This is a genomic window from Gelidibacter gilvus, assembly GCF_004115975.1.
Taxonomy (GTDB): Bacteria; Bacteroidota; Bacteroidia; order Flavobacteriales; family Flavobacteriaceae; genus Gelidibacter; species Gelidibacter gilvus.
Window position 1 is genome coordinate 1 of record NZ_SDDZ01000020.1, and the last position, 57,671, is coordinate 57,671.

51 protein-coding genes, 1 tRNA gene and 1 pseudogene (1 of these 53 running past the window's edge) are annotated in these 57,671 nt (G+C 38.6%); 33 read left to right on the top strand and 20 right to left on the bottom strand.

Features of this window, described 5'->3' with window-relative positions:
- Positions 1-793: 793 nt before the first annotated feature.
- The 4 genes from thrS to rplT all read left to right on the top strand — a co-directional run bounded on the left by thrS (position 794) and on the right by rplT (position 4,172).
- Positions 794-2,746: a threonine--tRNA ligase gene (thrS, locus tag ESZ48_RS18420; RefSeq protein WP_129018978.1), complete on the top strand. Its 1,953-nt coding sequence runs from the start codon at positions 794-796 to the stop codon at positions 2,744-2,746.
- An 84-nt stretch (positions 2,747-2,830) separates the two neighbouring features.
- Positions 2,831-3,322 (top strand): translation initiation factor IF-3, encoded by a 492-nt coding sequence (gene infC / locus ESZ48_RS18425; RefSeq protein ID WP_223266511.1) that lies wholly within the window; start codon positions 2,831-2,833, stop codon positions 3,320-3,322.
- A 156-nt stretch (positions 3,323-3,478) separates the two neighbouring features.
- Complete coding sequence (gene rpmI / locus ESZ48_RS18430) at positions 3,479-3,676, top strand: 50S ribosomal protein L35 (RefSeq protein WP_129018980.1); 198 nt, start codon at positions 3,479-3,481, stop codon at positions 3,674-3,676.
- 148 nt (positions 3,677-3,824) lie between these two features.
- On the top strand, positions 3,825-4,172 hold the full coding sequence (gene rplT / locus ESZ48_RS18435; protein ID WP_129018981.1) for a 50S ribosomal protein L20: 348 nt from the start codon (positions 3,825-3,827) through the stop codon (positions 4,170-4,172).
- A gap of 349 nt (positions 4,173-4,521) precedes the next feature.
- Here the strand turns inward: rplT and ESZ48_RS18440 are convergent, their stop codons facing one another.
- The 10 genes from ESZ48_RS18440 to tgt form a co-directional block, all read right to left on the bottom strand.
- On the bottom strand, positions 4,522-5,043 hold the full coding sequence (locus ESZ48_RS18440) for a GNAT family N-acetyltransferase (RefSeq protein ID WP_129018982.1): 522 nt from the start codon (positions 5,041-5,043) through the stop codon (positions 4,522-4,524).
- A 32-nt stretch (positions 5,044-5,075) separates the two neighbouring features.
- Positions 5,076-6,059, bottom strand: coding sequence for an adenylate/guanylate cyclase domain-containing protein (locus ESZ48_RS18445; protein ID WP_223266507.1), 984 nt, complete (start codon positions 6,057-6,059; stop codon positions 5,076-5,078).
- A 110-nt stretch (positions 6,060-6,169) separates the two neighbouring features.
- Entirely contained in the window at positions 6,170-6,439 is a 270-nt protein-coding gene (locus ESZ48_RS18450) for an EF-hand domain-containing protein (RefSeq protein ID WP_129018984.1), read from the bottom strand.
- A gap of 250 nt (positions 6,440-6,689) precedes the next feature.
- Entirely contained in the window at positions 6,690-7,874 is a 1,185-nt protein-coding gene (locus ESZ48_RS18455; RefSeq protein WP_129019024.1) for an asparagine synthetase B, read from the bottom strand.
- A 226-nt stretch (positions 7,875-8,100) separates the two neighbouring features.
- A complete protein-coding gene (locus ESZ48_RS18460) occupies positions 8,101-9,129 on the bottom strand; it encodes an AI-2E family transporter (protein WP_129018985.1) in 1,029 nt (342 codons plus the stop codon).
- A 72-nt stretch (positions 9,130-9,201) separates the two neighbouring features.
- Complete coding sequence (gene dnaB / locus ESZ48_RS18465) at positions 9,202-10,749, bottom strand: replicative DNA helicase (protein ID WP_129018986.1); 1,548 nt, start codon at positions 10,747-10,749, stop codon at positions 9,202-9,204.
- Between the two features lie 167 nt (positions 10,750-10,916).
- Positions 10,917-11,870, bottom strand: a complete 954-nt coding sequence (locus ESZ48_RS18470) for an acetyl-CoA carboxylase carboxyltransferase subunit alpha (RefSeq protein ID WP_129018987.1) — start codon at positions 11,868-11,870, stop codon at positions 10,917-10,919.
- 138 nt (positions 11,871-12,008) lie between these two features.
- Complete coding sequence (locus ESZ48_RS18475; RefSeq protein ID WP_129018988.1) at positions 12,009-12,923, bottom strand: DMT family transporter; 915 nt, start codon at positions 12,921-12,923, stop codon at positions 12,009-12,011.
- Entirely contained in the window at positions 12,910-13,986 is a 1,077-nt protein-coding gene (locus ESZ48_RS18480) for an LptF/LptG family permease (RefSeq protein ID WP_129018989.1), read from the bottom strand. Before ESZ48_RS18480 ends, ESZ48_RS18475 begins: the two co-directional genes overlap by 14 nt.
- A gap of 186 nt (positions 13,987-14,172) precedes the next feature.
- Entirely contained in the window at positions 14,173-15,303 is a 1,131-nt protein-coding gene (gene tgt / locus ESZ48_RS18485) for a tRNA guanosine(34) transglycosylase Tgt (RefSeq protein ID WP_129019025.1), read from the bottom strand.
- 391 nt (positions 15,304-15,694) lie between these two features.
- Here tgt and ESZ48_RS18490 point away from each other — a divergent pair, with 391 nt between their 5' ends.
- From ESZ48_RS18490 to ESZ48_RS18500, 3 genes are all read left to right on the top strand, one after another.
- Positions 15,695-16,540 carry a transketolase gene (locus tag ESZ48_RS18490; RefSeq protein WP_129018990.1) on the top strand — a complete coding sequence of 282 codons (846 nt, stop codon included), beginning with the start codon at positions 15,695-15,697 and terminating at the stop codon, positions 16,538-16,540.
- Positions 16,541-16,701: 161 nt separating this feature from the next.
- Positions 16,702-17,658 (top strand): transketolase family protein, encoded by a 957-nt coding sequence (locus tag ESZ48_RS18495; RefSeq protein ID WP_129018991.1) that lies wholly within the window; start codon positions 16,702-16,704, stop codon positions 17,656-17,658.
- 835 nt (positions 17,659-18,493) lie between these two features.
- Positions 18,494-19,111: an outer membrane beta-barrel protein gene (locus tag ESZ48_RS18500; RefSeq protein ID WP_129018992.1), complete on the top strand. Its 618-nt coding sequence runs from the start codon at positions 18,494-18,496 to the stop codon at positions 19,109-19,111.
- 73 nt (positions 19,112-19,184) lie between these two features.
- On the opposite strand, the gene ESZ48_RS18505 is transcribed toward ESZ48_RS18500, so the two are convergent.
- Positions 19,185-20,249 (bottom strand): FKBP-type peptidyl-prolyl cis-trans isomerase, encoded by a 1,065-nt coding sequence (locus tag ESZ48_RS18505; protein WP_129018993.1) that lies wholly within the window; start codon positions 20,247-20,249, stop codon positions 19,185-19,187.
- Positions 20,250-20,404: 155 nt separating this feature from the next.
- On the opposite strand from ESZ48_RS18505, the gene ESZ48_RS18510 reads away from it, so the two are divergent.
- Together ESZ48_RS18510 and ESZ48_RS18515 are read left to right on the top strand one after the other, a co-directional pair.
- Positions 20,405-20,782 (top strand): RNA-binding S4 domain-containing protein, encoded by a 378-nt coding sequence (locus ESZ48_RS18510; RefSeq protein WP_129018994.1) that lies wholly within the window; start codon positions 20,405-20,407, stop codon positions 20,780-20,782.
- Between the two features lie 41 nt (positions 20,783-20,823).
- Positions 20,824-21,327, top strand: a complete 504-nt coding sequence (locus ESZ48_RS18515) for a phosphoribosyltransferase family protein (RefSeq protein ID WP_129019026.1) — start codon at positions 20,824-20,826, stop codon at positions 21,325-21,327.
- On the opposite strand, the gene ESZ48_RS18520 is transcribed toward ESZ48_RS18515, so the two are convergent.
- Positions 21,319-21,837 carry a shikimate kinase gene (locus ESZ48_RS18520; protein WP_129018995.1) on the bottom strand — a complete coding sequence of 173 codons (519 nt, stop codon included), beginning with the start codon at positions 21,835-21,837 and terminating at the stop codon, positions 21,319-21,321. The two genes, ESZ48_RS18515 and ESZ48_RS18520, sit on opposite strands and share 9 nt — an antisense overlap.
- Before the next feature lie 125 nt (positions 21,838-21,962).
- On the opposite strand from ESZ48_RS18520, the gene ESZ48_RS18525 reads away from it, so the two are divergent.
- From ESZ48_RS18525 to ESZ48_RS18535, 3 genes are all read left to right on the top strand, one after another.
- Positions 21,963-22,035, top strand: a tRNA-Lys gene (locus tag ESZ48_RS18525).
- A gap of 246 nt (positions 22,036-22,281) precedes the next feature.
- A complete protein-coding gene (locus ESZ48_RS18530) occupies positions 22,282-22,725 on the top strand; it encodes a DoxX family protein (protein ID WP_129018996.1) in 444 nt (147 codons plus the stop codon).
- A 716-nt stretch (positions 22,726-23,441) separates the two neighbouring features.
- Positions 23,442-24,284 (top strand): M28 family peptidase, encoded by an 843-nt coding sequence (locus ESZ48_RS18535; RefSeq protein ID WP_129018997.1) that lies wholly within the window; start codon positions 23,442-23,444, stop codon positions 24,282-24,284.
- 159 nt (positions 24,285-24,443) lie between these two features.
- Here the strand turns inward: ESZ48_RS18535 and ESZ48_RS18540 are convergent, their stop codons facing one another.
- A complete protein-coding gene (locus ESZ48_RS18540) occupies positions 24,444-24,830 on the bottom strand; it encodes an arsenate reductase family protein (RefSeq protein ID WP_129018998.1) in 387 nt (128 codons plus the stop codon).
- Positions 24,831-25,462: 632 nt separating this feature from the next.
- On the opposite strand from ESZ48_RS18540, the gene ESZ48_RS18545 reads away from it, so the two are divergent.
- The 20 genes from ESZ48_RS18545 (at position 25,463) to ESZ48_RS18640 (ending at position 44,910) form a co-directional block, all read left to right on the top strand.
- Positions 25,463-26,221 carry an SDR family NAD(P)-dependent oxidoreductase gene (locus ESZ48_RS18545; RefSeq protein WP_129018999.1) on the top strand — a complete coding sequence of 253 codons (759 nt, stop codon included), beginning with the start codon at positions 25,463-25,465 and terminating at the stop codon, positions 26,219-26,221.
- Between the two features lie 207 nt (positions 26,222-26,428).
- Positions 26,429-27,943: a catalase gene (locus tag ESZ48_RS18550; protein WP_129019000.1), complete on the top strand. Its 1,515-nt coding sequence runs from the start codon at positions 26,429-26,431 to the stop codon at positions 27,941-27,943.
- 204 nt (positions 27,944-28,147) lie between these two features.
- Positions 28,148-28,624 (top strand): DIP1984 family protein, encoded by a 477-nt coding sequence (locus ESZ48_RS18555; RefSeq protein WP_129019001.1) that lies wholly within the window; start codon positions 28,148-28,150, stop codon positions 28,622-28,624.
- A 267-nt stretch (positions 28,625-28,891) separates the two neighbouring features.
- Positions 28,892-29,449 carry an NADPH-dependent FMN reductase gene (locus ESZ48_RS18560; RefSeq protein WP_129019002.1) on the top strand — a complete coding sequence of 186 codons (558 nt, stop codon included), beginning with the start codon at positions 28,892-28,894 and terminating at the stop codon, positions 29,447-29,449.
- 256 nt (positions 29,450-29,705) lie between these two features.
- Positions 29,706-30,275 carry a YceI family protein gene (locus ESZ48_RS18565; protein ID WP_129019003.1) on the top strand — a complete coding sequence of 190 codons (570 nt, stop codon included), beginning with the start codon at positions 29,706-29,708 and terminating at the stop codon, positions 30,273-30,275.
- A gap of 528 nt (positions 30,276-30,803) precedes the next feature.
- Positions 30,804-31,739: a ClpXP adapter SpxH family protein gene (locus tag ESZ48_RS18570; protein ID WP_129019004.1), complete on the top strand. Its 936-nt coding sequence runs from the start codon at positions 30,804-30,806 to the stop codon at positions 31,737-31,739.
- 107 nt (positions 31,740-31,846) lie between these two features.
- Positions 31,847-32,320 (top strand): Dps family protein, encoded by a 474-nt coding sequence (locus ESZ48_RS18575; protein WP_129019005.1) that lies wholly within the window; start codon positions 31,847-31,849, stop codon positions 32,318-32,320.
- 273 nt (positions 32,321-32,593) lie between these two features.
- Entirely contained in the window at positions 32,594-32,899 is a 306-nt protein-coding gene (gene hpf, locus ESZ48_RS18580; protein WP_190246306.1) for a ribosome hibernation-promoting factor, HPF/YfiA family, read from the top strand.
- A gap of 128 nt (positions 32,900-33,027) precedes the next feature.
- A complete protein-coding gene (locus ESZ48_RS18585; RefSeq protein ID WP_129019007.1) occupies positions 33,028-33,645 on the top strand; it encodes a trimeric intracellular cation channel family protein in 618 nt (205 codons plus the stop codon).
- 40 nt (positions 33,646-33,685) lie between these two features.
- Positions 33,686-34,570: a pirin family protein gene (locus ESZ48_RS18590; RefSeq protein WP_129019008.1), complete on the top strand. Its 885-nt coding sequence runs from the start codon at positions 33,686-33,688 to the stop codon at positions 34,568-34,570.
- Positions 34,571-34,714: 144 nt separating this feature from the next.
- Positions 34,715-35,836 (top strand): helix-turn-helix domain-containing protein, encoded by a 1,122-nt coding sequence (locus ESZ48_RS18595; RefSeq protein ID WP_129019009.1) that lies wholly within the window; start codon positions 34,715-34,717, stop codon positions 35,834-35,836.
- A gap of 181 nt (positions 35,837-36,017) precedes the next feature.
- Positions 36,018-36,635 carry a DUF6448 family protein gene (locus ESZ48_RS18600; protein ID WP_129019010.1) on the top strand — a complete coding sequence of 206 codons (618 nt, stop codon included), beginning with the start codon at positions 36,018-36,020 and terminating at the stop codon, positions 36,633-36,635.
- Positions 36,636-36,676: 41 nt separating this feature from the next.
- Positions 36,677-36,907, top strand: a complete 231-nt coding sequence (locus tag ESZ48_RS18605; protein ID WP_223266508.1) for a heavy-metal-associated domain-containing protein — start codon at positions 36,677-36,679, stop codon at positions 36,905-36,907.
- Between the two features lie 18 nt (positions 36,908-36,925).
- The gene (locus ESZ48_RS18610) at positions 36,926-38,845 is read left to right on the top strand and encodes a heavy metal translocating P-type ATPase (RefSeq protein WP_129019011.1); all 1,920 of its coding nucleotides are present in this window, start codon (positions 36,926-36,928) and stop codon (positions 38,843-38,845) included.
- A gap of 306 nt (positions 38,846-39,151) precedes the next feature.
- A complete protein-coding gene (locus ESZ48_RS18615; protein ID WP_190246307.1) occupies positions 39,152-40,087 on the top strand; it encodes a ring-cleaving dioxygenase in 936 nt (311 codons plus the stop codon).
- A gap of 11 nt (positions 40,088-40,098) precedes the next feature.
- Positions 40,099-40,716, top strand: coding sequence for an alpha/beta hydrolase (locus tag ESZ48_RS18620; protein ID WP_129019013.1), 618 nt, complete (start codon positions 40,099-40,101; stop codon positions 40,714-40,716).
- Between the two features lie 21 nt (positions 40,717-40,737).
- Entirely contained in the window at positions 40,738-41,088 is a 351-nt protein-coding gene (locus ESZ48_RS18625; protein WP_129019014.1) for a cupin domain-containing protein, read from the top strand.
- A gap of 412 nt (positions 41,089-41,500) precedes the next feature.
- A complete protein-coding gene (locus tag ESZ48_RS18630; protein ID WP_129019015.1) occupies positions 41,501-42,748 on the top strand; it encodes an amidohydrolase family protein in 1,248 nt (415 codons plus the stop codon).
- Positions 42,749-42,884: 136 nt separating this feature from the next.
- Positions 42,885-44,057: an MFS transporter gene (locus tag ESZ48_RS18635; protein WP_129019016.1), complete on the top strand. Its 1,173-nt coding sequence runs from the start codon at positions 42,885-42,887 to the stop codon at positions 44,055-44,057.
- Between the two features lie 121 nt (positions 44,058-44,178).
- On the top strand, positions 44,179-44,910 hold the full coding sequence (locus ESZ48_RS18640) for an MgtC/SapB family protein (RefSeq protein ID WP_129019017.1): 732 nt from the start codon (positions 44,179-44,181) through the stop codon (positions 44,908-44,910).
- A 123-nt stretch (positions 44,911-45,033) separates the two neighbouring features.
- On the opposite strand, the gene ESZ48_RS18645 is transcribed toward ESZ48_RS18640, so the two are convergent.
- Complete coding sequence (locus tag ESZ48_RS18645) at positions 45,034-47,373, bottom strand: patatin-like phospholipase family protein (RefSeq protein ID WP_129019018.1); 2,340 nt, start codon at positions 47,371-47,373, stop codon at positions 45,034-45,036.
- A 153-nt stretch (positions 47,374-47,526) separates the two neighbouring features.
- Positions 47,527-49,746: an FUSC family protein gene (locus tag ESZ48_RS18650; RefSeq protein WP_223266509.1), complete on the bottom strand. Its 2,220-nt coding sequence runs from the start codon at positions 49,744-49,746 to the stop codon at positions 47,527-47,529.
- A 293-nt stretch (positions 49,747-50,039) separates the two neighbouring features.
- Here ESZ48_RS18650 and ESZ48_RS18655 point away from each other — a divergent pair, with 293 nt between their 5' ends.
- Complete coding sequence (locus ESZ48_RS18655) at positions 50,040-51,644, top strand: FMN-binding glutamate synthase family protein (protein WP_129019019.1); 1,605 nt, start codon at positions 50,040-50,042, stop codon at positions 51,642-51,644.
- Between the two features lie 346 nt (positions 51,645-51,990).
- Here ESZ48_RS18655 and ESZ48_RS18660 read toward each other — a convergent pair whose 3' ends face one another.
- The 5 genes and pseudogenes from ESZ48_RS18660 to ESZ48_RS19410 all read right to left on the bottom strand — a co-directional run.
- Positions 51,991-53,931 (bottom strand): OmpA family protein, encoded by a 1,941-nt coding sequence (locus ESZ48_RS18660; RefSeq protein WP_129019020.1) that lies wholly within the window; start codon positions 53,929-53,931, stop codon positions 51,991-51,993.
- Between the two features lie 20 nt (positions 53,932-53,951).
- Positions 53,952-54,881: a PorP/SprF family type IX secretion system membrane protein gene (locus ESZ48_RS18665; protein ID WP_190246308.1), complete on the bottom strand. Its 930-nt coding sequence runs from the start codon at positions 54,879-54,881 to the stop codon at positions 53,952-53,954.
- Positions 54,882-54,897: 16 nt separating this feature from the next.
- On the bottom strand, positions 54,898-56,145 hold the full coding sequence (locus tag ESZ48_RS18670) for a gliding motility-associated C-terminal domain-containing protein (RefSeq protein WP_223266510.1): 1,248 nt from the start codon (positions 56,143-56,145) through the stop codon (positions 54,898-54,900).
- Positions 56,145-57,641, bottom strand: a complete 1,497-nt coding sequence (locus tag ESZ48_RS18675; RefSeq protein WP_129019023.1) for a CshA/CshB family fibrillar adhesin-related protein — start codon at positions 57,639-57,641, stop codon at positions 56,145-56,147. Before ESZ48_RS18675 ends, ESZ48_RS18670 begins: the two co-directional genes overlap by 1 nt.
- 6 nt (positions 57,642-57,647) lie before the next feature.
- A pseudogene (locus ESZ48_RS19410) lies at positions 57,648-57,671 on the bottom strand (collagen-like protein); its annotated part runs 1,198 nt beyond the window's last position; the annotation flags it as partial.

Sequence of the window (57,671 nt, forward strand, 5' to 3'; positions counted from 1 at the left end):
TGTCAATCCAATATGTTAATGAACTTGTTTCTATTTCTCTCGGCGAACTCAATCGCTAAGCGGGTGCAAATATACAACCCTTTTTCGGTTCTGCAAAATGTTTTGAGGTTTTTTTGAAAGTTTTTTTCACACTTTAAATCGACCACATAAAACACCTTTTCAATGAACCCATCCGCAGTTAACGTTGCCGTTTTTTGCGGCTGCAAACATACAACCTTTTTTAGATCCGCAAAACTTTTTGTCTAAAAAATTTCGCTTTCTTTTCTTAAGGATGTAAATGAACTTTTTTCCGTTCCCTCGGGCCCTAAGACCCTCGTTTGCGGGGTGCAAATATACAACCCTTTTTCCTTTACCCGCAAAATTAAATCGCTCTTTTTTTAAACTATTTTTCTCCAAGCTGGAAATGAACGCCTTAGGCGGACGAAAATCGGGCTGCCAGTTATGCGAGTGGCGTGGGGAGGGCGCGGGTTGCCCGTGGGACGCCTGCCGGGGCGCTCCGGTGGACCTGCTGGAGACCGCAGAGTTTGTGGCGAGAGGGAGCTCTAGCCTGACAAATGTGCCAACCAATCGGTCAAACAAAACAGATTGTTGCTCTTATATAATAGGTGTCATACCTTACTTATGTAGTTACTTATAATACTCATATATATAATGAGGAAGCAAATCATCTTTTACTTCAACCTCCCCTGCTCTTCTCATTGTTTTATTGAGGATATTATTTATACCTATATATATATTGTATGAAAGTATTTTACATCTTATCTTTGTCATCCTAAATTAGCAAGACAGATATATGATTGATATAACGCTACCAGACGGAAGTGTAAAACCGTTTGAGAATAATGCAACACCAATGGATGTTGCCAAAAGTATAAGTGAAGGGTTGGCCAGAAACGTCATTTCTGCAAGTTTCAATGGCACAACTGTGGAAACGCACACCCCATTGACCACAGATGGCGCATTGGTATTGTACACCTGGAATGACAAAGAAGGCAAGAAAGCATTTTGGCATTCTTCTGCCCACGTTTTGGCGCAGGCACTTGAAGAATTATATCCTGGCGTCAAACTTTCTATTGGTCCGGCTATTGAAAACGGATTCTACTATGATGTGGATTTAGGGGAACAAACAATTTCTGATAAAGACTTTAAGACTATTGAAGATAAGATGTTGGAGATTGCCAGAGGAAAATACGACTTTAGCCTGCGGTCAGTTTCAAAAACTGATGCCCTATCCCTATACAAGTCTCAAGACAATGAATACAAAGTAGAGCTGATTGAAAATTTAGAGGATGGCACGATTACTTTTTGTGATCACTCGACCTTTACTGATTTATGTAGAGGTGGGCATATCCCGAATACGTCCATTATAAAAGCGGTTAAAATAATGTCGGTTGCCGGAGCCTACTGGAGAGGTGATGAGAACAATAAGCAATTGACGCGTGTTTATGGAATTTCATTTCCAAAACAGAAAGAACTGACCGAATACCTTCACTTACTTGAAGAGGCGAAAAAACGCGATCATAGAAAACTGGGCAGGGAATTGGAATTGTTTACCTTTTCAGCTAAAGTAGGCCAAGGTTTACCTTTATGGTTACCAAAAGGCGCCGCTTTGCGTGAACGTCTGGAAGATTTTTTGAAGAAAGCACAAAAGAAAGCTGGATATCAGATGGTGGTCACACCTCATATTGGACAGAAAGAACTCTATGTGACTTCTGGACATTATGAAAAATACGGTGCTGATAGCTTTCAACCCATTCTCACCCCTAACGAAGGTGAAGAATTTTTATTAAAACCAATGAATTGCCCTCACCACTGTGAGATTTATAATGCCAAGCCATTTTCATACAAAGAGCTTCCTATACGTTATGCGGAGTTTGGAACGGTTTATCGTTATGAACAGAGTGGCGAACTTCACGGTTTGACGCGCGTAAGAGGTTTTACTCAAGATGATGCACATATCTTTTGTACGCCCGACCAATTGGATAAGGAGTTTAAAGATGTTATTGATTTGGTACTTTACGTATTTGGGTCTTTAGGATTTGAAAACTTTAAGGCGCAAGTATCGTTAAGAGACCCTAATACACCTGAGAAATATATAGGTAGTGATGCAAACTGGGAGAAAGCCGAAGCTGCCATCCTTAATGCAGCCATAGATAAAGGTTTGGATTATGTCGTAGAAACTGGCGAAGCCGCCTTTTACGGTCCGAAATTGGATTTTATGGTAAAAGATGCTTTGGGAAGAAACTGGCAACTAGGGACCATTCAAGTAGACTATAATTTACCTGAACGATTTGACCTTACCTATAAAGGGAGTGATAATGAGTTGCACAGACCTGTTATGATCCACCGTGCTCCTTTTGGAAGCATGGAACGTTTTGTGGCCATTTTGTTAGAGCATACAGGCGGAAACTTCCCACTTTGGCTCATGCCAACTCAGGCCATAGTGTTGTCAATTAGTGAAAAATATGAAAAATACGCCGAAAAAGTTTTAAATGTGCTAGAAAATAACGAAATTCGCGCCCTCGCAGATAACAGAAATGAGACTATTGGCAAGAAGATTCGCGAAGCGGAAATGGCCAAAATCCCATATATGATTATCGTTGGTGAGCAAGAAGAGAGTAAAAACATGATTACCGTACGACAACATGGCGGAGAAGATTTAGGCATGATTAGTGCAATAGACTTCACGGAGGTTGTTGAAAAAGAAGTGAAAAAGACTTTAAAAACCTTTAAACAGAAAAAATAAGTTTAACTAAAAAATATATAAGCCATAGCAATTCGTAGAAACAGAGGTAGCTTCAAAAGAACTGAAAAAGAGGAGCAACATAAAATTAACAGAAGCATTAGAGCCGAGAACGTAAGACTTGTAGGAGATAATGTTGAGACTGGGGTTTACACCACTAAACAAGCTTTAGCGATTGCTGAAGAACAGGGTGTAGATTTGGTTGAGATATCGCCAAAAGCTGATCCGCCCGTTTGTAAGGTGATGGATTACAAGAAGTTTCTTTATGAGCAAAAGAAGCGCGACAAGTCATTGAAGTCTAAAGCGACCAAAGTCATTGTTAAAGAAATCCGTTTTGGTCCTCAAACAGATGATCACGATTACGAATTCAAAAAGAAGCACGCAGAGAAGTTTCTAAAGGAAGGTGCAAAACTAAAAGCTTTTGTGTTTTTCAAAGGACGTTCTATTGTGTTTAAGGAACAAGGGCAAATATTATTATTGAAATTAGCCCAAGACCTTGAAGAATATGGTAAAGTTGAACAAATGCCAAGACTTGAAGGAAAGCGTATGACGATGTTCATCGCACCTAAAAAGAAGTAGCTTCGACAAGCTCAGCTGCCGAATCGACAAGCTTAGCTGCCGAATCGACAGGTTCAGCTACCAAGCTTAGCCACGGAGATATAATGAGTAAATATCACGCCTTTGATAAGGTGTATGAAGATAATAAGCGAAAAGTAAATTAAAATTTAGGAGAAAATGCCGAAAATGAAAACAGTATCTAGTGCTAAGAAACGTTTTAAAGTAACGGGCACTGGGAAGATTAAAAGAAAGCACGCTTTTAAGAGTCATATCTTGACAAAAAAATCTAAAAAGCGTAAGAAAGCCTTGACTAAATGGACGTTAGTTCACGAGGCCGATATGAATAATGTTAAAATCATGTTGCGTTTAAAGTAACACGAGTTTAACCGGTTAAAACAAATATATAAACCCTGGAGTTAGGCTCAAACGATTAACGAGTGCAGATTGATGATTTTTGATTTGCAGAGTTAATAGGACAAAGTGTCAGTATAACAGACCGCCTACTACAAAAAACAATTAAGAAATGCCAAGATCAGTAAATTCAGTAGCAAAAAGAGCCAGAAGAAAAAAGGTTCTTAAACAAGCAAAAGGATACTTTGGAAGACGTAAAAACGTTTGGACAGTAGCCAAAAACGCGGTTGACAAAGCGATGTTATATTCGTACAGAGACCGTAGGGTAAAGAAAAGAAATTTCCGCTCATTATGGATTACGCGTATTAACGCAGCAGCCAGAATTCACGGAATGTCTTATTCAAAATTCATGGGAGGAATCAAAGCTAACAACATCGAATTGAACCGTAAGGTCCTTGCCGATTTAGCAATGAACCATCCAGATGCTTTTGAAGCCATTGCCCAAAAGATAAAAAAATAGGCGTTTCGCCAAAATAACAAACACATTTCGCTTATAAAAAATCCGATTCTTAATTGAATCGGATTTTTTTTTGACCATGGACAAAAACCGTGTTTGTATATCGAAGAGGAGATTTAGAAACCATCCAGGAGTTATGACCTGTTTAATGAAAGACGGTTGATAGGGTTTCCTTGTGATATTTTATAATACTTCTTAAACGGTTCTATAAAGCGTTGTAATGGCACCAGACGAAAGCTTATCGATTTAAATACAATCCCTGTATTATTTCAAACGATGCGAAATTATCCTACGTACATCCACTTCCTACATCTTTCCGGTTTTTAAGTGTGAAAGAAAAAGCTTGCAAAGTTTATTGTAGCCAGTTGTTCTTTTCAATGCTATATCGTCTAACCATACAACGACGTTCTTCATTAAAAAACTCCCTCACAGGGGCCATCAATTTTTCCAAGATTTTCACCGAACCAATATTGTGCGTGTTGACATCGGCTGCGACCTTTTCAGCATTTATCGTGTTAAAGTAATGATCTATCATTCCTCGTGCAATTTCTGTCCCGTATCCTTTTCCCCAAGAATTAAATCTAAAACGATAGCCAAACTCTATATCAGTTTCATCATTAGTTAAAAACAGACAGAGGCCAATCATCTCAGGATTTGCTTTTTCAAAGATGCCACAGGTATACTTTTCTCGATGTAAATCACTCCGTTCCAGATTCAGATTCTCATGGAATTTATCTAATATCTGAGTTTCAGAAAATCTCGATTGGGGAATTGGATCTATGATTTTTGGATCAGAAAGCAATTCAATAAAGTTGTTTTTGTCTTTACTTTCTAGACTCCTAACCACTAACCTTTTGGTTTCGAACACTTTCATTTTCCTGATTGACTTTCTATAAATTCTTAAAACTATCTTTTATGGATCGCATAAATTTTTAGTTCCTCTGTTTTACCTTCCAACAATTCATCTCCCAAAGAAATCGCTTCGTATTTATTGGCCAGATTGAGCTTTTGAAATAAATCATCGGAGATGAGCAAGGATTCATTATACTCGTTACATTTCTCCTGAATTCGCGAGGTGGAATTGATCACATCACCATGATAGGCCAATTCCTTTTTTACGGTGCCAACTTCAGCAATAATGATTTTACCAGTATGTAAACCGGCCTTAAATTCTGGCTGAATTCCATATTTTTTTTGATAGTATTTGGAATGTCTCTTTAACTTTCTTTCGAAATCAAAGAACAGATCAATGCAGTTCAATCCCCTTATTCCTCTTTTGGGAGTCCAGCTCAATACCGCTTCATCACCAACATATTGATAAATTTCAGCATCGTATTTATTGATGATCTTATTGAGATAAAAAAAGCAATCCTGAATAAGCTGACTGTATCTTAAATGCCCCAATTCTTCAGCATGCGTTGTGGAAGATTTTAAATCCAAAAACATGAAGATCCTGTCTACTTCACGTGGATTCTTATATCTGCCAATAAGCATTTTAAAGATGATACCCTTTCCAAACTTATCATTGGCCAGTCGTATAAATGAGAACAGTAACGAACATATAATAAAATAAGCGGTGACCATCCAAAATATTTTGTTGGAAATCCACCATCCCCTGTGATTCGGAAAATCGACATTTAGATAATCTTCGGCCAAAAAGGCCATAACACTTAGAGAGAAAATTAGAAATATCAGGTATATAAGCGATTTGATAAGAAGGATGAGGCCCAAGTTCAAGGCTTTGGATAGAAATTTATCAAAAACATATTCTACAATCGTATAGACAATGGCGACCATTAGTCCTAAAACGACCCCAAATAAAAGGTATTCAGAAACAGGATAAACTTTACTCGCCTGTACGGCGTCGACTTGCTCCTGCTCTCTTCCCAAATATCGAATGAGAATAAAAAAACAAAAGGCAAAAGACCAATATAAAACCGAAGAAACGAATAGTTTAAAAAATTGTTTAATATAATATAGCATCCACGGGAAGGTTAGTGTTATTCTTTAATTTCATCAATAGCTGCTTTAAACTCGTTCCAATCGACCAATCCATCGCCATCCTTATCGTAACCATCAATAAGCTTATTGGTCACCAAACCCCTTATGAGTCCGCTGATTTCTGCTTTTTTAAGAAGATCGGCGATTTCTTTTTTGGAGAGCTTGCCATCTTTATCGTTATCAAAAAACGCAAAAGCTTGTTCAGGGGAATTAAAACTGTTGGAGATAAGGATTTGAATTTTATTCAGAATAGTTTCTTTAGTGGACATAACTTGAGATTTTATTTGCACCTAAAAATAAGAAATATTACGGTTCTATAAGTGCTCATTTGACAACAAAAGGCGCTGCACGTGTGAGAATTTATTAGAGCATGATCGAAGGAAGATGCATTAATTAGCCAGTCTTCGCGGTAAATCTGTAATAGTTAAGCCCTGGTTTCACTTTGGAGTTTCTGGATAAAAGATCAAAAACGACAGGTTTAGATCCCTGTCTTAGAAGGAATTTATCTGCAACTTGCTGTTAAGTCTTCTGTTTTTTCTTTTTTGCGGCAGGAAACAAGACATTATTTAAGATCAAACGGTATCCTGGAGAGGTAGGATGCAGTTCCAACTCTGTTTTTGGATCGCCCACTTTATGGGTGTAATCTTCAGGATCATGGCCTCCATAAAATGTAAAAAAGCCTTTTCCTTTGATCCCATGGATATATTTTGCTTCACCATTTGTTTTATTTTCACCCATAATGAGCACGTTCGATTTGATTTCTTCTCTAGTGAATGATGTGGTCTGTCCCATAAATCCTTTTACTAAAGCTGTATGATTTTGGCATAGCATGGTAGGAATAGGATCCCATTTTGCAGAAAAATCCATGAGGGTGAAATAATCCGTCAACATCGGAATTTGACGTTTAGAGGTCATATCAATGGATGAAAACTCGTAGATATTTGGATTTCTTTCTAAAATAAAATCCTTAAACGCGAAGGTTTTACTATAATCAATCTTACTTTGGTAGTTGGGATCACTGGCATCACCATCAAACATTGGTTCACAGATATCCACACCTTCTGCCGCCAAGGCAATATCAAAACTATCGGTAGCGCTGCACATGGCAAACATAAATCCGCCACCAACCACATAATCACGAATCTTTAAGGCAACCGCTAACTTTTGTTCAGATACCTTTGCGTATCCCAACTTGGCTGCTAATGCTTCAGCTTGCATTTTTTCTTCAATGTACCAGGCTGCAGATTTATAGGTTCTGTAAAACTTGCCGTACTGTCCCGTAAAATCTTCGTGGTGGAGATGTAACCAATCGTAAAGCACAAGGCCATCGCCCAATACTTCTTCGTCATAAATGGTTTCATAAGGAATTTCAGCATAAGTCAATACTAAGGTAACGGCATCATCCCAAGGTGGGTTACTTTTGGGAGAATAGACTGCTATTTTAGGTGCTTTTTCAAGTACTACCGATTCCATGTTCTGGGAGGGACTGTTGATGAACTCTAAAATTTCTTCGGTCTTGGCATCGGAAATAACCTCAAAAGAAATCCCTCTGATTTGACATTCTCTCTGAATTTCTGCTACATCTGGTAACAAAAAGGAGCCCCCTCTATAATTGAGCAACCATTTTACCTTTAATTGCTTTTCGAGCGCCCAATAGGTCATTCCATAAGCTTTAAGATGGTTTTTTTGCCCTTCAGCATCCATAGGAATAAGAATGTAAGAAGCAAAAGATTGCACACTTGCAAGAACAAAAAATAGAATAAGTGCTGCTTTTTTCAAAATAACTTGGGGTTATATTAGGATGTAAAGGCTATTGATTACTGATGACTTAATGCACTTCTATTTTATGGAAGTATATTCATCAATGGAAAGATAAACAAAAATTAGGCGTCCCTAAAATGCTTTAAGAAAATATTGAATAATTCTGTTTTTAATAATCTTCATTCTTGCCAGAAAGCAGACTAGCTACAATTTTAGTGCTCGGGAATTGCTCGAGAATAATTTTCAAGAAAACGGTAATTGGAATAGACATAATCATCCCTGCTATTCCCCAGATATAGCCCCAGAACATAAGCATGACCAGAACAGCTATAATATTGATGGAAAAAGATTTCCCCATAAAAATAGGTTCTAAAATCGATCCAAAAATAATCTGGACCATGGATATTGACAAAATAAAGAAGAACAATGTGCTGGAGGGATCTAACTCAACAAAGGCAAAAATAGACAAACTGATCACTGAAATAAACGATCCGATCATTTGCACAAAGTTGATTACAAAAGCAAAAAGACCCCAGAAAATGGGAAAGCTCACATCAAAAAACAAACAGGCGAGACCTGTAAAGATTCCCGTTCCCAAACTCACCAAAAACTTTACCTTGATGAAAGTGATCAAATTATTTTCAATTTTAAGGAAGGTTTTGATCGCGGTATGTTTCCTCTTCAATAAAGTGACATGTAATAGTTTTTGGACATTGATGGATTCTGCCAACCAAAGCACCGTAAAGAAGGCTGTTGTTAAGGCCATACTGATAAAACTTCCCAAGAATCCAACCACAGATCCAATGTTTTTAGTCTCGGCCAATTGAGCCATAATACTGCCGTTCTTTCCAAGCTCCGCTCCAAAAAAAGACTCCAACGAATGTTTTAAGTCTCTGATTTTGCTGTTAGCTTCAGAGAAAAAAGTACTTTCAGATGATAAAATCTGTTTACTGGATAGATGGATCAATTCTGCCGTAATTCCCAGACCCATTAAGATAAGAAGGATCACGATGAAAATACTGAGATATTTTGGAACGCCCTTTTTTCCCAACCAACGCATCAGCGGCAAAAACAAGAGCGCTATAAACATGGAAAAAACCAATGGAATGAAGATAAACGATAAGATCTTCAACAAGTAAAAAACAAGTGGCACAACAATCACAAGCAATAATAAATTTGTTGTACGTCTTTTATCCATGGGTATATTCTAATTAACAGCTTGTAAAGATAATCTTAAACTGTATAAGAAATTAAAGAAAAAATTAAGATTTTAGAATGGCACATCATTATCGTCATCGTCATCCATTGAAGGCGGATCAAAAGCATCTGATGCCGACGGGAAGTTACTGGAATTAAACGAATTATCATTGGCGGCAGCATTCATTTTAGAATGGAATTCGCCAAAAGGAGTATCAAAATCATCAAGATTATCAAACTTACCAAGATTTCCGATAAATTTCAATCGGATATTCTCCAAGCCCCCATTTCTGTGTTTGGCGATAATAAATTCAGCTTGGCCTTCTGTTGGAGAGCGTTCTTCATCATCCCACTCGTCAATTTTATAGTATTCCGGTCTGTAGATGAACGATACAATATCGGCATCCTGCTCGATCGCACCAGATTCACGCAAATCCGACAGCAATGGTCTTTTACTTCCACCACGGGTTTCTACCGCACGGGACAATTGCGATAAGGCAATTACCGGAATGCTCAATTCTTTTGCCAAAGCCTTAAGGTTACGGGAAATCGTAGAAATTTCCTGTTCCCTGTTGCCTCCTTTCTGGCTTCCACCAGCAGTCATCAATTGCAAATAATCCACAATGATCATTTTAATGCCGTATTGAGACGCGAGACGACGTGCTTTCGCACGTAAATCGAAAATAGAAAGTGATGGGGTATCGTCAATAAACAAAGGCGCTTTCTCTAAAGCCTTTACTTTGACGTTTAATTGTTCCCATTCGTGTTTCTCAAGTTTTCCGGTTCGTAATTTCTCTGAAGACAAGCCTGTTTCACTAGAAATCAAACGTGTGATCAATTGTACGGAAGCCATCTCTAACGAGAAAAACGCTACCGGGATGTTATGTTCGACCGCAATATTTCGAGCCATAGACAAGGTCAAGGCTGTTTTACCCATCCCAGGACGAGCCGCCACAATGATCAAGTCACTTTCTTGCCATCCTGAGGTCAATTTATCCAACTTATCAAAGCCTGACGGAATGCCGCTTAAGCCTTCTTTATTGGAGATGTCCTCAATTTTCTTTTTCGCTTGAATCACCAAACTTTGGGCAGTTTCCGTAGATTTCTTGATATTACCTTGGGTCACTTCATAAAGTTTGGCCTCCGCTTGATCTAATAAATCAAAAACATCTTTGGTTTCATCGTAGGCATCTTCAATAATCTCATTTGAAATCTTGATCAAACTACGCTGAATGAATTTCTGGAGAATAATACGCGCATGAAACTCGATATGCGCCGAAGAAGACACCCGTTGGGTCAAAGAAATCAGGTAAAAATCGCCACCCACCAAATCAAGCTTTGCATCTTTTTTGAGTTGACTGGAAACGGTTAATAAATCGATTGGTTCACTGTTTTCAAATAATTTGAAAATGGCCTCAAATATGTGTTTATGGGCGTCTTTATAGAACGCATCGGGACTTAAAATATCGATAACTTCATCAACCCCTTTTTTGTCAATCATCATTGCCCCGAGAACAACCTCTTCTAAATCAAGAGCTTGTGGTGGAATTTTTCCTTTTTCTAAGCTAATAATCGTGCTTTTGTCCACCTTATAGCCTTGTATTTGATTTGGTTGTTTCATGAATGCGAAAATAAATAAATTGTAAGGAAAGTAGCCATTTTATAGCTCCTCAATCTTAACAGGTCATCAACAATCTAACTGTTGATAACTTCATAATATTGTTAATAAGGCCAAAAAAAACCGAAGCCATTAACTTCAGTTTTGAGTTTTGTTAATGTATTAGGGGATTATGATTTATAAACCCCCATATCAGCATATTTATCCATACGCTTTTGTACCAATTCTTTTGGTGATAAGTTTTTGAGTTCGCCGTAAGATTTTTCGATTGCCTTTTTAACTGCTAAAAAAGCTTCCTCACGGTTGGTGTGTGCGCCACCAAGTGGTTCTTTGATAATATCATCCACCAATTTCATTTTTTTCATATCGGGAGCCGTAAGTTTTAATGCTTCAGCAGCCTGTTCCTTATATTCCCAACTGCGCCATAGAATAGACGAGCAAGATTCTGGAGAAATAACGGAATACCAGGTGTTTTCCATCATCAGTACACGATCTCCAACACCAATTCCCAAAGCACCACCAGAGGCACCTTCACCAATAATCACACAGATAATTGGCACTTTTAAACGGGTCATTTCTAGGATATTTCTTGCAATGGCCTCGCCTTGGCCGCGTTCTTCAGCTTCCAATCCAGGATAGGCACCTGGGGTGTCAATTAAAGTGACCACAGGCAAATTGAACTTCTCAGCAGATTTCATCAATCGCAAGGCTTTGCGATAGCCTTCAGGGTTTGACATCCCAAAGTTACGATACTGTCTGGTTTTGGTATTGTAACCTTTTTGCTGCCCAATAAACATATAGGACTGATTGCCAATTTTACCCAATCCACCAATCATGGCTTTATCATCTTTCACATTTCTATCGCCGTGCAATTCCAAAAAAGTATCGCCGCACAAGGCTCTGATATGATCTAAAGTATAAGGTCTATTTGGATGGCGCGATAACTGAACACGTTGCCATGCGGTTAGATTTTTATAGATGTCTTTCTTTGTAGCCAGGAGCTTCTTCTCAATTTGTTCACAAGTTTGGGTCACGTCAACATCACTTTCTTCACCAATCACTCGGCATTTTGACAATTGATCCTCTAGTTCTTTTATGGGAAGCTCAAATTCTAAATACTCCATAGAAATTTAAGTTTTAATTATTAGTTAGCCTACAAACCTACGTATTTTTTTCCGTTAAGATAAAACTACAATATGAAAAAATACGTATTTATTGGAAGGCAATACAAAGGTACGGATAATCAAAGTAACTCTTAAGAATTAATCGACTTTGTATGCCTTTCGTTTTTTTGCCCGATGCGATATCACATTCTTGAATACGGCATCCAGCACCACTGATAGCAAGACTAAAATAGCACCATAATAAAACTGAGGGCCCATTTTTTCCGTTTCAGGAAATAATAGTATTGCCAAAGTAATCCCATAAACAGGTTCTAAATTATATGAAAGTACCACGGTGTATGGACTGATAAACCGCATAACTTTAACGATTCCAATAAACGCATAAGCCGTACAAATAGAAGCCAAAATAAAAAGGAAGATCCAGTCGGCAGCAGAAAGCGTGAAAAACTCAGCGTCAAATCCGCCTTTAAAAATCAGGATAAATAGCGTCAAGAACGCCACCCCACTAATAAACTCATAAAACGAAATGACAGTTGCAGAATGTGTCTTTATAAAAGTACCATTGATCACTGCAAAAAGGCTGGACAGAAGTGCAGAAACCACTCCAAGAATGATTCCATTGATATATCTTAACTCGCCATGCGTGATGAGAAACACACCGATTACTACAATAATACCAAAGAGAATTTCATACCAGATAATCCGCCGTTTATAAAACAGGGGTTCAATAAAAGAAGCGAAAAAAGCGCCTGTAGAAAACATGGCGAGGGTGATTGAGATATTGGATTGCTTAATGGCTTCAAAGAAGGTGATCCAATGCAAGGCGATGATGACACCGGCCGCAAAAAATTTCAGCATGGTGCGTTTATCAACCTTTATTTTCAATTTAATGAACCTGATATAACAAAACATCAGCAATCCGGCCATTAGCATACGATACCAAACTAATGGGATGGAGCCAATGGTAATTACCTGTCCTAAAATAGCAGTGAAGCCAGCAATAAAAACTAAAAAATGAAGGTGGAGATAATTCTTGAGCTTATCGTTTTGCATTATAGAGGAGAATGATCGCTAAAATACCGAAAACTACATTTGGAAGCCATGCGGCTATTAATGGGGAAAAGTCAGATTGTTCGGCCAATACACCAAAAACCTTATCAAAAAACACATACACCATGGCTGTTGTAATACCAAATGCCAAGTTAACGCCCATCCCTCCCCTTCTTTTTATTGAAGAAACCGAAACGGCTATTATGGTCAGAATAAAAACGGCTACCGGCAAACTCCATTTTTTATATTTCACGATTTCATAACGGCCAATATTTGAAGAGCCCCTAGCTTTTTCTTTGTTTATAAAATCGACCAATTCCGTATAGGGTTTTGTTTCTGCAATGTAATTGACAGGCATTAAATCTTCCAAATCAAAAGGAAGAACGGTATCAAGCCTTCGTTGTGTTTCAATGATATCGCCATTATCCGTTATGGTACGCTTGAAATAGTTGAATAATTTATAGGTACTATCTACTTCAGAATAAACAATGGAATTGGCAAAAATCTTATATTTCATTTCGCCATTCTCAATATGCTCCAAAGTAAAATTAAAGCCCATCTTTTTGACCTTATCAAAACTACTGACATAAATAAAATCAGTATCGTTGATCTGCCGGAAAATATTTTGCCCCGGATCTTGATGCCTACCACTTTTCAGATATTTATAAGAAAACTCGTTGAAACCCTGACTTGCGATAGGTGCCAAGTAAAACCCTAAGATCATAGCAAAGATAGAAATGATGGTGGCGCCAATGATATAAGGTCTAAGAAAGCGAGAAAAGGATACTCCTGAACTTAAAAAAGCCACAATCTCAGTGTTATTGGCCAGTTTGGAGGTGAACCATATAACCGAAAGGAATAAAAATATCGGAAACAATAAATTGGCAAAGTAAATCGTAAAATTGAGATAGTATAAGGCCACTTCCCAAAATGGCACTTTATTCTCTAGGATCTTACCGATTTTCTCCGCGAGATTGACCGTAATCCCAATAGGAATAAACAGCAACAACATCATCAAGAAAGTGAGGAGATAGCGTTTTAATATGTACCAATCTAGGATTTTCAAAGTCTGCGGACTATTGGTTATTATTTATTTTATATTCTTATTATTGAACTGCTCACTTCAAACTTCCATCTTCTAGCTTCCAGCTTTTTATTGTTTATTCTTTATTCCTAAAGACAATTTTTTAAGTGTTAAATTGTTAACCCTGCCTGCCCGTCCGGAGCTTTGGCGAAGGCGGGAACACTGAACTTACAACCGCTTATCCATCTGTTTCACCATCATATCTTTCCAGGTTCTAAAATCTCCTGCTAAGATATGTTTTCTAGCTTCCCTGACCAACCACATATAAAATCCGAGGTTATGAATCGTAGCAATCTGCATGGCCAAGCGTTCATTGACAGAAAACAAATGACGTAAATACGCTTTTGAATATTCTGTATCTACATAGGTCATGGCCATTTCATCCAAAGGAGAAAAATCATCTTCCCATTTTTTATTTTTGATATTGATGGAACCATGTGCCGTAAACAGCATCCCGTTTCTGGCATTTCGAGTTGGCATGACACAGTCAAACATATCCACACCTAACGCAATATTTTCAAGAATATTGATTGGCGTACCTACACCCATTAAATAGCGCGGTTTATCTTCTGGAAGGATCTCACAAACCACTTCTGTCATGGCATACATTTCGTCTGCAGGCTCCCCTACTGACAGTCCGCCAATGGCGTTCCCTACGGCACCGGCATTTGCAATATACTCAGCAGATTGCGCGCGTAAATCTTTATAGGTGCTGCCTTGAACAATTGGAAAAAAGCTTTGCTCATAGCCATATTTGAATGGGAGTTTTTCCAAATGGTTGATACATCTGTCCAACCAACGGTGGGTCATGTGCATGGACCTTTTGGCATAATTATAATCACATGGATACGGCGTACATTCGTCGAATGCCATAATTATGTCCGCACCGATAATACGTTGGATTTCCATGACATTTTCTGGCGTAAACGTATGGTAACTGCCATCAATATGCGATTTAAACTTGACGCCTTCTTCTTTGATTTTCCGATTAGCAGAAAGCGAATAGACTTGATAGCCACCGGAATCCGTCAAAATATTACGGTCCCAATTCATGAATTTGTGCAAGCCTCCAGCTTGTTCCAAAATTCTTGTTTGTGGACGTAAATAAAGATGATAGGTATTACCTAAGATGACATCTGCATTGATATCATTTTTAAGTTCTCTTTGGTGGACGCCCTTGACGGAACCTACCGTACCTACTGGCATAAAAATAGGTGTTTCAATAACACCATGGTCTGTAGTAAGTTTTCCTGCCCTCGCCTTACTTTGAGGGTCTTTTCCTTTTAATTCAAATTTCATACGTGGCAAACCTACATCTTTTTTAATTCAAATTGATAATTATCAAGTTGAAGCAAGATGATATTAAATTTTAAAAATTGTAATCATTAGCCTCGGTCGATCCCTTGAGGCATCATATCTAAGCCCTTAAAAACGGGAATAGTTGGCAAAGATAAACAATGCTGCAATTAAGTTAAGAACCTCTTAAGAAAACTTTAAAAAATCTGTTAAAGATGGACTATTTATTTTCTGTTGATTATTTTTCAAAACCAACCTGGTCTCAGAAACACTTCAAAAATCAGATTTGTAATTGTTAGCAAAACAGCAACATTCGTTAATAAGTGCACGAATTTGAACTTTGTTTCGGGGGTTTAAAACGCTACTTTTGCACGGTAAAACTAACTTTTATAAAATGTCAAACACACAACAATTAGAAGATTTAACAACACAAGTACGTAGAGATATTCTCCGTATGGTACACAAGGTGAATTCTGGACATCCAGGAGGCTCTTTGGGATGCGCAGAATTTTTTGTAGCGCTCTATAAAGAGATCATGGACAGAAAGGACACTTTTGATATGGACGGTATAGGCGAAGACTTATTCTTTCTTTCAAACGGCCACATCTCTCCTGTATTTTACAGCGTATTGGCAAGAACGGGCTATTTTCCGGTAGAGGAACTGAACACGTTCAGATTAATTGATTCCCGTTTACAAGGACACCCAACTACGCATGAGGGCCTACCTGGTATTCGTGTGGCTTCAGGTTCTTTAGGCCAAGGCATGTCTGTGGCCATCGGTGCTGCACAAGCGAAGAAACTGAACAACGATACGCATTTGATCTACAGTTTGCACGGTGACGGTGAACTTCAGGAAGGTCAAAACTGGGAAGCGATCATGTATGCCTCAGGAAACAATGTAGACAACTTAATCTCAACCATTGATCTTAACGGACAGCAGATTGACGGAGCAACGGATGACGTATTGCCAATGGGCAGTATTAAAGATAAATTTGAAGCCTTTGGATGGACTGTTGTAGAAATCAACCAAGGCAACAATATAGAAGCGATTTTAGAAGGAATGGCGGTTGCCAAATCAAAAACAGGAAAAGGAAAACCTGTATGTGTTCTTTTAAAAACGGTCATGGGCAACGGTGTTGACTTTATGATGCACACACATGCTTGGCATGGAAAAGCACCAAACGATGAGCAATTGGCTATCGGATTGGAACAGAATGCGGAGACTTTGGGGGATTATTAAAAAGTCGTCAGCCGGCAGTTTACAGTTGGCAGCAAATCAAATGATTGACAATTTAATATCACCTATAAAAATCCCTTTCGACTGTGCTCAGCACAAAACGGAAAGGACTATTAAAAATCAAAGAATTAATTAAACAGATACCCACTTTCGTGGGCATTACTATGAAAACATACACAAATACAGGAAATAAAGATACACGTTCAGGATTTGGAGCGGGATTGACAGAGTTGGGACAAACCAATGAAAAGGTTGTTGCGCTTTGTGCCGATTTGATTGGCTCATTAAAAATGGACGATTTTAAAAAGAACCATCCAGAGCGTTTCTTTCAAGTAGGAATTGCCGAAGCCAATATGATTGGAATGGCTGCAGGACTTACCATCGGTGGAAAAATTCCTTTTACAGGAACTTTCGCCAACTTTTCAACCGGTCGTGTTTACGATCAAATCAGACAGAGTGTTGCCTATTCTGATAAAAACGTCAAAATTTGTGCTTCGCACGCTGGTTTGACACTTGGTGAAGATGGTGCCACCCACCAGATTTTAGAAGATATCGGCTTGATGAAAATGTTGCCGGGAATGACGGTCATCAATACCTGCGACTATAACCAAACAAAAGCGGCCACTATTGCCATTGCTGAGCATCAAGGCCCGGTTTATTTGCGTTTTGGTCGTCCTTCAGTGCCTAATTTCACTGCAGAAGACCAAAAATTCGAAATTGGAAAAGCGTTACAATTAACAGAAGGAGCTGATGTTACTATCGTTGCTACCGGACATTTGGTTTGGGAAGCTCTTGAAGCTGCAAAAGTCTTAAACGAAAAAGGTATTTCTGCAGAAGTCATCAACATCCACACCATCAAACCTTTGGATGATGAAGCCATTATCAAATCGGTTAAAAAAACAGGATGTGTGGTTACGGCGGAAGAACATAATTATCTTGGTGGTTTAGGAGAAAGCGTTGCTCGTGTTTTATCATTGAACCATCCAACACCTCAAGAGTTTGTGGCTACACAAGATACTTTTGGAGAATCTGGTACGCCAGCACAGTTGATGGACAAATACGGCTTAAACAGCGCTTCTATCATTAAAGCAGCAGAGAAAGTGGTTAAAAGAAAAAAGTAAGTGAATTATAATTTAGATGTTCTATATTTTAACTTTTCACATTAATAGAATTTCAATATCAGAATTGGGCTTTCTTTTTATAAAGAAAGCCTTTTTTTTATAGACCTTCCTTTTTAAACAAGTCACGATCAAGTAATTCCTTCCCTTTTTAAGGGAAGGTGGCTTTAAGCTCAGCATAGAGCTTAAAGACGGAAGGGTTTTTAAAACTATAAAAGTCTATAAATCAAAAACCAAGGGGCCCGTCCGACCGGCACGGGCGGGCAAGCCCACGAGGTATGAATAAGGAATTGTCTTTTCGATCGAGTCAAGCCTCTAGGTATTAAAACCCACTGGTGGGAATAAAGCGAATTAAATCAGAAAACTAGGGATGTAAAATTGAATTTGGTTTCTGTGATTTTTAACCACCTCGACTCCTGCTTCTCTACGGAAGCAGAAGCCACTCCTCCTTTGAAAGGAGGAGAATTAAAATTTATCTTTTAATTTAAACAGGTTCGAACTAAAGAATTCTTTAATTCTCTTTCATTAGAGCCATCAAAACTTAATGCGCTACGCTTTTAAGTTTTACCTGCCTGTTGGCAGACAGGGGCTTGGATCCCGCAGAAATGCGGGGTTAGTTCAGCCAACAAAACTTAATGCGCTACGCTTTTAAGTTTTGTCTGCCTGTTGGCCGACAGGGGCTTGGATCCCGCAGAAATGCGGGATTAGTTCAGCCAACAAAACTTAATGCGCTACGCTTTTAAGTTTTGGGCTTCACTAAAAAAAGGGCCAGCTCAAAATAATTTGTGTTTGGCAGCGTTTTTGATTATATCGAACATCAAACTTAAAAACGATAATTATGAAAATTTTAAAAAACTTTCAAGAACATTTCAAAAGTAAAAGTAGGAAGAACTTCTTTTTGGCAACTTTTGCCTTAGCGGCTTTTACGTTTTCCACCACGGCCCAGAATGGCGATGGCTTTGGAATTAAAGCAGGTTTAAATTATAATGGCAATGGCAAGTATTTTGAATCTATTGAAGCTAGTGCCAAAAATCCTGACAAAAATGTAGGTTTTCATGTAGGTCTCTACGGAAAAATTGGAAATCGATTTTATTTTAAACCGGAAGTGGTTTATTCTCAAACCAAAAGTGACTACGACAAGAGCGATTTTAAAATGAAAACAATCGATGCCCCAATGTTGCTTGGGTTAAAGATTATTGGTCCCGTGAGTGTCTTTGCAGGTCCATCTTTTCAATACATCATCGACTCCAAGTTTGAGGACATTACCATTAAGGACATTGAGAATGAGTTTAGCGTTGGGCTTAATTTTGGAATTGGGCTTAATTTCAACGGCTTTGGTGTTGATTTAAGATATGAGAAAGGCTTGAGTGAGAACATGGCGACTTTTGGCGTTCCTGAAAGCAGGATTGACACAAGACCTGAACAACTGATCTTAGGCATATCGTTTGCTCTATAATAACAAAAAAGGCTATCACATAAAATGATAGCCTTTTTTATATCTCGTCCTGAGTTGCAAGAACACGAATTATTTATTCATCTAGACTGTAATCTTTTTTAACGTCTTTTTGAAGATGATCCCAAACGCCATCTTCGTCAGAATCTACATACTTCAGAGTTTTAATGTTTAGGATGCCTGCGTTATTGCTTCTACTTCTTAGAAACTCACCTTCTGCCAAAACCGGCTCTTCTTCGCCAATATTGGTGTCCACTGTATACGTCTGTCTGGTCATTTCATTTTTAGTCAATACACGGTCGCCATCATCATCTGGATCCAAAAAGTTAGGGACGCCATCACCGTCGGTATCGACGTCATATAGATTCTTATTGCCATCCAAATCTTCCATATAAGAAGGGATGCCATCACCATCATGGTCATTGATTTCTGTTTGGTACAATTCAAATTTAAAATTCAAATTGGCATAAGCAGGAACGCTACCTTTTGGAGTAGCATAATAACCCAATCCAGAAGGTAAGAACATGACTCCAAGACCATAATTAGTAAAGGTTACAGTACCATCACTATTTTCAACATAACCTTCAGCCGTTTTAAAATTAGGAATGACCTCTCTCCATCCAGGAATTAGGGTCATAAGATCCATTTCTATTGGTGTCACGCTATTGTCGAAGGTGGTTCCATTGGGAAAAAATCCGTCATAATTCATTCTCACATTATCAGGAAAATTTGGATTTACACCACCACCTTTATTAAGCTCTAAAACATAGAACTGATATTCTACATCTAAATATTTTGTTGTTTTCGGATTGTCGATGTCTACAGCCACACTCAACATTTGATTATTGTCAGGGTCTGGCATGTCCAAATAATTACCACTGGCATCTTTTGGCAATTCCTTAATGATTATCTCAGAAATACTGTGATCTCCAGGTTCTGCAAAGGTAGCACGGTTGTAATAATGGGTTTTTAAATAATTCTGTAAAGAATCAAAATCAGCCACTTGTTGCTCGGTGCGGTCACGTTCTGGAACTAATTCGAAAGAATTGTCATCGTCTTTTTTACAAGAGGACAATAAGGCTAAAAAACATAAAGTTGAGAAGACGTAGGTTTTTAATTTCATCAATTTAATTTTATTCATTTTCAAAGGCAAATCACAATACACTTAAAATCATTAAATTGAGCAAACAAAATGAGCTGTCAAAGAATGTTTCAATATTGCTTATTTTTGCCGGCAAGATACAATAATATAATATGTTTGCACAACAACATTAACGTAGTTTTAAATCTTTTAATATGCGAATCGATAAATTTCTTTGGTGTGTTCGATACTATAAAACACGCACCATTGCCACAGAAGCGTGCAAAAAAGGGCATATCAAAATTAACGGTCAGGCAGTCAAACCCAGCCGGGAAGTTTATGCTACGGATAAGGTAGAATTGCGCAAAGACCAGATCAACTACCAACTCATCGTTAACGACATTCCGCCAAATCGTGTTGGTGCCAAACTTGTTGATATTTACAGAAAAGACATCACACCAAAAGAAGCTTTTGAAGCTCAAGAACTATTAAAATACTCCAAAGATTATTATCGTAAAACAGGATCTGGACGGCCAACCAAAAAAGACCGTCGGGATATTGACGATTATTATGAGACCAATGATGACGATTAAAAAGAACACTTTATTTATCTTTGAAAAAACAAGAACCAAAAATGACCACGTCAAAACAAACCATTCTCAACCATCAGGAGATCAATCATAAAATAAGACGCATTGCCTATCAGATTTATGAAAGTAATGTGGATGGCACAGAAGTTATTTTAGCAGGAATAGATGCCAATGGCTACATCCTGGCCGAGAAACTGAAATCCAATCTCGATAAAATCTCCGATTTAAAATCGGTGTTGTGCAGGGTCACCATTGATAAAAAAAATCCCCTGACCCCTATTACCACTTCTGTTGCTGCATCAGATTATAGTAACAAATCCATTGTACTTATTGACGACGTTCTTAATTCTGGGAGCACGCTCATTTACGGCGTGAAACATTTTTTGGATGTCCCATTGAAACAATTCAAAACAGCGGTACTTGTGAATAGAAATCACAAGAAATTCCCAGTGAAAGCAGATTTTAAAGGTATTTCCTTGTCCACATCGTTACATGAGCATGTAGAGGTCGTTTTAACAGGAAAAGTCTATGAGGCCTTCTTAAAATAAGCTGGCTACGATTTCTTCCGCGATAACCGCTATACTTTTACCATCCGTAACCACGGTTTGATTGCTCTGGCTATAATAGAAAGAACGTTCAAAAAGATGTTTCCCTATAAACTCTGTCAATTCTTCTTCAGTTTTTAGATGTGCAATCAAGGGCCGCTGTGCTTTCTCAGGAGTTAATCTTTTGACAAGACTAGGAATTGAACTTTTCAAATAAATACTATGCGCGCCCTCAGCATTCAAAATGGCGTCCATATTGCTCCCGTAACATGGTGTTCCACCTCCAAGCGACAAGATTATATTGCTCAATTGTAAAACTTCCTTTAAATACAGATGTTCTTTTTTCCTGAAATAAATTTCACCTTTCGTTTCGAAAATCTGTGGAATGCTCAAATTCTCTTTTTTTTGAATGTAATCATCCAAGTCGATAAATTCGAAATCGACAATTTTTGCAAGTTTCCTTCCAATAGTGGACTTTCCAGACCCCATATATCCAATTAAAACAATACTCATAAAACAGCTTATAAATTGATTCTTAAAAACATAGCCAACGGCACAACAAAAAAACAAAAAATATTTCAAAGAAAGGGTTTGAATATTAATAAAACCTTTTATATTTGCACCCTCATTGAAGAAATGACTCGATAGCTCAGTTGGTAGAGCATAACACTTTTAATGTTAGGGTCCTGGGTTCGAGCCCCAGTCGGGTCACATGGTGGAAGCACCAATACTACAAAACCTTGCTAATTTATTTTAGCAAGGTTTTTGTTTTTAGTATAAATCAAGCTCGCATCGAAAAGTTGTGGAATTTTAATATGATAAAAGAATTGTCTTCAACAGAAATAGAATCTTAAACTCTAAAACAACAATTACGGCATATGTGCGCGACCGACAAGTGGATAAATTAGAAACTTAAATTAATTTTAGCTTATAGCCATATTATAGAAAGAGATTATTATGAATATAACGAATTTAAATAAAACAGTTAGTACACTTACAGTGAGATTGATTTTAGGGTTGATCTTTTTAATGCAAGGCTTTGGGAAAATATTTACTTGGGGCATGGATAATGTAATCAATGCAGACTTCTTTCATGGAACCTTCAAAGACATATTACCTGAATTTATAATTTATGCAACCGCTTATTATACATCCTATTTTGAGTTGATTGGAGGTTTTCTCTTAGTATTAGGATTAAGAACCAACTATGCCTTATATGCACTTGCATCTGTTTTAGTTATTGTGACTTTTGGACATGGATTAGCTGAACCCATTTGGGATTTATCTCATGTAATGTATCGGACAGTCCTATTAGTGACCTTGCTCCTATTACCTAGAGATTGGGATACGTTTTCAGTTGATCATTTGGTTAAGAAATATTCTGCCGCCAAAAAAAGCTAAAGTTATTTACAATCACTCTGCTTTAACCTCAACAATCACACACATGTAATTACCATCTACTTTAATAGGTTGATAGTAGGTGTCACCAAATTGCACACAATTAACTTCGCGAATCTTAAAATTCAAAATTAGTGCCGAATGAATTACGGAGATTGGTTCTCCAGTTGGCTTCGCTCGGACCTCGCAGCTCGCGATCGGCTAACAGGGATTTCCTTCTATATTTTTTCCAACCTACCGCATCTTCGTTCTGATTAATGGGCTGCCTAACCATACACGAACAACTAAAGTAACATTAGGAACAGGTGCAATACAAACCAATCACTATTCTTTAAACGGATGGTAATGTAACTTATATTTGAAAAAATATTGATTGATTATATGACAGCTGAAAAAAGGAAAGATCTCAAACTTGTTATTTCAACTTGGATTAATATATTTAACTGACCATTCGAGAGTTGAAATATGGGAATTAATTGCAACCATATTAAAAGATAAATTCGACAAGGATGTGGTTTATATTATTTTGTCTTGGAATATTAATGGCGAACATCGCGCAATAGAAGTTAAAACCGCCATGAAAAAGTAAAGCAGTTGCCTAATCAAAAATAAACTTGAAATTATCGGTCGCCATAAAAAGAGGAGAAATTTGAGAGGAATTATCTGATGTTTCCAACCATGAAAAGTTTAGGCATAACACTCGTATAAAGTAAATAAAAATGGAAGCTAATATAGAAAATTTATACAGGCATGTAGAGTTCTTGACCTCTATACAACCATATCGAAATTATAAAAACATTGAAAGTCTTCGAAAATCGGCAGATTATATCCAGGAGGAAATGATGAAAAATGGCTTGCTAACCCATAGACAACATTGGAAGGTTAAAGGAAATATTTACGAAAACATTATCGCTGCTTATCAACCCAAAAAAACAAAACGCTTTATTATTGGAGCTCATTATGATGTATATAAAGAACAATCTGGAGCAGATGACAATGCTAGTAGTGTAGCCGGTTTATTGGAAATCACACGAATGCTAAATAAAAATAAATTGGCGTTGGACTACGGAATTGATTTCGTTTCTTTTTGTTTGGAGGAACCTCCTTTTTTTAAAACAAAAAACATGGGAAGTTATATTCATGCAAATTCCATTGCAAATACCGACAAGGAATACATAGGAATGATCGCACTTGAAATGATAGGTTACTATCACGAAGAAAAGCAGATTTCCAACGCGATTTCTTTTTATAAAAACCGACTGATAGTTTCTGGGATTAAAAGGTATGATGAGTTTAACTTAAAAATCTCCGAGCTGTTGAGAGCAGAAGGAAGAATGGACTCCCAACGTTTTTCTCTTGCCGATAATGACCTAAATAATGGCCCTTCGGATCATCGCAATTATTGGCCTTATGATATTCCTGCGGTAATGGTTATTGGCACCGCAGGCCATGGAAATCCACATTACCATACATCCAGAGATACCATTGAAACTTTAGACTTTGAAATTATGACCGATGCGGTAAATAGCATTGCTCAAGCATTATTTAATTTTAAGGAATAAAAACAGGGATCATTAGACACAGTCCGAAGGACGACTCTAACACTTATAAAATTGACCAATGGATCGAATAATAGCTTAGAAGTATTATAAAATAAGCACAGTTAAATTAGAATTACTTAGTCGCATATCCAATAGGGATACATCACCATAAGCCTCAACTCATATCCGTATGATATCCGTTGGCGTTTCCACCAAAATGGTCTTATTGCCCCGCAATGCTATGGGCTGTTTCATGATTTCAGGATGGTTCTGTATCACGGTAATCCAATCTTCAGAAGTAAAACTTTGAGCAGTAAATTTTTTTCTGTATTTATAATGTTGCTGATTGACCAATTCTTCGATGTTAAGACCCAAGCGCTTCGCCAATTCAGTAATTTGAGTCCCAGTTAATGGGGTTTTTAAGAGATCAATTTTTTCTAAAGGGAGACCATGCGTTTTGGCATAGACCAAGGTTTGTTTGCCTCTTTGAGATCTGGAATTATAGAACAGGGTAATCTGCCCATCTGATGTGGAAATGACTCCCGGATTACTTTTAGATCCTTGCATTTTTTATTTTATTTGTGGTGATTGAATTATTCTGCCAAAACTGCTCTATCGTAAGATTTGAATTGTTTTGGTCAGTTTGCAGCTAAAGTAATGAAATATTTTTAATCTCAAAGCGCCCTGTACCATTACATTTGACTATCTTATTTTTGCCTCAAATCTGATTGCCATCCTTAAGTTACAATCTACTCCTTTCTCTTCTAATACATTACTGACCTCAGAAGGATACCACTCAGGAATTCAATGACAAAGTCCGCAAGATTATTCCAGAAACGCCTACCCCGCTGAGCCCATCAATAAATTCCAGACCTAAAAAAGGGATGAAGCTATTGATCATGATACCAAACAAACATGCTCATTTCTTATGATAAGAATTAAGAACCTCGGGGTATTAAAACCATATGGTGGGAATAAAGAAGGCGTCTTTGGATAACTCTTTGGATAACTCTTTTGAACAAAGACCCATCTCCGATCTTCTTCCATCAATCTTAACAAAGATATTTCAACCCAGTGACCTAGGTCATTTCATTTGACACCTTAACCAATTATCTTTGAAATGAAGATAAGCTGAGAATCAGTTTATTATGATGAGAATGATATATGAAGATAGAGTTTAACCTTTAAAAATAAAAATTATGAAAAGAGCAGAAAATAAAGTCGTCATTGTAACTGGTGGTGCATTGGGAATAGGTCGTGAAACGAGTCTTTTGTTAGCAAAACAAGGAGCCAAAGTAGCAGTGACTGATATTCTTGACAAAGAAGGACAGGCATTGGTTGAAGAGATCAAACAGGCAGGTGGGAAAGCGAAATACTGGCATCTTGATGTGTCTAACGAAAAAGAAGTTGAGAACGTTTATGCCGAAGTGGTCAAAGAATATGGCAGACTAGATGCCACTGTGAACAATGCCGGAATTGCTGGTCCAGACAAGCCTTCGTCAGAAGTAACCGAAAAAGAATGGGACCGCGTTATGGACATTAATGTTAAAGGCGTTTTCTTTTGTACCAAACACGCCGTTCCACACATGAAAAAAGCAGGAGGTGGAAGTATTGTCAATATTTCTTCCATATATGGAATCGTTGGTGCAGCAGATTTACCACCATACCATGCTTCTAAAGGAGCCGTTCGGGTCATGTCAAAAACCGATGCCATTCAATATGCAAAAGACAAGATTAGAGTGAACTCTGTTCATCCAGGATTTATATGGACGCCATTAGTGGAAGAATTAGCTCAAGGCGACCCAGGGTTCCGAAAGCACTTGGACAGTCTACATCCTATTGGACATATTGGCGAAGCTATAGATATTGCCTACGGAATTCTATATCTGATATCGGACGAATCTAAATTTACAACTGGAAGTGAATTGGTTATTGATGGAGGTTATACGGCTATCTAAAAAGAATGACCGTTGTTGGTGACAACTTACTTACCCACATACATTCTAGAGCATGAACAAGAATTTACTGTGCAAAATCTATCCTTTCTTAAGGTTTAACTGGTGTTAAAAATTTTTAAAGTTCTCGGACAAGTAGCGGAAATATTGTAACTTGATTCGCTAAATAACTAATGGAAAACTTTATAACTAATTTAAAATCCAAAACCAATGGAAGATAAAAAACCAAAACTAACACGACAAACTGGAGCGCCGGTTGGAGATAATCAAAACGTTCAAACTGCTGGACCACGCGGACCGATGTTAATGCAGGATGCTTGGTTTCTCGAGAAAATGGCCAACTTTGACCGAGAAGTTATTCCTGAGAGAAGAATGCACGCCAAGGGGTCAGGCGCTTTTGGAACTTTTACTGTAACGCATGATATTACACAATACACAAAGGCTAAGATTTTTAGTGAAGTAGGTAAAAAGACCGATATGTTTGGCCGATTTTCTACCGTTGCTGGCGAAAGAGGTGCCGCAGATACCGAAAGAGATATTAGAGGTTTTGCACTGAAGTTTTATACCGATGAAGGCATCTGGGATTTAGTGGGAAATAATACACCTGTATTTTTCTTCCGCGATCCGATGAAATTTCCAGACTTAAACCGTGCTGTTAAACGTGATCCAAAGACCAATTTAAGAAGTGCCAACAACAACTGGGATTTCTGGACCTTACTTCCTGAATCCTTACACCAAGTTACCATTACAATGAGTGATCGTGGCATTCCAAAAGGCTATAGAAACATGCACGGTTTTGGAAGTCATACCTTCAGTTTTATCAACAAAGAGAATGTAAGACATTGGGTGAAATTTCATTTTGTAAGTCAACAAGGTATTGAAAATCTATCTGATGAAGAAGCTATAAAAGTTGTTGGAATGGATAGAGAATTTTCTCAAAGAGATCTATTTGACGCTATTGAAAGAAAAGATTTCCCGAAATGGAAAATGTTTGTTCAGATTATGACGGAAGAACAAGCGAAAACATACCGCTTCCATCCTTTCGACTTGACCAAAGTTTGGTCCAAAAAAGATTTCCCACTTATTCCTGTTGGAGAATTTGAATTGAACAGAAACCCAGAAAACTATTTTCAAGATGTGGAGCAAGCGGCTTTCAATCCACTAAATATTGTTCCCGGAATTGGATTCTCACCAGACAAAATGCTCCAAGGGCGATTGTTTTCTTACGGAGATGCACAACGCTATAGATTGGGAGTAAACCACTATCAAATTCCCGTAAACAAACCAACGTGTCCATATCATTCCAATCATAGAGATGGCACCATGCGCGTTGATGGCAACCACGGTGGCACATTGCATTACAATCCTAACAGTTATGGAGAATGGCAAGAACAACCTGAAGCAAAAGAACCGCCTTTAGAATTGGATGGCTCAGCTTATGCTCATAATTTCAGGGATGATGATGAAGATTACTTCACTCAGCCAGGCGATTTGTTCCGCATCATTAAAGCTGATGGAAAAGAAAACTTATTATTCAACAATACAGCGGCACAAGTAGGTGGTGCAGAAAAATTTATCCAAATCCGTCATATCAGAAACTGTTTCAAAGCCGATCCAGAATATGGGCAAGGCGTAGCAAAAGCACTTGGTTTAACCATGGACGAAGTCAACAGCTTCGACATGACACCTTATGATAGATGGGCACCAAGACCTACCAACGGATAGTTTTTTGAATTAAAGTTAGGCATCACACATTGCCATAGATAATGGGATTTTGCGTGTTTATGGTAATGTGAAGGATACTATCACTGCTAACTTAGGAGATAGTTTTTAAGACTGTCCAGAATCTCTTAATTGAGATCCTATTGTTTTAACGCGCTCTAAAGAACCGATAAGAGGTCCTTTATGAGTAAAAATATATAATATAAAATGTCAGAAACACCCGTAAAAAATAAAAAAATCAAACTTGCAGAAGGGCTATTACTTAGAGCGGATCTCATGAAGAAGATCGAACATCTTCAAAACAGGATCAGGCCTGTGCTCATTGTTTCGGATGATAAGCTTCCGCAGGAAGACCCGGATAAATTACTTGCGCAACTGAGAAAAACAATTCAGGATTTAGAATCTATAGTCATTAGAATAAATAAAACCAATAATGAAACCCAGGTTGAAGGGGAAGGTTCTCTGATGGAAGCACTGGCAAAAAGAGATTCCTTAAAAATGCTTTCTGAGAAACTAAGAAATATAAGATATGCTGCGCAAGTAGATAATAGCGGTGACAACAATCTTAAAACGACTATTGATATTAAAAAGTTACAAAATGAAATGGATCAAGCTGGAAGAGCATTTAGAGAGATCGACAGTAAGATTCAAGAAATTAATTGGCTCACAGAGCTAAAAGATTAAGCCGAAAGGCGGAATGGTCGGGGCGAGTACCAGCCCCTTTTTTTTGTGTGGGTTTTCGGGGCAAACTGAAAACTCTACCGCGCAGAGCTGCTTGGGTTGCGGCAAGAATGTATTGTTTAGGACCCATTACTGCTTACAAATTACAAATGTATTAGGTAAAATTTACTACCAGGTGCTGACCGATCATTTTTTTAATTAAGTCTAAAAAGTGACTCTTCTTCACATTAAAAGATGGAAATAGTTCACATGAACCTTTAAATCAAATTTATGAAAAAACACAAAATCGCAGTAATTGTAGGAAGTCTTCGGAAAGAATCCTTCAATCTAAAAACGGCCAAAGAATTGATGGCAATGGCTCCAGAATCCTTATCACTCGAACTTCTAGACATATCAGGTCTTCCTATGTTCAATGAAGATCTGGAAGCAACTCCTCCAAAGGAATGGGTAGCCTTACGTGAAAAAATTAGAGCTGCAGACGGCCTTCTCTTCGCGACACCGGAATACAACCGCTCTGTTCCAGGGGTTTTAAAAAACGCGATTGATGTAGGTTCTCGACCATATGGAGAAAATTCTTGGGATGGAAAACCGGCAGCTATTGTGAGTGTTTCTATTGGTGCAATCAGTGGCTTTGGAGCCAATCACCACTTGAGACAGTCGTTGACTTTCGTAAATGTACCGGCCATGGCACAACCAGAAGCCTATATTGGAAATGCTGCAGACCTATTTGACGCTGATGGAAAGTTAATAAACGACTCTACCAAAGACTTTTTGAAGAGCTTTATGGTGGCCTTTGAAAAATGGGTTGAAACCCATGTGTCGCAATAGGACTGTTTAAATAGCTTAGTCAAAAAGATTGTGAGTTTTTTAATAATTCTCAAAAGACCACAATCCATTAAAGTTGATACTAATAATTGGGAGTGGGTTTGATACTAAGAAATAACGCTCCTAATTAAAAATATAATGTCAGACGGTTCAAAAGGAATCAGAAGGCATCATAATTTCAGTTGATGGTGAAAGCTATCAGCAAATTCTCTTAAATAGAGTAAACAATTAAAAATTAACATTTAAAAAATTAAATACAATGAGAAATCTTATGACATTAGTAGCTGTACTATTCTTTACAGTAAGTTCTTTTGCACAAACACAATGGAAGGTAGATCCATACCACTCCTCGTTAAATTTCAATATCTCACATTCTGGAATTAGTATTGTGAATGGGAAGTTCTTGGAATATACAGGAAACTTAACTACAGATGGAGAAGCACTTAAAGATGCCAATTTTGATTTCAATGTCAAAGTAAATAGTGTTGATACAAGTGTAGAAAACCGAGATAAACACTTGAGAAGCGCCGATTTTTTTGATGTAGAAAAATTCCCAAATATGACTTTTAAAAGCACAAAAATTTTGGCCACCGGAAAACCAAATGAGTATTTACTGTACGGGAAACTGACCATAAAGGATGTTACAAAAGACGTGATCTTTGACCTGCATTATGGTGGATCAGTCACCAGCGATCAAGGTCAGAAAATAGGTGTAAAGGCCCAAACAACTATCAATAGGTTTGATTACAACATTAATTTCGACCCAGCAGCGGCCGGTGTTGGTAAAGACGTCAACATCATTGTACACTTACAACTTGCAAAACAATAATATAAAACCTGAAAAATCCAGCAAGAAAAGGTGTAGAAAATAGGTGCTCTACATTTAGCAGTGGCGATATAGAAAAACTCGTGGCAACCATCTCAGATGACACCGTCTGGATTTACCATTGTACGCCACTTGTACCTTCTGGAGTTTATGAAAAGCTTGAAAAGTAAAAAGGTGTAATATTTTTTTACCAATAGTCTTGAAAGAACTGAAATTGTCAATTTTCAACCACAATAATATATCGTTGAAGGAAACAAAGTGGTGGTTTTGGGTAAAGAACATCAAAGAGTATAAAGATCCGTAAGGGAATTAAACCTAAAATGGGTTCAAATAAACACCTTTGAAAACGGTTAGATTAGAAAAATTGAGGAGTTGGCAACTTCCGAAGAAGTTTAAGTGGGCTGGGTAATCAGTATGTTCGTATGTTCTATAATGGCTATTGTGGAATACAATTGGCTCAGACTAACTTAGAATATTACTCACATTGATTAAGAATCTCGGTCCCTACAAAACCGTTAAAAATAAAAAAACATGAATAAAGAAGCAATAAAAAACAATCCGCTGTTATGTGACATAGAAACGGGAATGTGCGAAATAACTGATGAAAATACAGACACTTCATCCAAAAACACGAAACCATCAACAAAAAAATCCGTAAAGGTCATTTATTACACGGATCCTATTTGTTCATCATGTTGGGGCATAGAACCTCAACTGCGTAAGCTTAAATTGGAATACGGTAATGCCATTGAATTCGAATATAGAATGGGAGGCTTATTGCCGGATTGGAATTATAATAGCGGTGGGATTGGGAAACCATCAGACGTGGCAGGACATTGGGATGAAGTGAGTGTTCATTACGACATGCCCATTGACGGCGACCTATGGTTGGAAGACCCTTTAGACTCTTCTTATCCCCCATCCATCGCTTTTAAAGCAGCAGAACTGCAAGACCCTGAAAAAGCACTCCTGTTTCTTCGTGAAATGAAGGAACTAGTTTTTCTACACAAGAAAAATATTGCAAAGTGGGAGCATTTAGAAGTTGCCGCCAAAAAAGTAGGATTAAATACAGAAAAACTCAAAACCGATTTTGAAAATAATGCAAAAGCATTGTTTGAAGAAGACTTGAAATTAGGAAGAGAATTGGGCGTTAGAGGCTTCCCTACCCTATTCTTTGTAGATAATACTGGTCAGAAAGAAATCGTTTATGGCACCAGACCTTATGCTTTTTACGAAATGGCCATTCTTAAATTGAATCCAAATGCTGCAAAAAGTGAATACAGTAAAAATTGGGAAAATCTCTTCTCAATATACCCCTCACTCACCGCAAAAGAGTTTTCTGAACTTTCGGGTGCTCCAAGAAACGAGAGTGAAAAACAATTAAATGAGCTGGTCGAAAAAGGCAATTTAGAAAAGCATACCACTAAAAATGGCGCTATCTGGAAAATCAAGAATGAAATCCACTAAATTCTTGATTAATGAAATGAAGAATTTGGACCCTTCAGAAGTAAAAACACAGGTTGATATCAACCGTTGATTAATAAATTAAATTATAAACTTTAAAACTTAAAAAAATGGCAAAATTAAATTCAATTGGATTGGACATACAAAAATCCAAAGTACTTGCAGAGAAACTCAATGAACTCTTAGCTGATTATTCGATTTTTTATCAGAACGTTAGAGGCTATCACTGGAACATTAAAGGAGATAAATTCTTCGAGCTACACGACAAGTTCCAAGAACTTTACGAAGATTTATTTATAAAAATTGATGAAGTAGCAGAACGCATTCGGACCCTTGGCCACACTCCAAATCACAAGTTTTCTATTTATCAGAAAGAAGCTAAAATCAAAGAAAGTTCTGAAGTGGCCGACGGAATTCAGGACATGAAAGATACGCTTGAATCCTTCAAAATCATCATCATCCTACAACGAGAGATTTTGGATCTTTCGGCTGATGCAGAAGACGAAGGAACCAATGCATTAATGAGCGATTATATTAGCGAACAAGAAAAACTGGTTTGGATGTATTCCGCCTATTTGAAATAATTGGTTGAAATGCTATTATAACTTCTCACAATTTTCTGAAGGCAAATCAAATAGCAATTATAGCAAAGACCAATTTAACCATCGGTTTAGAATTCTAAATGAGACTTATGGTAGTAAGATGTCGGACATGGGACATGATAAAATGATGTGTAAATAACCATCTTTTTCTCAAAGCAAAAATTGTCCCATGTCATGCGTCTTAGAATCATATGTGACAGCGAGTTGATTTTGCAGGAATTCTTTAAATTTAATAATACTATAAAAAACATATTTATGAAATACACAGATAACATTTCCGGAATAAAAATTAACATTGAAGCGGTAGATATTAGCATTGGAGACGATGTAAGGGATACCATAGGTAAAGTTATTACGCGCCTTAGTCGTTTTTATGACAGAATCGAATGGGCAGATATCTATTTGGAAGATAAAAAAGATAAAAGTACAAAACAAAAGCAGGTCAGTATCCGATTAGGCATTCCTGGGAATGATCCCTTTGCTTCCGATTATGGCGATGATTTCCATGCGCTGTTGACCTCTGTAGAAGATAAACTGCAAAAACAATTGGAAAGGAGATAAAATAAGCTAAAATGGAGATTGAATCCATCAAGGTCTATTCCTATTTGTTTTTGATTTAGATCTGGAACACAACGGGATTTTTACCATATTTACATAATAGATTGCCTAACTCAAAAACCAACTAAGTAATGGAATCTCTCCGAATTATTGAAATTGTTGGCACTGCAGCTTTTAGTATTGCTGGGGCATTTGCCGCTATGGAAAAAAGACTGGATGTTTTTGGGGTTTTTATTATTGCTTTTATAACCGCATTGGGCGGCGGTACTTTGCGTGATGTCCTAATTGGCAAAGTTCCCGTCAATTGGATGCTCGACCTGAGTTCGGCAGTAGTTGTGCTGATCAGTACAATTGCAGTCCTTTTTTTTAAAAGTGTGATAAAAAATTACCATAACGTGTTGTTGTTTTTTGATTCTATCGGCCTCGGTTTTTTTACTGTGGTCGGTATTCAAACAGGAATTGCGCTTGACTTACATCCCATAATCAGTATCTCACTCGGAACAATTACAGCGTGTTTTGGCGGTGTGATCAGGGATGTTTCCTTAAGCAACATCCCACTTATTTTCCAGAAGGAAATTTATGCGACCACGTGTATTTTCGGAGGCATCATTTTTTTCCTTTTGCTTATGTTGGATGTTCCCAAAATGCCGGTTGAAATTATTTGTCTCGTTTCCATCGTTTTATTTCGATTATTATCGGTCAGATATCACTGGCATTTGCCTACCATCTATAAACTAGAGAAACCATAATCATAAACACTTACTTACCTCAATATTTAAAAAAGTCACTATGTCAAATATCAAACTAATAATAGAGGAAAGAGCCGCCAACATCGGGAAGTTTATGGTTGGGCGGTTATTGCCGTTCCGACAAAAAAGAATGGTGGGACCATTTATTTATATAGACCACATGGGGCCTGTTAAATTAAATGAACGAGAAAATTTTGACGTGCTCGCGCATCCACACATCGGACTTTCAACCCTAACTTTTTTATTTGAGGGTAGTATCATGCACCGAGACACGCTTGGTAATGCAGTGGAAATAAAGCCAGGGGCAGTCAATTGGATGACCGCAGGAAAAGGAATTGTTCACTCCGAACGCACTCCCGACTATTTGCGGGACTCGCCATTGTTTATGCACGGCTTGCAGATTTGGGTGGCTCTACCAAAAGAATTTGAGCTGATGGATCCGCAGTTTTCTCATATTGAGGAGAGTGACATCCCAAGCTGGATGGAAGGAGATCTTCAGTTTAAACTGGTAGCAGGCGAAGCTTTTGGCAGGAAATCGCCAGTGCCAGTTTTTAGTAAACTGTTTATGCTCGAGATAAAAAGTAAAACACGACAAACCGTTAATATTGGTGATGAGCTTTTTGGCGAATCAGGTTTGTATATTCTTGATGGCGCCATTGAAAGTGGCGGGAATGTTTATGAGCCAAAACAGTTGTTAGTGGCAAAAGACAGTACATTATGTGAATTTACAATTCAGGAAAACAGCACCATCTATATTTTTGGTGGCGAGCCTTTTGCCGAAGAACGGTTTATTGACTGGAATTTTGTGTCCTCAAGCAAAGAACGCATTGAAGAAGCTAAGGAAAAATGGAAGAATCAATCATTCCCTAAAATTGAAGGTGAAGAAGATGAGTATATTCCGTATCCAACATACAATAAAAAATAAACTTATTATGGATTAAGCAGTTACCAGCTCAAAATATGCCACAACATTAAAAAATGTCTATAGAACTCTTGTGAATTTTTTTTGATCTAAATAAGGATTGGTTACGGGTTTCTAAATTAAACTTATCACAGCACTTGCAGGACGATGAAATATATATTAGTTATAGCTTCTTTCAACGCATTTTTCTTTTTGTTGCTTCTCCTTCAGAAAAAGCCAAAATTACTGCATGACCGCATCTTTAGTTTTTGGCTTTTGTATTTGGGTGGTATCACAGGGATTTACGCCTTTACGATGGAATCCTTTTTTCAAACCCCTCTTATGTCCAGCGGAATCATCGCATTGTTTCTATTACATGGGCCTTTTTTATACTTGTATGTTTCTACCATTACTTTTAACCAGATTCAATTTAAAACCAAAAACCTCTGGCACTTTGTACCTTTTGCAGCATTTATTCTATACTTGCTGATTGCGTCAAGTTTTCCTAGTTATTCAGCGCGAATTAGAATTGACCATGTTACTGAAGGAACAACCCAACCCCCTATCCTGTTTTTATTCTTTCTTGCTATTACCGCTCTTTCCGGACCAGTTTATTTTGTTCTGGCTCAAAAGCAGTTTCACAAGACGAAAAAATCCATCCTAAATTTTTCCTCAAAGGACATCGAGTTGGATTGGTTGGGAAAATTGATTCCGGTATTTGGAATACTATGGACTGCTTTGATAGTGACCGCTATTATTCATCATATTTTCCATGTGTTTTCCATGAGTTTTTGTATCAACGGTCTCATGTTGTCACTCTCGGCATTTATTATCTTGATTGGGTATTTCGGTCTCAAACAGATAGGCATTTTTATCAGCGACACCGACGAAGAACCCAACGAACCTCTTATCGAAACCCCTAATGCGACTTCTAAACTGGTAGATGTTGAACTGGAACAGTGTTTTTGTAAAATTGACGATTATTTTAAAGCAGAAAGACCTTACTTACAACCCGATCTCACCTTACCCAAACTTGCCGAAAGCCTTAATGTTCCCCATCATCACCTGTCTCAGGTCATCAATGACGTCTATGGTCAAAACTTCTTCGATTTCATTAATAAATATCGCGTTGAAGAGGTGAAAAACAAAATTGTAGATCCAAAATTTCACAACTATTCCTTACTCGGAATTGCTTTCGAAAGTGGGTTTAATTCTAAATCGGCCTTCAACCGCGTCTTTAAAAAGTTCACCAGAAAAACACCTAGTGAATTTCGAGATTCTCAAAAATAAACCCAGAATCAGTCTTTCATCCTTCCTAAGATGACCTTTCTCAAGTCCTACTTTATAAAGTGGGACGTGTACTTCTATATAAACCAGTGCCAACTTATAAGATAGGTCGCACAGGTCTATAGCAATGCATAGTTTTGTTTATAGAAAATCAAAATAGATTATTAATTCTAAAACAGATATTATGAAAACTCAAGTAAAAACAACAAGCTCTTTAAATACAGAAAGAGGTTTCAAATTTAAAATGCGATCCATTCTTCTGGCATTCACATTTATGTTGGCCAGTATTTCAGGATTCGCACATTGCGACTCTTATGACGGGCCCGTTATAAAGGATGCATTAAAAGCATTGGATCAAAATAATGTGCAACTGGTCTTAAAGTGGATTGAACCTCAACAAGAAAAGGAAATCATTCCCTTGTTCGATAAAACCTACCGTTTAAAAAATGAAGACAAAGAAGTCTATACCATCGTTGAGAAACATTTTTTGGAAACCCTCGTAAGATTACACAGAGAAATGGAAGGTGCATCTTTTACAGGTTTAAAGCCCGCCGGATCGATGACGCCTTTAGTGGAAATGGCCGATAATTCAATCGCAAATAATAATGTAGAGGATGTCATTAAAACCGTCACCAATCATTTGGAACAAGTGCTAAGAGAGCGTTATTCCACCGTAGCAAAACTCAGTAAAACAAAGGATAATTCGGTTGAACAAGGCCGTGAGTATGTACATGCTTATGTGCAATACACACATACATTAGAAGCTTTAGAGCATATATTACATGGAGATATTTCCCACTAAGGGTTGAAATAAAAAAATAATTAATTCTAAAAACGAGAAAAATGAAAACTATAAAAGATATGAAAACCGTAAGATTTCAATTGGAAACCCTAACCTGCCCTAGTTGTATTACTAGGATAGAAGGCGTTCTCAACAAAGAGCCAGGGGTAGAAAAATCAAAAGTGCTTTTTAATTCCAGCAAGGTGAAAATAGAATATGATGAAGAAAAAGTTTCTTCCGATCGCTTGGCCGAAGTGATAAAAAAAGTAGGCTTCCCGATAATAACCTCTTAATAAATGGTATAGAAGATTATGAAAGCTAAACAAGTAAATAGAATAATGTATGCAGCAGGAATATTGCTTCTTGCTGCATTAGCAACCTATGTGTTCAAATGGAACAGCCTACTGTTGGATGCCCTTTTAATTACAGCTTCCATAGTCGCCGGAGTTCCAACGTTTATAAAAGCTTGGAAAGCGTCACGACTAAAAATGTTCAGTATCGAACTTTTGGTGACCATAGCAGTTATTGGTGCGTTGATTATTGGAGAATATGTAGAATCCGCAGCGGTGACTTTCCTGTTCCTTTTTGGGGCTTTCTTGGAAGGGCGATCTTTGGAAAAAGCGCGTGCATCACTTAAATCCTTGATGGAAATGGCGCCGTTGGAAGCGACGGTAGTCCGCAACGGATTGCGCTCCCTTATAATGGCCGACGAGGTTGTTGAAAATGATTTGGTCCTCATACAGACAGGAGAAAAAATTCCAATTGATGGCTGGGTGATTTCAGGAAGCGCCTCTGTGAACGAAGCAGCAATTACCGGCGAATCCATTCCCATAAGTAAAGTTATGGATGATCAAGTATTCAGCGGGAGCATCTTGGACAGCGGCTATCTTGAAGTGATAGCCGAACATGTTGGAGAGGATACTACATTTGCCAAAATCATCGAATTGGTGGAAGAGGCACAGGAAGGAAAAGCAAAGACCCAACGTTTTTTGGAGAAGTTTGCCACCATTTATACGCCCGGAATTATGGTTCTTTCTGTTTTAGTCTGGATGATTACACAGGATGTCCATTTAGCGCTGACCTTTCTAGTCATCGCTTGCCCTGGAGCATTGGTGATTTCCGCACCGGTTTCTATTGTTGCTGGAATTGGGAATGCCGCCCGTAATGGGATTTTGATCAAAGGCGGAGAGGTCATGGAGAATCTGGCAAAACTGAATGCTTTTGTATTTGACAAAACGGGAACATTAACCAAAGGCAAACCTGAAGTTACTGCCATAAAAGGATTTGGTATTCCTGAAGAAGATTTACTCCTCATGGCCGCCGAAGCAGAAGTGATCTCAGAACATCACTTGGGCAGAGCCATTGTAAAAGAAGCAGAAAGAAATGGATTAAAACTTCTGAATAAACCTACAGAAGTGAATGTGCTTAAAGGCCGTGGAATTGAAGTCAACTTAAATGGAAAAGCCCTCTATATCGGCAATCGAAAAGGACTTTCAGGAAATGGAATTCATATCGAAACTGAAGTGGAATCCTATGCCTTGCAACAAGAGAAAGCCGGAAATACTGCCGTCTTTATTGCCGATGATCAAAAGGTTTTGGGAATTATCTCGATCGCTGATGCCATTAGGGAAAAAGCTAAGGAGACCATCGATAATCTTAGGGCATCGGGCATTAAACACTTGGTAATGCTTACTGGCGACAATAAACATACTGCCAGTATTGTGGGCGAGCAACTGGGACTGGATCGCATATATGCTGAACTGCTTCCCGAGGATAAGGCACTAAAAGTTAAATCATGTATGGGGAAAGGTATAAAACTCGCCATGCTTGGCGATGGTGTAAACGATGCCCCTGCCATAGCTTCCGCAGATGTGGGAATCGCAATGGGCGTTGCAGGAACCGATATCGCCATGGAAACGGCAGATGTGGTTTTGATGGCCGATAATCTCGATAAATTGACCCATGCGCTCAAGCTTTCCAAAGCCACTGTTCGAAATATGAAACAAAACATGTTTATTGCAGTTGGAACAGTTGCCCTGCTATTGGCAGGAGTTCTGACAAAAAACGTGAACCTAGCCTCAGGAATGCTGATTCACGAATTGAGTGTGCTTTTGGTAATTCTTAATGCTATCCGTTTAGTTCGTTTTAAACCTTCCAGTCGCTTTAAGCGTTCGGCTCCTCCCAAAGAAGAGTATGCTTTCGAGACAATAAAAGCTGCTCAGGAATGTTAAGCTAATGTCAAAAGTGCCTAGTTCATAATGCATGAAATAGGCAGTTTTTATATGATATCCAAACGCTCATTAAGAACGCTATCCCAAGAATTTAATTCTTAAGCCCTGTTATAGCCTTATTTTTTAATAATTCTGCTATTCCCCACCCAAAATTTAAAAACTTTATGCTGTTGCTAAAAAGCCTTGTGGTTATCTTTGTAAATACATCCTTTTAAAAAATAAATGATGAGGAATTTAAATTGGTTGGCACCAAACGCATAAGTTACTCTGAGTTTCATTTTGTAAAGAAAATTAAATTTCAAAATTATGAACGACATATTAGGACTACACCACATTACCGCCATTGCTGGCGATGCCCAACGCAATTACGACTTTTACACAAAAACCCTTGGATTTCGGTTGGTCAAAAGGACCGTCAATTTTGACGATCCCCAGACCTATCATTTCTACTTTGGAGACGAAGTAGGCAATCCTGGCACCATTCTAACATTTTTCCCTTGGGCAAATGTTAGGCAAGGACACAACGGCGCTGGGATGGCTACAGAAATAGGCTATTCCGTACCAAAAGGAAGCCTGGATTTTTGGAAAGCCCGTTTTGAAAATCTTAAAATTCATCACGAAGATATCAGTGAACGGTTTGGAGAAAAACACCTGACTTTTCAAGATCCAGACGGTTTATGGCTCAATTTGATTGAAGCGAAACACATCGATGATCGAAAAGGTTATGAAACCTCTGACATTAAATCTGATGTGGCCATCAAAGGATTTCATACCGTGACCTTGACTTTAAATAATAGCACCGCAACTGCCGCTATCCTGACCGAAGTTTTCGGCTATAAAAAAATAGCAAACGAAGGCAATTTAACCCGCTATCAAACCGATGCTGTAGAAAATGCAGCTTTGGTGGATCTATTGGAAATGTCACAAGCCCAGAGAGGCTTAAATGCTGGCGGCACCAATCATCATGTGGCTTTTCGGGTAAAAGATGAAGACACATTGATGGCCATTAGAGAGAAAATTGTCGCAAGAGGATTGAACATCACCGAGAAAATAAACAGAGACTATTTCTTTTCACTCTATTTCCGTGAACCGGGAGGTGTCCTTTTTGAAATTGCGACGGACAATCCTGGATTTGCAACAGATGAAACGGTAGAGAATCTAGGAAGTTCGCTTCAATTACCCGATCAATATAAAACGATGCGGGATAAAATTGAAAAGGCACTTCCAAAACTTACCATTTAATAAGAAAACGTATGCACAAGAAAAATATACAAACGGCGGGCAAATCTTTAAAAGAAGCCAAAAAAGCTTTAATTATGATCCACGGTCGTGGCGCAGATGCCCGTGATATCTTGGGTCTTGCTTCTCATTTTAAAGTGGCAGAATATGCGCTACTTGCCCCTGAGGCCACAAATAATACTTGGTATCCCTATTCATTTCTGGCCAAACCTGAGGAAAACGAGCCCTGGCTTTCTTCTGCTCTTGGCTTACTGAAGGACATGGTAGATGATATCATTGAACAAGGAATCCCTGCCGGAAACATTTACTTCTTGGGCTTTTCGCAGGGTGCCTGTTTGACCTTGGAATTTGTGACACGCCATGCCCAGAAATTTGGCGGAGTTGCAGCATTTACCGGCGGATTGATAGGCGATAAAATAAACCTGGAAAATTACTCTGGCGACTTTAACGGAACCCCGATTTTTATCGGAACCGGGAATCCAGATCCGCATGTACCAATAGAACGCGTCCACGATAGTGTTCATATCTTGACAGAAATGAATGCCAAAGTTTACCTACAGGTGCATGAAGGCCGTCCACATACCATCTCTCCAGATGAAGTGGAAGAAGCCAATCGCGTGATTTTTAAATAAGGTCAATAGCCATTTAAAACCATGATAAGAATTACCAGAGTTTATAGCGATAAAAGCGGAGAGAGTCACTTTGAGGATATTGACATGCCATTAAAGAATGATGGTGAAATCGGTTTTCTCTCTGATAAAATTCCAACTAAAGACATCATCTTTAGGACCGTAAAACCTGACTATGATTACGATTTCCACAATGCGCCACAAAAGCAATACATCATATTGCTGGATGGCGAAATTGAGATTGAAACGTCATTAGGCGAAAAAAGAACGTTCAAAGGCGGTGACATCTTGTTAATGGAAGATACCGAAGGTAAAGGCCATAAAACAAGAAACCTCCAGAATATTGAAAGAAGATCCATTTTTATAACGCTTTAAAACGGCAGTTAGCTATTCCCAATTCACTCTATATTCAAAGCTGTGAGGATGAATCTCAATTCCTCACAGCTTATATATCCCCACTACTACTTAGTTTTTAGAAATCTAGTGATGGCGTTTTTATCTCTCCTACTTTTTTTCTGAGCGACCTACTTTACCTCAATTCTGGCGCGATCCATAACCATTTGATTGGAGTTTCCAAAATCTTGGGTATTCCTTATTTATTTTTAGTGTTGTATAGCACCACCCACGTTCTTTCAATAATTGCCGTTTTACTGACCTAGATCATTTTAAGATTGAAATTATAGCTGTAAATTATCGATAGCTATCTGAAGTTTCATAATTGAACCTAATCTTGGGTTAACAATTCAGATAATCACAAAAAACAGTAACATCATAAAATTTAAATAACATGAAAAAAAAGTTTTTTAATGCGAAAATCTATCGCAACGAGAAAGCAACCGAAATGATTGTTGAAAATGGGAAAATCACCCAAATCGGAACCAATTTACCAAAATGTGATGAGGAGATTGACCTTGGTGGCAAGCTCGTCTTACCGCCTTATGTAGATCCGCATTTGCATTTGGATTATGTCTATACCTTATCTGAACTTGGACAGGCCGGAGCTGGTTCAGGAACCTTGTTTGAAGCGATTGAATTATGGCCAAAATTCAAAGAAACGCTCACTGTAGAAAGTGTGAAAAGATTGGCAATGAAGGGCATTAAAGATGAAGTTTCCCAAGGCGTACAACACATCCGAACCCATATTGATGTTACAGATCCGAATTTTACCGCATTGAAAGCGATGTTGGAAATGAAGGAAGAGTTAAAAGACATAGTTGATATTCAAATTGTTGCCTTTCCGCAAGAAGGCATGTACATGTATAAGGGCGGACTTGAGTTAGTGGAGGAAGCGCTTAAAATGGGAGCTGATGTTGTGGGAGGCATTCCACATTACGAACCTGCGCGAGAATTTGGAGACAAATCTGTTCACGATATCGTTCGTCTTGCTTTGAAATACGACAAAATGATTGATGTGCATTGTGATGAAACCGATGACACCCATTCGCGTTTTGTAGAGTTATTAAATGCGCTGGTCCTTATGGAAGATTATGGTACCAGAACCACGGCAAGTCATACGTGTTCGTTTGGTTCAGCTGATAATTCCTATGCATTTAGAATGATGGATTTATTCCAAAAAAGTAAGATGAACTTCATTTCCTGTCCTACTGAAAATGCTTATCTTCAAGGTCGTCAGGACACCTATCCAAAACGTCGTGGATTGACTAGAGTGAAAGAATTTATAGAATCAGGAATTAATGTGGCTTTCGCACAAGATTCCATTAACGATCCATGGTATCCAATGGGTAATGGAAATATGATGAATATTCTGGATAACGGAATTCACTTGGCCCAAACGATGTCTCCAGAAGAAATAAAAACAGCTTTTGATTTGATTACCTATAACGGCGCTCGTTGTTTAAACATTCAAGACAGTTATGGCTTGGAAGTAGGCAAAGCAGCTAACTTTATTGTTCTTAATGAATCTACTGTTTATGAGGCGATTCGTAAAAGAGTAGACGTATTGGCATCGGTTAGAAATGGTGATTTCTTATTCCGTCGTAAGGAGATGGCTTATGATGTTCCATTGAGCTTTTAAAGCTAATTTCACTGGTCATTAAAACAGCAAAAAATTAAAAAAGAATGTCGCCGTAACCTATTAGAAAATTAACTTTCTTTAGCAGAAGAAAACTAAATGGTTACGGCGACTTTCATTAGGTCTAAAAAATAAAACTATGAGCAAACAACATATTACGGCACAAGCCAAACGTGCTTTTCCATGGCTGATTATGATCTTGATGTCTTCAGTCACCTTTGTAGGAATACTTTCTGAGTTGATGCCTTCAGGCGTTCTCCCATTAATGATGGCCGATTTAAATATCAGCGAGGTGCAAACAGGAAATCTGGTAGGTTATTATGCCATCGCATCGGCAATATTTGCCATCCCGCTCATTTCTTTGACCATGCAATTCAACCGTAAATACCTGTTGATGATTTTGCTTGGAGGATTCGCCATTTCCAATATTATCGCAGGACTTGTTCACGATTATACGGTCATTATTGTTTTGAGGGTTATTGGTGGAATTTGTGCCGGAGTTATGTGGCCAATGATTGCCGCCTATGGCATGCGATTGGTAGATGAAAAAGATCACGGAAAAGCCATCGCAGTAATTATGGCAGGAACCACATTGGGCATTAGTATTGGAATGCCAATAATGACCTCCATCGGAAATGATTATGGTTGGAGAACAGAATTTATTGGACTTGGAGGCTTTATTATTGTAATTGCATTAATTAGTTTTTTTGCACTACCCTCAATTCCAGGAGAGAAATTGACTAAAAGCTCATCACCATTTGCACTGTTAAAAATACCAGCAGTTTTAATCGTTTTACTACTTACGCTACTTGGCGTTATCGCACACTATGGCGTTTACGTTTACATTACAAGTCTTGTTGATGAAATTCAACTGGCTGGAGGCGTTGAAAGTGCCTTATTATTTTTTGGAATCGGCTCTTTGATTTCCGTATTGTTGGCCATAAAATACACCGATAAACACTTGAGACTGCTTACCATTGCCATGTTCGGGTTGTTGATCATTTCTATGGTTATTTTTCTAATGTTCGGAAGAACAACTGGCATGGGTCACTTTGCTTTCTTTTTATGGGGACTTTCATTTGGTCCATTGGTCACCTTGTTACAGGCAGCCGTAAGCAGACAGGTAGAAACGGCAAAAGACGTCGCCACATCAGTTCAGTCTTCGGTATTCAACTTGTCCATTATGATCGCATCTTCGGCTGCGGGACTATTACTCGGGATTTACTCTCCAATGAGTTTAATTTACCTTGCCATTGCATTGTCAATACCGGGAATAATCATTTCATTTTTTGCTAGAAAGTCGTTAAGTTGATATTTGAGTTATGATACCTTATGATTATGTTTGTAGTTGGTTTTTCCTGTTTGAATTTGGAAGGATGATGTCGTCAAATTCTTTTCATGTCAACTATTTTGATGAATAAGTAAACTATTTTATGGACGGATTTGTGGAGATAACCGAATACATTTTTCGCATTGGCGCAGCATTTTTGCTAGGAGGTATTATCGGATTTGAGAGACAGTGGCAGCAAAAAGATGCCGGATTAAGAACAAACACCTTGGTTGCCATCGGCGCTGCATCGTATGTACTATTGTCTTTAGACCTCCATAGTCTTGCAGGAGGAGACCCTGGCAGAGTTACTGCTCAGATAGTCACAGGTATCGGTTTTATTGGTGCTGGCGTTATTATGAAGGACGGATTTGGAGTCAAAGGACTTAACACAGCAGCCACCATTTGGTGTTCTGCAGCGGTTGGAGCCTTGGCGGGGATGGGATTTTTCGTTGAAGCATTTGTGACTACTACGGCCGTGGTTTTGTCGCATATAATTCTAAGACCTGTTAGCATTCGATTATCGAAACTGTCAGCATATCGTAAAACTGTAGTTAAAGAAACTTACTATAAGGTCTCCATACAATGTTCTTTGAATATAGAATCTAACGTCAGGCTTTGGTTGTTAAGCCATATTGAAATTAATGATCAGTTATTACTGCGTTCTGTAAATAGAGATGTTTTAGAAACAAATCAAGATGAAGTCATAATTCAAGTGGAAGTAGCAACCATTGGCAATCAAGAACATTTATTAGAAACTTTGGTGACCAGTCTGATCATGAAATTGGAAGTTACTCGTGCTGGTTGGAAATTAGTGGGCCAAGAAACTGAGTTTTAGGAGAAACAGTATTTTTAGATTGAAAGCTTTACTTCGAAATCTTAAAACTCACTACGCATCCAATACTGTAACTGATCAGTAATACATTTTCGCTTAAGCGTATAGTTTAGTACAACGACTCTCTTAATTTGAGCGATTTAAAGGAAATCCTATGCCAATAAAAAATCGAAGCTTATTGGTACTATTGACCCACGAGACGTCAAAATTCACAGGGCCAAGAAGTGATTTATAAGAAACCTTAGCACCAACAGATGCCAGAAAACTAGGGTCTTCATAATTTTTCCATTTTCCTTTAGCAGAAAATGCATTGGGAAAATAATCACGAAAACTCCCAAAACCTACAGATGCGATTTCCATATGTGGAATAAAATAGAAATTTCGAAAGGTCTTTATTTGGAGACCAAGTCCCAACTTTATAAATTGACTGACCGCCAATTCACTTTCCGTTAAGCCAGAAAACGTATAATTGTCTGTTCTTGGATCTATAATATCTCCTCCTAAGAAATATTTTGCACCATAACCAAAAGTAGAAAAGAGAAAATCATTTTCTTCAGTTCTATTTCCAAATAAAAAACCAGAATTTAGACTTATCATTCCAGTTAAATTTGCGGTAAAAGGAACGATTTCTTCAAAATCAAGGCTCAATTTAGTGTACTCGGTGCCAACTTCGTAAATATCATCAATATTGGGGTCAACATAGATCGTTTCAACTTTGTTTTGTAATGATCTTGCCAAAACGGCTTGAATTTGAGTGCCTTTGGTAGGATAGAGCACATCATTTAAATTACTGAATTTAAACTGGGCATAAAGCTCATAAGTTGCAAAACTATACTGTTCTAAATTAAGAATATTGTTGGACAAGTTGGGATCGATTGTGGGTTTTAATTTGCTGTATTTATATTTCAAACCAAAGCCGGCATGACTCTTTAAAGCGCTTAGATTTCTATTGATCTGATTGTCAAATTCAAAATAATGAAACTTCGCCTTATCCACATTTTTTCCTTCAATAAATAATTTTTGTTCAAGAAGTTGTCCAAATACTTCGGTTCGCCACCACCAGTCCCTGTCCTCCCCAAAATTTTTCTGGTACTGCACACGTGCTTTTGGCTGCTCTGCAATATCTAAGGTAATGATAGAGCGTGATGCCTGTCCAATAATATTCCGACCTGTATAATTAGCAATAAGCCCAGCGCCACGATAGCCATCAAAGTGCAAAGAGCCTTTAAGTTGATGCTTCGATTTTTCAACACCTTTTAAACTGAGACCAAATTTACCATCCTCTCTTAAACGTGCAAATTCGATATCTTTAAAGATTGTTGTGCCCATGGCTCTGCCTAATCCATCTTCAATGTCTTGCTTCGTATATTCTTGATGAGGATAAATTGCTGTTCTTGCCTTAACAAGTGCCAAATTCGATTTACTGATATCTTGATAAACGATGGTATCAAATACAAATTCGGTTCTCGCAACAGGGAGTTCGTGCTTCCTTTGTTCAAAATTTTTCAAGCTATTTCCTAAATCGACCAAAGCATCAATTTGTTGATGGGTTGCAATCTTCCCCACTTCATAAATCTCGTTCGCTTTGAAAAAGTCTGACGAGGAATAGGTTAGATAAGGGGCGTGATCAATGAGAATATCACAAAGTTCACGGTTTGCCGGTCGTTTTGTATTACTATTCATCATACTCCCTTGAAACAGTAAGGCACTAATACTGTTTAAACTTTCTATTGTTTTTGGGTCGTCACCCACATCACTCCCGATGATGATGTCTGCGCCCAAATTTTTAGCAATATCTGCAGGGAAATTATTTAGCAATCCGCCATCTACTAAAAGTGTATTCTTATATCGTATTGGTGAAAAGACGCCTGGTATGGACATACTGGCACGCATTGCCATGGCTAGAGAACCTTGGTCTAAAATAACCTCCTTTCCATTTATAATGTCCGTTGCAACCGCCCTAAAAGGAATCGGTAAATTATCAAACTGCTCAATCTCATAGCTAGGAACGGCTAAAAAAGCAATAAACTCTCTCAAATTTTGATCATTAAGAATATAAAGACCTGTATTGATATTCCCATTTTTAAAATCCAATTCAATTAAATATTTATTGTACTCGCTCTTTTCTTCCGCACCAACATTATTAAGGGATACTTTTCCGCCCAATAATTTTTCCCAATTGGCGTTTTTTGTGAGGTTAGCAATACTATCGCCAGAATATCCCATGGCATAAAGTCCGCCAACAATACTCCCCATGCTGTTGCCTACTATTAAGTCTGGAACAATATGTAAAGAATCCAATACTTGAAGCGTACGGATATGCGCAATCCCCTTTGCTCCTCCTCCGCTCAAAACCAACGCAACTTTTGGCTTTTTTTCCTGAGCAAAAACTACTTGTGACCATGCAGCAAAAAAAATCAGCACTAACAGATTCCTTATTTTTTTTGATTGTAAAATTTTGACCATTTCTAAAATGTTATGATTTTCAAAATTAAAAGATTCATACCGATGTCAGCTAAACTAATTAAAGAATCATTTTAATTTCGCTTCTAGACGCTATTTTAAAACATGTTAACTTGTGAATTGTTATATTAAAAAAGAACCGGATTTCATTAGTTATCAATCCAAATTGACTGATTTTGCCAGTTTCAGCATTTTCCGACTTATTGAGAATAACCATTCCAATTGTTCCCAAACCAAATGGGTTTCTTGAAGTCCGCGTACGGTTTCTTTGTCTGTAGATCCCAAATTACTAATTTCTAAAGAATTGAAAGTCGGCAACGGCTCCTCAAGAAGAAGATCGTTTTCAGAGCGCCCCTCAACCTCACAGGTCTTATCTTTTAAGCATTGGAGCACCTGCTCCAGGTTTTTCTCTATATTTTCTGTTGCAGTTTTAAATCGTTCGGATGCCGCAGTGGTATCATAATGCTTTATGTAGGTGCTTAATGAAGCCAATGAAGCTAAAAAATTATGGTTCAAGACGACCAATTCATAAACTTTATCCATTTCCCTTTGTTTCGATTTAGGTTCTTGTGTCATCCGCTGAAAAGCCGAACTGAGATTGGACGTTTCTAAAAATGCCTGTTTACGAGCTATATTGTAGGAGGTTGGTATGTTTCCCTTCCGCTGATAATACTCGGTAATTTTTTGGAGAAAATCCTTGTTGGCCTGGACACTTTTCTCAATACTTTCCTTCATTTCAACAAACTCCCAAGCGGGCCAAAGCCACAACATCGCCATATAAGAGAGTCCAGCACCGACCAAAGTATCCAAGATGCGGAATTTGATTAAGCCCAGGACGTCAGGGATAAGAATAGCATAAATAAAGACCACACTTAATGTAATAAAAGTTGCTGAAGCCTTATAATTTTTTTGTACCAAGGAAATTGCAATTACCAAAGAAATGACGCCCATAATGCCGTACACATAAGGATCCTGAATCAGAAAAACCACACCAAAGGCAATCGCACCGCCAATAAGTGTACCGATCATACGATCTTTCGCCCGATTTCTTGTGAGTCCGTAGCTGGGGCGCATGATCACGACAATGATCAACAAGATAGAATATGGATTCTGAAAGGCGAAGATCGAGCCCAGCGCATAACCTATCATCACTGTAACCGCCAACCGCACCGAATGTCTAAAAATGGTCGACTTAAAACTAAAGCTCCTAAAGTACAGCGTAGGATCATAATCTTGGGGTGCGATAAAGCGTCTGGCTTTTTTTCTATCTATAAAATCGGTTTCATCAATAGTATGCTCCCCTAAAAGCCTTTTTATTATTTTAAGTTTTTCAGACTGTGTTTCTTGGTATTCAAGCAGATTTTGAAGCATAAGATATTCCTCGTAATACTCGGTTTCACGAAGTAAGGTCACCTCATGTCTTACGTTTACAAAACATTCACTCATAGCAGTGTTCTTGGGCAATTTCCTAGGATCATTTCCCGCTTCTGAAATCATCCGTAATTGAGAAGACATCTCAAAAATCAGATCCTGAAATCTTTTAACGAATTGGGGATGGGCGTTAAAGAGTGCATCCATCCGATCATAATTGACAGGATTTGCAACTGCCGTTTCCAGCATTTCTATCAGTTGGGCAAATATCAACAGGCGCTTATTCTGATAATTGGACCACCCAGACGCCTTTCTGGAAAGTATCAAAATCTCCCTCAGGGTTTCATGGTTCGTGGTAAGATCACTTTGAAGTTTAAGTAATTGGGATTGTAATTTCACATGGTCTTCATGTGGGTCCATCAAATTCCCTCGTGTTTCTATAAATTCTGCGGTAAGCAAATAAGTTTCGGATAAAAACTCTTCGGTTTCTGCCTTTGGGTTGATGCGATACCAAGCTTTGGACAGGAGCAAATACCAAAGTCCACCAGCTCCCAACAACAAAGCATACTGATAGATTTCCAGTTCTGATTCAAGTGAGAAACTCAATACGAAGGCCATAAGACCGGAAAAACTGATGAGCGAGGCACGAAAACCATATACTGAAATTTGAGCAATGGCAAAAGTGATCAACCCCAATACCGGAAGCAGCAGCCAGAGTTCAAAATGCAGATAGCCCTTTATGAAACTCACAATCATAACCAATGTCGCGGAAAAAAGAATCCCGAACTTTTTATGACGGAAACTGCCAATGACGTCGCTGGGCGAGCTCCAAAAGGCACCAAAGCTGAGTGCCAATCCAATTTCAAGATATCCAAGCTCTATGCCTATGAGTACAGGCAAAGTAACTGCAATACCCACCCTTATGGCCTTTGAAAAACTGATGCTTCTTAAAAACTGTAGCAGTTCCTTAACATTCTCGGAAATAAAAACTCTAACAGTATTCAAGGTAAAATGATTTATATGCTAATATAAGGTTTATTGCAAAATTGATTCTATCTAATAAAGTAATTGATTGGAAGCCAAAAGAAAAACTTGACAACGTATTTAAATCACCAATGACTGACAAGTACAGCACATTGTCAATTATAAATTCCATTCCCTCAAAATACAAGCTCAGTTCTCTTAATTACATCTTTATATTTAGTAATTTACACTCAGTAATAAACGGATTATTAAAAATTCACAAGAAGGCTATGTCAATCCACAAAACATATCTGTGAGCCTAAAAAAATTCTGTTATGCGAATCAACTTTTATATCATATCAAGTGCTTCACTCTTGATAACCCTCGGATTAGCTATTTTTTTGAGTCCAAATTGGTATGTGCTATTTGCAATTATCTTAGCCCTGACCATTTTAGGATATTACGACGTTTTTCAAACCCGACATACCATTATGCGGAATTATCCGGTACTAGGGAGACTCCGCTATTTATTGGAAGATTTACGACCAAAAATGTATCAGTATTTTATTGAATCTGATATTGATGGTCGTCCTTTTAATCGCGTCGATCGCTCCACAGTATATCAACGGGCAAAAGGCGTACGGGACACGATTCCGTTTGGTACGCAGCTAGATCTCTATGCCGAAGGCTACGAATGGATTTGTCATTCCATCGCACCAAGACCTTTTGAGAGCTTAGATCATGATCCGCGATTTCTGATAGGAAACAAGGCTTGTAAACACCCATATTCCGCAAGTATTTTGAATATTGCAGCCATGAGTTTTGGTGCCATTAGTGCCAACGCCGTTGAAGCTTTGAATGCCGGTGCCAAAATTGGGAATTTTGCGCATAATACAGGAGAAGGTGGCTTGAGCGATTATCATTTAAAACACGGTGGCGATCTCATTTGGCAAATTGGTACGGCGTATTTTGGATGCCGGGATGAGGAAGGAAAATTCAATCCAAATCTTTTTGCTGAAAAGGCAAAACATCCGAATGTAAAAATGATCGAACTCAAAATTTCTCAAGGTGCCAAACCTGGGCATGGTGGTATTTTACCAGCCGAGAAAAACTCAGAGGAAATCGCTCGAATTAGGCATATTACACCACATACTAGGGTCAACTCCCCACCCTACCACTCCGCTTTTGACACCCCTCTTGAAATGGTGCAGTTCATTCAAAAGTTAAGAGATCTATCGGGCGGAAAACCGGTGGGCTTCAAATTGTGTATTGGTTATAAAAGTGAGTTTATATCCATTTGTCAAGCCATGATAGACTTGGATATATATCCGGATTATATTGCCGTAGATGGTGGAGAAGGTGGCACTGGAGCGGCACCGCCTGAATTCAGTAATTATGTGGGTGCGCCCTTGATTGACGGTCTCGATTTTGTCCATAATATTCTTAACGGATTGGATATCAGAAAACACATAAAACTTATTGCATCAGGCAAGATTACTTCTGCTTTTCACGTTGCTCGAGTCATTGCTTTGGGTGCCGACGGCTGTTATCAGGCACGCGCCATGAAAATGGCTTTGGGCTGTATTCAAGCCTTATTGTGCAATACCAATAAATGTCCCACCGGAATCACCACTCAGGATCCGAGACTGACGATAGGCTTGGTTGTTGAAGACAAAAAAATACGTGTGGCCAATTACCATGAAAAGACTATTAAAAATTTTGTTGAACTTTTGGGCGCTACCGGTTTGGATGAACCAAAAAACTTGACACGTTCTCATATTTACCGACGTGTTTCTCTAAATGCCATGATTACTTATGAAGAACTTTTCCCGTCGATAACACCAGGAGCGATGCTTAATGGAGTCATTCCAGAAAAATATAAATCGGATTTTGCCCATGCCAATAAAAACCGTTGGGGCATCCATCCGATAGCGATATAATTAGGATTGTTTTTAGTTGATCCTAAAATAGCCAAGTAAAAGTTTCGTGATTGAGGGTGTCCCAAGATTTCAATCTGAAGTATTCCTAGTGCTTTAGGTGGGTCATTTTTATTGAGACTATCAACTTTTTACTGACGATATATGATATTATTGAAACCTATTCTTAAAGTATATTTGATTAAATCTTTCTAACATCATCCACCAATTAGGCTTGAGACCGAGAATGGTTATTTCTTTCATTACACCCAATCTACCATCATGATCAAAAACAAAAAACCGAAGACATAGCTTCGGTTTTTTTTAGATACTGGATATAAGTTAGGGTTTATATTTTTGCATCTGACTTTTAATCTATAATAATAAATTCTGAACGTCTGTTTTTCTGATGCTCTTCGGCAGAACATGGAACCCCATTGGTACAGTTGTTCACTAGTTTGCTCTCTCCAAATCCGACGGCTTGCAATCTCGATTCTGGGACGCCATTTTCAACCAAATATTTTAAGGTGGAGGTCGCACGACGTTGTGAAAGCCCTTTATTATAGGCATCATTTCCTCTACTATCAGTATGTGAACGGATCTCCAATCTCAAGTTTGGATATTGGTTGAGAACCGCCAAGACTTTTTCCAGTTCCACTTGAGCGTCATTTCTAATATCGGATTTATCAAAATCAAAATAGATGATCGGGATGTTCAATACCTTGGCCAAGTCGGTTCCAGGAACCAAGGCAACTTCGTTGGTCTGCAATTGGAAGTTGAACTGCTGGTGCTCAAGATTTGGTTTAGACAGGACCTCATCGGAATCGTAAGTTTTCTTGGACACTTTCACAAAATAGGTTTCGAATTTATCGGTCTCAACCGTATAAAAGCCTTCGCCGTTGGTCTGTACCTGTTTATAGATCTTATTGTTGGAATCGGTCAGCACGATAGTAGCGCCACCAATAGGCAGTTCGGTCTGCTTGTCAGTGACATAGCCATCGATTTGTGCAAAATAGAGATCTATGATTGGAGCTGTCTCCAAGAATGTATAAATATTATCGTAAACAAAGGTGTTTCCAGTTTCCGAACGGTTAGAACTTATAAAACCCCTTTGGCTCGACTGATCTATACCAAAGGCAAAATCATCGGCATAGGTATTAATGGGAGCGCCAACGTTCAATAGGTTGCCAAAGCCATCATCCTTGATCTTGACATAGAACACATCTAGACCGCCCAATCCAAAATGGCCATCAGATGAGAAATACAGTTCGTGGTCTGCAGAAACAAACGGGAAGGTTTCCTTACCTCTCGTATTGATTTCCGGTCCCAAATTAATTGGTTCCCCAATGCTTCCATCGGTATTGATAGTGGACACATAGAGATCTGACTCTCCAAAGCCTCCAGGACGGTCCGATGAAAAATAAAGCTTTGTGCCATTTGGACTCAATGCCGGGTGTGCGCTGGAAAAATGATCACTGTTGATGGACAGTTCTTCTGCTTCCTGCCATTTGTTGTTTATTTTTTCTGACCTATAGATCTTTAATTTTTGATCGTCCTTTCTGTTCTTGGCGGTGATATTGCTCCGTGTAAAATACATGGTATTGTTATCTGCCGTAAATACAGGTGACGATTCGTGGAATTTACTGTTCAAGGTCCCCGTAAGTTTTTCAGAATGGCCAAGAGCCTGGTTCAGGGAATCCACTTCGATGCTGTAAAGTGATAAAAAACTCAGACCGTCCCAAGCACTCCTCTTGTTCAAAAACGTTTTGGTGTCGCTCGTTGATGCATAGTAAAGGGTGTTCCCCGATTTGAAATAACCAAAGGAGATCTTATCTTCATCATAGACCTTTGCTAGGGCTTCCATCTCGTACCTTCCTGAGTTCTGTTGAATCAGATCGGCATAGTTCCGTGCATTTCTTCCAGATTTCAAACCACTTTTAGCCGTGAAGGTATCGTAATAATTTGAAGCATCAACAGTGTTCCCGGTGGCTTTTAGAGCTTGGGAATAGCGTAGATAAACGATGTCGTTCTCAGGTTCTGGGTTCAGTTCAAACAAGCGTCCGTACCATTTTACAGCCTGGTCATATTGCGCGTTAAAATAATAACTGTTGGCCAGTTTCGTAAAAAGCTCGTCAGATTGATGGCCTTTTTCGGCAACTTCCAGATAGATCTTTTGGGCATTGACAAAATCCAATTGCGCGTAGTTTTCTGCAGCTTTCTCCAATTTTTTATCCTGTCCCTGAACCAAGGCCATACTTGAAAAACCGAGAAAAAACAAAAAGAAACTATATATGGTAATACTATTTTTCATGACATCTTTTTTAAATACAATTAAAAGAACCTTGGATTTACTTTCGCTCTCATCCTTGTGCCAAGTTCAAAGCGAAGAAATATCTCGTGCGAGCCATCATTATAATTCCCCAGTGCAGTGGTATCGTAATCATAGGAATAGCCAATCATGATATGGTCTGAGATCTGGAATCCTGCCAGGGCACTTACTGCGGCGTCCAAGCGATAAGCCAGACCAAAAGTTAGGTTATCGTTCAACAGGGCATTCGCCGAAAAATCAAGCGCCAAGGGGGCTCCGACGACGGCTTTGGCCAAGATGGCCGGTTTAAGTTTAAAGTTCGGATTGATATCGAACACATAGCCTCCTATGAGATAAATATGAGTCTTTTCGGTGGCGGTGGACACTTGAACATCGTCGTAATGTTGGGTCTCCAACATATTAGGCGATGAAAGCCCCACGTACCATTTTTCCGTATGCAGATAAAGTCCAACCCCAACTACCGGAGAGCTGTTGTTCTGTTGCCTAAGGTCATAATCGTTGGGATCGTAGATATTCAATTTATTCGGATCCAAGTCCCAAATGGAGACCCCGCCCTTCATCCCAAAGGACAGTTTCAAGTCGTTTGCCATGGGTATGGTATAAGAAAAATCTGCAGTGACCAGGCTCTCCGATGAGGGACCAATCTGATCGCTGGTAAAACCAAGTCCCAGTCCCACACCTTTCACACCTATTGGCGAGTGCATTGAGAAATTAAGCGTTTTTGGAGCACCGTCCAAGCCAACCCATTGGTTTCTATAGACCCCAAGAATACTTAAAGAGCCACGTGAACCTACATAGGCAGGATTGACACTTATGGTATTGTACATGTATTGGGTATACTGAGAGTCCTGTTGTGCCTGGGCAGAAGGTAACATGAACAGCAGACTTCCGAACAATACGAGAACAAGTAAATTTGATTTTTTAATAGTCATAGGAATTCGATTCATGTTATTCAGAACTTAGGTATAAAAATCCAGCTTGCTTATGAAAATTTTGTTCCGCTTCTAAACCATATTGATATTCTAGGATATAATAGTAGGTACCAAAAGGTAATTTTTCAGAGTTTTTAAATGTCAGACGACCGGATGAAAAGCCATCAAAAACGTTGCCGCTGACGCCATAATTGGTGGTCTCGTAAACCTTTACCCCCCAGCGGTTAAAAATCTGGACCTTAAGGTTATTGGCGCACTGGTTGCTGTTGGACAGATCGATCAGGAAAAAATCGTTCTTGCCATCGCCATTGGGCGTCACCGAGTTATATACAACAATGTTACACGGTAGCACAAGATTGGATTTGACACGGGCAAAAGTAAAGACGCCATAATCGTTGACTGCCGTTGTAACGGTCTGGTTATCGATATCGATGGCACCACCTTCGTCCACCCACATGTTTGTGGCAGCGTTCCAGCGTACAATGGTCAAGTCGCCCAGTTCTGCACCGGCGATCATTGAAGCCGGCGTGGTCACATCTCTCCAAGAAAGTGTGATCAGGCCATTATCGGTACTGCTGCTGTTTTTTTCTATGGTCCAATATTCCTGGTTGTCAATTTCCTTGATCACGCCAGCTTTGAGTGCATGCGGGTAAAGAGCATCGGAATTCTCAAAAAAGTATTTGCCCTCAAAAAAAGCATCGGCGTTCTCGGGATCGGAAATCCCCGCAAAACGATAGTAACCACCATCACCGATCGGGAAGGTGAATTCTCCTTCGCCCACCTTATTTACAGGACCGTCCACGTGACTACCGTCTGAAGTATTGCTATGGTAACCGTTGGTATTGAAAGTTATTTCGCCACCAAAATTGTCGTTGTCCACAATGCCATCATAAAAATCGGATTCACCACTAATATGTAAGTGCCCCAATAATTGGAATGGCACCGCATGGCTGGAATTGTTGAAATAAACGTTATAGAGGTAACTGATCTTTGTACCACTGAGCATCTGGTCAGAACTTCCGATAAATCGGGTAAGTCCCGTATTTAAGTGAAAATCTACGATGCCATCGTTGTTAAAGTGATTGTAGATGAAAGCATCCCCATCGTTAAAATACGACCCCGTGGCAAGGTTGTCAAAACGCTCGACTGTTGAGAACTGGGTGGCTTCACTGACGTAAAGTATCCCTCCATTGCTGGTCTGCGCCATCATATTAAAAGTAATGAGCAGGAAAAAACTGATATGGAATATAGAATTTTTCATCATTAATTTTTAAATTTTCCTCTACTATGGATCATAGGGTTGGTTACCGCAGGGATTAATATATTCAGCTTATGATCTTCTACCTCTCCTGTATTTACCGTTTCGGTAGGACTGATATTAGGTGTTTCTGAAAGTCTCAGTCTTATAAATGTACCATACGCTACGCGCGAAGGAGGAACCGTCCATTCCATGACCACACTTCCTGGAAGACCTCCGGTTGAAGGCGCAAAAATCTCTATTTTTTCACTGGGATCAAAAGTACCGCTTCGGTCAAAGTCAATCCATCCTGCAATATAACCATCTCTACGACTACTGTAAGGGATGGTTGCAGTAATAAGGGAATTTGGCACATACACCTTATAAGAGTATGTTTTAAGTGCCTCTGGCCAAGCATCTTCTTCAAGTGTTCCTGCATCCCCATGGTTATTATCGCCCATCGCATCGTTTGAATATAACGGAACCCGTTCCGTATCAGGTGCTGTACTGCCCAAATGACTTAATTCAGCATTAGGGATTAAGCCTCCTGGTTGGTAAGCTAAAGTGTTGATATTGGTCGCAGCACTACTTCCTGCAGGGACTGGTGCAATACCATCCCCACTAAAATTCAATCTTTGAATCAGGTGCATTGGATAGCCATAAGACTCCGGTGCATCTCCGCCATCCACATCGGGAGGCAATAAGCCCAAGGCTATGGCAGTTAATCCACCTCCTTTAATTATGGCATCAACGGTCACAGAAAGATCGGGATTAGTAGCAGCCTTATTATAGGCAGATTCATTGAACTTTAAAAAGGATACTGCCATGGTTCCTTGATCATTTCCTCTAAGAAATTTCATGGTTCTCCTTGAAGTTGCTACGCTTCCAACATTTACAATCTCTTTTCTAACAGTATAAGGACCAGATGATAAATTTTTATTGACTTCCACTAAGGTCCAATCGCCATCCGCAGTTGTATGAATATATTCTCGACCATTAACCTGTGCTAAAGACTCTGCATCAGCCACAACCAATCCTGCAAGTCTTACCGGCACACCATCTATCGAGGCTTTGCATACAATACTCATTGTGATAGTGTTATCATCAACCTCGTTTCTAATTCCTGACACCAACTTATTGTCAGTACCAGTTCCTCCAATATGATACAAATCATCGAGATAATCTCCTGACCAATTTCCTGGTGCATAAGATATAATTCCCCCTCCTGATATAGCCGTGATCTCAGCTTCGATACATAGCCATTGGTCAAGTCCTAATGGAATGGAGGCATAAGATTTGGCACCCACGGCCAACGCTTGACCATGTCTTCCATGAGGGAAGTCAGCTTGGCTGTTAGACCCCCAAGTCAACCATAATACATCATCGATATACGGGCTAGAGCCACCAGTTGCAAAGGAGGCCGTCACTACTCGATTTTGATAGCATTGTGCTTGCAACTTGTTATAAGTTGCAAGCATTATTAATGCTATACCTAATAGGATAGGTTTTGTTTTAAAGTACATAGTCAATTAAGGTTTTACAGAGAATACAAT

What these genes read in the sequence shown, in the direction of transcription:
- thrS (WP_129018978.1), top strand. Translation starts at nt 794, where the DNA reads ATGATTGATATAACGCTACCAGACGGAAGTGTAAAACCGTTTGAGAAT.
- rpmI (WP_129018980.1), top strand. Translation starts at nt 3,479, where the DNA reads ATGCCGAAAATGAAAACAGTATCTAGTGCTAAGAAACGTTTTAAAGTA.
- rplT (WP_129018981.1), top strand. Translation starts at nt 3,825, where the DNA reads ATGCCAAGATCAGTAAATTCAGTAGCAAAAAGAGCCAGAAGAAAAAAG.
- ESZ48_RS18440 (WP_129018982.1), bottom strand. Translation starts at nt 5,043, where the DNA reads ATGAAAGTGTTCGAAACCAAAAGGTTAGTGGTTAGGAGTCTAGAAAGT.
- ESZ48_RS18450 (WP_129018984.1), bottom strand. Translation starts at nt 6,439, where the DNA reads ATGTCCACTAAAGAAACTATTCTGAATAAAATTCAAATCCTTATCTCC.
- ESZ48_RS18455 (WP_129019024.1), bottom strand. Translation starts at nt 7,874, where the DNA reads ATGGATGCTGAAGGGCAAAAAAACCATCTTAAAGCTTATGGAATGACC.
- ESZ48_RS18460 (WP_129018985.1), bottom strand. Translation starts at nt 9,129, where the DNA reads ATGGATAAAAGACGTACAACAAATTTATTATTGCTTGTGATTGTTGTG.
- dnaB (WP_129018986.1), bottom strand. Translation starts at nt 10,749, where the DNA reads ATGAAACAACCAAATCAAATACAAGGCTATAAGGTGGACAAAAGCACG.
- ESZ48_RS18470 (WP_129018987.1), bottom strand. Translation starts at nt 11,870, where the DNA reads ATGGAGTATTTAGAATTTGAGCTTCCCATAAAAGAACTAGAGGATCAA.
- ESZ48_RS18475 (WP_129018988.1), bottom strand. Translation starts at nt 12,923, where the DNA reads ATGCAAAACGATAAGCTCAAGAATTATCTCCACCTTCATTTTTTAGTT.
- tgt (WP_129019025.1), bottom strand. Translation starts at nt 15,303, where the DNA reads ATGAAATTTGAATTAAAAGGAAAAGACCCTCAAAGTAAGGCGAGGGCA.
- ESZ48_RS18490 (WP_129018990.1), top strand. Translation starts at nt 15,695, where the DNA reads ATGTCAAACACACAACAATTAGAAGATTTAACAACACAAGTACGTAGA.
- ESZ48_RS18495 (WP_129018991.1), top strand. Translation starts at nt 16,702, where the DNA reads ATGAAAACATACACAAATACAGGAAATAAAGATACACGTTCAGGATTT.
- ESZ48_RS18500 (WP_129018992.1), top strand. Translation starts at nt 18,494, where the DNA reads ATGAAAATTTTAAAAAACTTTCAAGAACATTTCAAAAGTAAAAGTAGG.
- ESZ48_RS18505 (WP_129018993.1), bottom strand. Translation starts at nt 20,249, where the DNA reads ATGAATAAAATTAAATTGATGAAATTAAAAACCTACGTCTTCTCAACT.
- ESZ48_RS18510 (WP_129018994.1), top strand. Translation starts at nt 20,405, where the DNA reads ATGCGAATCGATAAATTTCTTTGGTGTGTTCGATACTATAAAACACGC.
- ESZ48_RS18515 (WP_129019026.1), top strand. Translation starts at nt 20,824, where the DNA reads ATGACCACGTCAAAACAAACCATTCTCAACCATCAGGAGATCAATCAT.
- ESZ48_RS18520 (WP_129018995.1), bottom strand. Translation starts at nt 21,837, where the DNA reads ATGAGTATTGTTTTAATTGGATATATGGGGTCTGGAAAGTCCACTATT.
- ESZ48_RS18530 (WP_129018996.1), top strand. Translation starts at nt 22,282, where the DNA reads ATGAATATAACGAATTTAAATAAAACAGTTAGTACACTTACAGTGAGA.
- ESZ48_RS18535 (WP_129018997.1), top strand. Translation starts at nt 23,442, where the DNA reads ATGGAAGCTAATATAGAAAATTTATACAGGCATGTAGAGTTCTTGACC.
- ESZ48_RS18540 (WP_129018998.1), bottom strand. Translation starts at nt 24,830, where the DNA reads ATGCAAGGATCTAAAAGTAATCCGGGAGTCATTTCCACATCAGATGGG.
- ESZ48_RS18545 (WP_129018999.1), top strand. Translation starts at nt 25,463, where the DNA reads ATGAAAAGAGCAGAAAATAAAGTCGTCATTGTAACTGGTGGTGCATTG.
- ESZ48_RS18550 (WP_129019000.1), top strand. Translation starts at nt 26,429, where the DNA reads ATGGAAGATAAAAAACCAAAACTAACACGACAAACTGGAGCGCCGGTT.
- ESZ48_RS18555 (WP_129019001.1), top strand. Translation starts at nt 28,148, where the DNA reads ATGTCAGAAACACCCGTAAAAAATAAAAAAATCAAACTTGCAGAAGGG.
- ESZ48_RS18560 (WP_129019002.1), top strand. Translation starts at nt 28,892, where the DNA reads ATGAAAAAACACAAAATCGCAGTAATTGTAGGAAGTCTTCGGAAAGAA.
- ESZ48_RS18565 (WP_129019003.1), top strand. Translation starts at nt 29,706, where the DNA reads ATGAGAAATCTTATGACATTAGTAGCTGTACTATTCTTTACAGTAAGT.
- ESZ48_RS18570 (WP_129019004.1), top strand. Translation starts at nt 30,804, where the DNA reads ATGAATAAAGAAGCAATAAAAAACAATCCGCTGTTATGTGACATAGAA.
- ESZ48_RS18575 (WP_129019005.1), top strand. Translation starts at nt 31,847, where the DNA reads ATGGCAAAATTAAATTCAATTGGATTGGACATACAAAAATCCAAAGTA.
- hpf (WP_190246306.1), top strand. Translation starts at nt 32,594, where the DNA reads ATGAAATACACAGATAACATTTCCGGAATAAAAATTAACATTGAAGCG.
- ESZ48_RS18585 (WP_129019007.1), top strand. Translation starts at nt 33,028, where the DNA reads ATGGAATCTCTCCGAATTATTGAAATTGTTGGCACTGCAGCTTTTAGT.
- ESZ48_RS18590 (WP_129019008.1), top strand. Translation starts at nt 33,686, where the DNA reads ATGTCAAATATCAAACTAATAATAGAGGAAAGAGCCGCCAACATCGGG.
- ESZ48_RS18595 (WP_129019009.1), top strand. Translation starts at nt 34,715, where the DNA reads ATGAAATATATATTAGTTATAGCTTCTTTCAACGCATTTTTCTTTTTG.
- ESZ48_RS18600 (WP_129019010.1), top strand. Translation starts at nt 36,018, where the DNA reads ATGAAAACTCAAGTAAAAACAACAAGCTCTTTAAATACAGAAAGAGGT.
- ESZ48_RS18605 (WP_223266508.1), top strand. Translation starts at nt 36,677, where the DNA reads ATGAAAACTATAAAAGATATGAAAACCGTAAGATTTCAATTGGAAACC.
- ESZ48_RS18610 (WP_129019011.1), top strand. Translation starts at nt 36,926, where the DNA reads ATGAAAGCTAAACAAGTAAATAGAATAATGTATGCAGCAGGAATATTG.
- ESZ48_RS18615 (WP_190246307.1), top strand. Translation starts at nt 39,152, where the DNA reads ATGAACGACATATTAGGACTACACCACATTACCGCCATTGCTGGCGAT.
- ESZ48_RS18620 (WP_129019013.1), top strand. Translation starts at nt 40,099, where the DNA reads ATGCACAAGAAAAATATACAAACGGCGGGCAAATCTTTAAAAGAAGCC.
- ESZ48_RS18625 (WP_129019014.1), top strand. Translation starts at nt 40,738, where the DNA reads ATGATAAGAATTACCAGAGTTTATAGCGATAAAAGCGGAGAGAGTCAC.
- ESZ48_RS18630 (WP_129019015.1), top strand. Translation starts at nt 41,501, where the DNA reads ATGAAAAAAAAGTTTTTTAATGCGAAAATCTATCGCAACGAGAAAGCA.
- ESZ48_RS18635 (WP_129019016.1), top strand. Translation starts at nt 42,885, where the DNA reads ATGAGCAAACAACATATTACGGCACAAGCCAAACGTGCTTTTCCATGG.
- ESZ48_RS18640 (WP_129019017.1), top strand. Translation starts at nt 44,179, where the DNA reads ATGGACGGATTTGTGGAGATAACCGAATACATTTTTCGCATTGGCGCA.
- ESZ48_RS18645 (WP_129019018.1), bottom strand. Translation starts at nt 47,373, where the DNA reads ATGGTCAAAATTTTACAATCAAAAAAAATAAGGAATCTGTTAGTGCTG.
- ESZ48_RS18655 (WP_129019019.1), top strand. Translation starts at nt 50,040, where the DNA reads ATGCGAATCAACTTTTATATCATATCAAGTGCTTCACTCTTGATAACC.
- ESZ48_RS18660 (WP_129019020.1), bottom strand. Translation starts at nt 53,931, where the DNA reads ATGAAAAATAGTATTACCATATATAGTTTCTTTTTGTTTTTTCTCGGT.
- ESZ48_RS18665 (WP_190246308.1), bottom strand. Translation starts at nt 54,881, where the DNA reads ATGACTATTAAAAAATCAAATTTACTTGTTCTCGTATTGTTCGGAAGT.
- ESZ48_RS18670 (WP_223266510.1), bottom strand. Translation starts at nt 56,145, where the DNA reads ATGATGAAAAATTCTATATTCCATATCAGTTTTTTCCTGCTCATTACT.
- ESZ48_RS18675 (WP_129019023.1), bottom strand. Translation starts at nt 57,641, where the DNA reads ATGTACTTTAAAACAAAACCTATCCTATTAGGTATAGCATTAATAATG.